The following is a 56,806-nucleotide window of genomic DNA, read 5'->3' on the forward strand; positions in this document are numbered from 1 at the left end:
GACGGCATGCCGCTCGCCTCGATGAAGCGCATCGCGTTCAGCGACGACGAACGCCGCGAGACCCGCGTCACCGACCTGCAGGGCCGCCTCGTCACCACGCTCGCCGGCACCTACGCCATCGACGACGACCATGCCAGCGAAGGCGTGGTGCCGTACCGCGAGGAGCACGGCCGCTTCGGCCTGCTCGACGCGGCGGGCGTGCGCATCGTGGGCCCCTACTTCGACAAGCTGGGCGCGATGAAGCAGGGCCGCGCCTGGGCCCAGCGCGCGGACCGCAGCGGCAAGTGGCTCGGCTACATCGACACCACCGGCCGCTATGCGATCCCGCCGCGTTATCTCGAAGCCAACGACTTCGCCGGCGGCCGCGCCCTGGTGCGCGTGCCGGGCCAGCTGCAGTTCATCGACACCGACGGCAAGCCGATGGCGCGCCTGCTGCCGCTGTGCGGCGTGCTGGCCGTGCTGGACGCCGACGGCCGCGTCACCTGGCCGCGCGAACCGCTGACGTGCCAGCGCGCCCGCGCCCTCACCACCGCCGCCCCGGCCAACCCCCAAGCCGCGAAGAATCCGTGATGTCCAAGTTCTCTTCCCCCCTGCGCCTGACCCTGCTCGCGCTGGCGCTGCAAGGCTTCGGCAGCGGCGCGGCCGCCGAGATGGTCGGCCTGCCGAACTGCGCGGCGCCCGCCGACTACGTGGCCGACGATCCCATGCCGGCCTCGCACGTCAATGCCTGCATCCGCAACCTTTCCGAACGGCGCGCCGCCGTGCTGCTGCCCTCGGCGCTCGAGGAGATCGAGCGCGTGCCGACCGACGCAAGCCTGGGCCGCCACGCCTGGGGCTTTCTCGACGAGAACGGCAGGCTCGCCATCGTGCCGCGCTTCGAGGAGGCGCGCGATTTCCGCAATGGCCGCGCCGCGGTCAAGCGCCGCGGCAAATGGGGCTTCATCGACACGCGCGGCAAGTTCGCCGTACCCGCCCGCTTCGATGCGGTCGAGGACTTCGTGTCGAGCGGCCTCGCGCTGGTGCACGAGAAGGGCGTGCGCAAGCTCATCGACCGCGACGGGCGCCAGGTGGGCGCGGCCTTCGACCACACCGTGCAGGAGGTCATGCTGCGTGATGGCCTGCCGGCGCAGGTCAACGTGATCTATCACCAGGAACTGCGCAGCGACGACGGCGTGCGGCAGTACGGCGACAGCGCCATCCAGCTGCACAAGACGCTGGGCCCCGGCCTGATCGTGGGCAGCAACGAGGAAGGACGGTACGGGGTGCTCGAGGACGAGGGCCTGGACTGGAAGATCCAGCCCACCTATCACGAGATCGAGGTCACCGACGGCGCCCCGCTCGCGCTGGCGGTGGCCGAAGAAGAGGTCGTGCTGATCGACCGCAAGGGCACGGAGATCGGCCGTGGCCGCGGCTTCGAGCGCATCCATCGCATCGACCGCAGCAACTTCTGGTCGGCCCAGCTGCCCGAGTACAAGGGCTGGGTGGTGATCGACGGCGAGGGCCGCGAACGCGTCACGCTCAAGGAAAAAGACGCGCAGCAGACCGCCGTGCAGGGCGCCTTCCTTATCTATCCGGACGGCGACGTGCTCAAGGCGCTCGTTCCGGGCCAGGAGAGCGCGCTCACGCTGGGCGCCAAGGGCTCGCTCGAGGTCGCGGACGAGATCGACGGCTACGTCGTGTTCCGCGACACCGCGTCCGGCCGCTACAGCCTGCTCACGCCCAAGGGGACCTGGATGCATGGCGACCAGGCGCCGGCCTGGATGACCGAGCTCGGCCACGCCGAAGTGCGCGCGGGCCGGCTCTGGCTGCGCGATGGCGGCCAGCGTCTGCTCAACATCGTGGATGCCGATGGCCACCTGCTGATGGACGAGGCCACCATGAAGGCCTCGGCCGACCTGTTGCTGGTGAAGCTGCCCTTCAGCGATCCGCAGGCGCCGGTCGCGATGAGCCGCGCGAGCCACTGCCAGTGCGAGAGCGGCCCCGCCCTGCTGCTGGCCGACGGCACGCTGGTCACCGATCCGTCGTGGCACGAAGTCAACGTGCTGGAACCTGACGACGACTACGGCCCGCCCGCGGCGCCGGTGGCGGCCGACCAGGTGCGCTTCGCCGCCACCACCGACGCCGGCGTGGTGCTGCTCGATGCGCGCGGCAAGCCCATGTCGCTGCCGCCGCAGAAGCACATCGGTCTGTTCGACCATGGCTACGCCTACGCGCTGCAGGACGACCAGGTGCAGCTGATCGACCGCGACGGCAAGATCCATGCGCTGCCGGAGAACTTCGCCCTCGAGCCGATCGGCGCCGGCATGGCGCGCTACGTGCGCGACGCCGCCGCCGATGCGCGCTGGGGCCTGTACGACCTGCGCGCGGGCCAGGAAGTGATGAGCCCGCAGCTCGCCTGGGTGCGGCCCTTCGTCGACGGCAAGGCCGTCGCGGCGCTGGCGCCCGGCCGGGTCGGCGTGATCGACGCCCAGGGCAACTGGCACATTCCGGCCGACTACGCCGGGATCGAGCGCGTCAACGGCGGACTCTGGCTGGTGCAGCAGGCGCAGGACACGCCGGTCGACCCCGACGCCGAGGACGCCGAGCCGCCGCTGGTCAAACTGGTGGACGCCGAGGGCAAGGACGTGCTCGGCTGGCAGCCCGGCCTGGGCGCGTCGGAGCGGCAGGACGACGGCCTCATCGTGCTGCATGCGGGGAGCCAGCGCTGGCTGGTGGGCGCCGACGGCGCCGAACCCATCGCGCTGGGCAATGGCTACTACACCCGCGCCGGCCGCTGGATGCAGATCAGCCGCCAGCCGGAGTTCGGCTATCTCGACGCGCAAGGCGGCTGGCAACTGCGCACCGAAACGCCCGGCACGCCGTTCAGCGGCCAGCCGGCGCGCGCCGTGATGCCGCTGGGCTACGCCAACGAACCCCGCCTGATCGACGGCGCGGGCAAGACGGTGGCCACGCTGCCGCCGGGCGACTGGCAGGCCTCGGCCGACGGCAAGTGGCTGATCAACCAGCGCCTCGACGACGACGGCGAGCCCGAGATCCAGTACGCCGACACGAACGGCAAGGTGCTGCACACGCTCGAGGGCTACGGCACCACGCCGTCCGAAGACGTGGTGGTGCTGAAAGACCGCGACAACCTCGCGCGCGCGGTGGCGCTCAAGCCCGGCACGCCGGTGCCGCCGGTGGCCTACCGCTATCTCGGCGAGCGCCACGACGGCCTGGCGCTGGCCAATGCCGGCGACAGCGTGGGCTATCTCGATGCGCGCGGGATCTTCGCCATCGCGCCGGCCTATGTGGCGGCCTCGCCGTTCAGCGGCCAGCGCGCGGTGGTGTCCACCGATGCGCAGTCGATGCTGATCGACACGCAGGGCCGGGTGCTGGCGCGCGCGGGCCTGCAATGCGGGATCCGCGTGCTGTACGGCGCGACGGGAGAGCGGCTGTGGCCGCTCACCCTGCCCGCGAGCTGCCAACCCTGAACCCGGGCACGGCGCGGGCGCGCGGGCGGCGGCTTGCCCCCGCCCGCGCTCACGGGCTAGCATGCCAGAGCGGCGCGCCGCACCGGGGCGCCGACCGACTCGAAGGCATCAATGGACCCGATTCTTTCCCAGTTGGCCACCGCGCTGCCGGAGGCAAAATCCATCGAGGCGCTCACGCGGCCGCTGCTGCAGATGTTGAGCACCGTCACCGGGATGGAGTCCACCTACCTCACCTCGATCGACCTCGACCGCGACGAGCAAAAGGTGCGCTTCGCGCGCAACGTCGGCGACCTGACGATTCCGGAAGGGCTCACGGTCAAGTGGTCGGACACGCTGTGCAAGCGTGCCATCGACGAAGACCGCCTCTATACCGACGACGTGGCCAGCTGCTGGGGCGATTCCGAGGCCGCGCGCCAGCTCGGCATCCAGACCTACCTCAGCACGCCCATCCTCAACGACGACGGCAAGCTGCTCGGCACGCTGTGCGCGGCCAGCTCGGGCAAGCGCCAGCTCGCGCCCGATGCCAATGCCCTGCTCAAGCTGTTTTCCAACCTGGTGGCAAGCTTCATCGAGCGCGAGCGCCTGCTGGACAACCTGCAGCAGGCCAACGCCAAGCTGATGGCGTACGCCATGACGGACACGCTCACCGGCCTGCCGAACCGGCGCGCCGTGTTCGAGGAGCTGGAGCGCCTGCTCAAGCGCGCCGAGCGCGCCGGCGGCACCGTGCTGGTGGGCGTGATCGACCTCGACGGCTTCAAGATGATCAACGACACCTACGGCCACCAGTGCGGCGACGAATTCCTGCAGGCCGTGGGCCGGCGCCTGGCCGAGAGCCTGCGCGCCTCCGACATGGTCGGCCGCGTCGGCGGCGACGAGTTCCTGCTGGTCGGCCCCGGGCCCACGCCCGATCCCGAGCTCGACGATCTCGGCGCGAGCGACACCCAGCTCGCGGCGCAGACGCTGCAGCTGCGCACGGCCGCCGCCACGGCCGGCACCTATCGCCTGGGCGACCGGGTGATCGAATACCCCGGCGCGAGCGTGGGCGTGGTCTCGGTGGACCCGCTCAACATGGATGCCGAGACCTCGGTGCGGCTGGCGGACACGCGCATGTACGAGATCAAGCGCACCCGCAAACACCTCAACGGCTGAACCGCCGGGCGCGCCACGCACGGCGCACAGTTCGCCAGCGCGCGCGCCCGCAGCACCGCCTTACAACTTGCACCACTTGTGCTGCGACGACCGCGCTATGTTCGATGCGTGGTGCGCATCCGCGGCCCCCTCCCGCACGTATGACGTCATGAGGGTCGGCGTTCCGCCTCGTGCGCACCCCGACCCGCCAGACCCCCGTTCGCGGTGCGCCGCGCCCCCGCGCGCACACCGCCATGCAGGCCCCTGCCCGGAGAGCTGCCATGATGTCCGTCGATCGCCCCGTCCCGCGCGCGCCCCTGCCCTGGCTGGGCGCCTGCCTGGCCGCGCTGCTGTGCAGCGCGGGCGCGCATGCCGTGCCCAATGCGCCCGGCCCCGTCTCCGAACACTTCACCGGCACGGCCTACGCCCAAGAAGACGGGCAGCTGCTGTATCGCGAGGCCCATTGGGTGGTGGTGGAGAACGCGCGCATGACGCGGCTGGTGCTGTATCAGTGCCCCAACGGCGCCCCCTTCGCGCGCAAGTGGGTGCGCGGCGCGGTGGACGACCCCGCGCCCGACTACGAGATGGAAGACCGGCGCAGCGGCATGCGCCAGGGCGTGCGCGGCAATGGCCAGTCGCGCGAGGTCTATTCCCAGCGCAATCCGTCGGAGCCGATGCGCACCGCGGCGCTCACGCCGCGGCCCAACCAGATCATCGATGCCGGCTTCGACGCCTACGTGCGCGAACACTGGCACCAGCTCACGCAGCGCCACGACCCGGTCATCGCCTTCCTGGTGCCCTCGCGGCTGCGCGACTACGAGCTGGAGGTGGATACCGGCGACCGCGAGTTCGAGGGCAGCCGCATGCTGCGCCTGCGGCTGAAGCTGGATGCCTGGTATGGCTTCGCCGCGCCGTCGATCCAGCTGCTGTACGACTGGAACGAGCGGCGCCTGCGCCTGTACGAAGGCCTGAGCGACATCCGCGACAGCGCCGGCGGCAGCCAGCGCGTGCGCATCGAGTTCGCCGCGCGCGACCGCAAGACCGGCACCACGGCCGCCGAGCAGGCCGAGGCCGGACGCGCCGAGCTGGTCAGCCGCTGCGAGGGCTGAGGCCCGCCGCGCTCAGCCGCGCAGACGCGCGACCGAGGCCGCCAGCTGCTCGTAGCGGCGGGTGCGGATCGCCTCGACCTGGTCGCGCGGGTTCATGCCCGCGCCGTCATCCTCACGCGTGGCCTCGCGCACCAGCGCGGTCAGGTCGTGCGTGCGCGAGGTGCTGGTGGGCAGGGTGTATTCCTGCACCATCGCGCCCATCACGAACTTCTGCATGTGGGTCGACTGGTTGCTGCTCTGGGTCAGCTGGGCCTGCGTCAGCGCGCCGTTCTCGTAGGCGATGTCGGTGCGGCTGCTGCTCGTGTCGTCGACCTGGTAGTAGTAATAGTTCTGCGATTCGCGATCCGAGGTCAGCATCAGGCTGATCTCCGGCGAGAGCGAGCGGTGATAACTGGCCGACAGGCGGCTGTCGATCTGCTGCGTGATGCCGCGGTTCAAGGCGTCGCTGCCATACAGGTTGGTGCGCTGCGAGACCGTGTAGGTGAAGGTGTCGAGCTCTTCGGGCTTGCGCGGGTTGAGCGACACCGAGTTCTGCCGCACCGAGGCATTGAAGTCGGCCAGGCCGCTGAGCATGCTGCGGTCGGCCCGGTTGAGCGCGCTGGCGCCGGCCTGGCCCGGCCGCTGCACCGCCACGTCGCCGTAGTCGGCGTGCAGCGAGGAGAAGGCGTCCTTGAACAGCGACATCGTGAACGCGTCGCCCTCGCCGCGCGTGCGCGCCGCATCGAACTGGCGCAGGTAGCTGTCGACGGCGGCCGCGCGCTGCGTGGCGCTGCCCAGGGTGGTGGGCTTGGACAGGTCCAGGTCCACGCTGACCGTGCCCGCCGGGCCCGTGGACGACACCGAGCGGCTCTTGGCATCGGCATGGAACGACACGGTCTGGCTGTGCTGGTTGCCCAGGCTCACCGTCGCCTTCAGGTCCACCGCGCTCAACAGCGTCGTGTCGAAGCTGCCGAGCTTGCCCAGCGCCAGGCGCGGCGGCTCGCTGGCCAGGCCGTCCACGGCGTCCTGGAAGGCGCCTGCCAGGTTCGCGATGGCGGCGCGCTCCTCGTCGGAGACCTCGCCTTCGGTCACGTTCAGGGACACCGCCAGGCCATTGGCGTCGCTGCCCAGCGACACCTCCACGCGGGCGCCGCCGGCGGTCGTGATCGCGAGCGTGATCTGGTTGTCGGCCTGGGTGTGCTGGCGCTGGTGCAGTGCCGCCCCCGACACCGAGCCGGGCCGCGCCTGCAGGATCGACTGCGAGTAGTTCGCGCCATCGTCGCGGAAGCGTTCCAGGACGGCGGCGCCGAGCGCCTCGAAACGTCCGGCCAGCGTGGTCGAGACATAGTTGCCCGCCATCTGGGTGGAAATGGCGTCGTTCGCGTCGTGCTCCCAGTTCGCCGACGACAGCGACGGCAGCGCACTGGGCGATTGGTACACGCCGGACGCGGTAGCGCCCAGCCCCAGGCTGACGGCAGCGCCGCTCACGGCGTAGTCGGTCTGCACGGCGGCCGGCTGCACGCTGTTGGAGACGGGCACCGGCGCGGCGGCGCTGGCGCTGGCGGCCTGCCAGGCCGGGTTGGGCGCACTGGTGGCGGAAATCTGGGTCATGGGTCGTGGCTCAAAAGGAAATACGGGTCCGCCGGCACGCGTATCCGTACCGGCCCACTTCGACATGACTGTTTAACGGCAGCCCGATCTGTTACTTAACCCCGACCGACCTCGACGCATTTTGCCCGCAGTAGGGGCCGATTTACCGTCAACTACCCCATTTATTGCCGTAAATGACGTTTATTTTCAGTTTGATGACACGCCAGGAAATAAGTGAAACAGGCGCTAAATCCCGGCATTCGAGACGCCGTTGTTACTTATGAATCGTTCCTCAACCCAGGCAAGACGCGCATGAACCAGTTTCTGAAAGACATCACCGTACGGCGCATGATTCTGTGCACGTTGCTGCTCATCTGTGTGCTCATCTCCCTCCTCTCCTATATCAGTGTTGCCGGCCTGAGCACGGCCGGACGCGCGCTTGCCGCGAAAGACAAGCTGCTCCAGGAAGTCTCCCTCATGGCGCGCGTGAACGACCAGATCATGCGTGCGCGGCTGCGCCTGAACCGGCAGTTCGCCCACATGGAAGACGGCAATACGCGCCAGGCCAACGAGGAAGGCACCGGCGTGGACGCGGCGCTGACCGAGGCGCGCCGGCATCTCGACCGCTTCTTCGAGATCGACGCGGGCGAAACCCCGACGGCGGTCACCGGGCCGCTGCGCACCGACTTCGACAAGCTGGTCAACGAGGGCATCGCCGCGCAGCGCCAGACCCTGCGCGACAAGGGCGTGGACGCGGCGCGCGCCCAGGCCGCCATCGTGATCGACGCGAGCCGCACCTTCGCCAAGCACATGCAGGACTACGAGGCCTATGCCGAGCAGCGCGCCCACGACCTCTCCAGTGCCGCCGCCCACGATCGCGAGCAGGCCTATGTCGGCACCGGCATCGTGCTGGGCATCAGCCTGCTCCTGATCTTCCTGGGCGACCGCTACGTGGTGATCTACGTCAAGCGACCGCTCGAGTCGGTGCGCGCGCACTTCCGCCTGATCGCGGCGGGCGACCTGACCACGCGCTGCGCCGACTTCGGCAAGAACTGCGTCGGCCAGATCATTCCCTACCTGCAGGAGATGCAGTCCAGCCTGGTGCGCACGGTCCAGGCGGTGCGCGACGGCGTGGTCCAGATCAACACCGGCACCAGCGAGATCGCCGCCGGCAACCAGGACCTCTCCAGCCGCACCGAGGAACAGGCGGCGTCGCTCGAGGAGACCGCGGCCAGCATGGAGGAACTGCTGTCGACCGTGTCCAACAACGCCGAGAACGCCCGCCAGGCGCAGGAACGCGCCTCGCAGGCCGCGGAAGTGGCGCGCGCGGGCGGCGCGGCGGTGGGCCAGGCGGTGCAGACCATGCGCGAGATCGCCAGCGACGCGGGCCGCATCGAGGACATCGTGGGCGTGATCGAGGGCATCGCCTTCCAGACCAACATCCTGGCGCTGAACGCCGCGGTCGAGGCCGCGCGCGCCGGCGAGCAGGGCAAGGGCTTCGCGGTGGTGGCGGGCGAGGTGCGGGCGCTGGCCCAGCGCAGCGCCGCGGCCGCCAAGGAGATCAAGCAGCTGATCGCGGCGTCGGGCGCCACGGTGCAGGCGGGCTCGGCGCAGGTCGAAGCGGCCGGCCGCACCATGAACGACATCCTGGCCACCATCGACAACCTGGCCCTGCTGGTGCACGAGATCTCGGCCGCGTCGGGCGAACAGGTCACCGGAATCGGCCAGGTCAACACCGCCGTCACGCAGATCGACCAGGTCACGCAGCAGAACGCCGCGCTGGTCGAGCAGGCCGCCGCCGCGGCCGCCTCGCTCGAATCGCAGGCGCAACGCCTGCAGGGTTCGGTGAGCCTGTTCCGCCTGCCGACGCAGCTCGGCCACGCGGAAGAACAGCTCCGGCCGGTGCCCACGCCACTGGCGCTGCCCGCCTGATCGCGTCCCTGTCGCGCAAAGAAAATGCCGATCCGCGAGGATCGGCATTTTTCATGGGGCAGGCAGCGCGGCGCCTCACTCCATCGAGATGCCCGCGCGTTCGCCGATGGCACGGAACTCGGCCACCTCGCTCGCGATCTGCCTGCTGAACTGCGGGCCCGGCATGAACACGGGCTCGAGCGCCAGATCGCTGACCGTCTTGCGCACCTCCGGGTCGGCCATCACCTGCTCGACGGCGGCGCCCAGCTTCGCCATCACGTCGGCCGGCGTGCCGGCCGGGGCCACCAGGCCGTACCAGCCCACGAACGACACGTTGGGCAGGCCCGCCTCGTTGAAGGTCGGCACGTCGGGCAGCTGCGCCATGCGCTGATTGCCGGTCACGGCCAGCGCGCGCACCTTGCCGGCGCGCGCCTGCGCCGCCGCCGACGACACCGTGTCCACGCCGAGATCGACCTCGCCGCCGATCATGGCGGTGACGAGCTGGGCGCTGCCCTTGTAGGGCACCGGCGTCATGCGCGCGCCGGCCGCCATCGCGAACATCTCGCCGGTCAGGTGCGGCGCGGAGCCCGGGCCGAAGGTGCCATACATCAGGCCGCCGCTGCCGCTGCGCTCGCGCGCCAGCCTTGCCGCGTCGGCCGCGGTCTTCACCGGCAGGTCGTTCTTGGCCAGCAGCACCACCGGCGCCAGCGCGACGATGGCCACGTGTTCATAGGATTTGATCGGGTCGAACGGCAGGCCCGGCTTGAGCGCGGGCAGCACCGAATAGGTGGTCGAGCCCGACAGCATCAGCGTGTAGCCGTTGGGCTGCGCGCGCGCCGCGGCCTCGGCGCCGATCACGGTCGAGGCGCCGGGACGGTTCTCCACGATGACCGACTGGCCCAGCTTCGGCGCCAGCTTGCTGGCCAGCATGCGCGCCACCGCGTCGGTGGCGCCGCCCGGCGTGAACGGCACGACGATGCGCACCGGCTGCTCGGGCCACGCCGCCTGCGCGGGCGCCGCGCCCAGGCACGCCACCGCGCTGCACGCGGCCCACAGCGCCGCGAGGGCGCGCTGATGTTTACTTCCCGGGAAACGGCGGAGCATGGTCGATCCTGTCTATCAAAGGGCGGGAACAGCGGAAGACGGTTCTGTGGCGCGGGTGCCCTGGCGCTGGGCGGCGCACAGCGCCGGGCCCTGCTCGGCCAGGTCCCAGAGCAAACCGGCCATGATGGCCAGGCCCTCGCGCACCACCGGCGCGAGCAGGTGCTCGTTGGGCGCATGCTGGGCGCACGCCGGGTAGGAATGCGGCACCCAGATCGTGGGCAGGCCCAGCAGGTCGGCGAAGATGTCGTTGGGCAGCGAGCCGCCCAGGTTGGGCAGCAGCGCGGGCGCCTGGCCGGTGGTGGCGCGCACCGAGGCGGCGGCCCACTGCACCCAGGGATTGTCGGGCGACAGGCGCGTGGCGCCCGCCTGGGCGCCGAGCGTGACGCGGATCGCGCCGAAGCCGGCCTGCGCCAGATGCGCGCGCACGTGTTGCTCGAGCCGGCGCCAGTCGGTGCCCACCACGAAACGCAGCTGGCACCAGGCCGTGGCCTGCGGCGGAATCGCATTGACCGGCTTGGCCGGATCGCCCGCACCGAAGGTCAGCACGTCCAGGCTGTTCCAGCCGAACACCTGTTCGCTCGGCGACAGGCCGGGCTCGCCCCATTCGGGATCGATGGCGGGATCGTCCACGTCGCCGCCCACGCTCAGGTCGGCCAGCGCCGCGGCGACGGGCGCCGGGATGGCGGGGGGCCGCAGCCCCGGCACGAGGATGCGGCCACGCGCATCGACCATGCTGGCGATGGCGTGCGACAGCACGATCGCCGGGTTCGACAGCAGCCCGCCCCAGTTGCCCGAATGGTAGCCGCGCTCGCGCAGGCTCAGGTGCAGCTCGAAATTGACCGCGCCGCGCGAGCCCATGAAGAGCGTGGGCCGGGCCGCGGCCAGACGCGGGCCGTCGCTCGCCAGGAACAGGTCGGCGCGCAGCAGCTCGCGCTGCGCCTCGCAGAACGCCGCCAGGCCGGGCGAGCCGGCCTCTTCGCCGGTCTCGATCAGCCAGGTCACGTTGAAGCCCAGCCTGCCGCCACGCGCGGCCAGCACCTGCTCCAGCGCACAGAGATTGATCGAATGCTGCCCCTTGTTGTCGGCGGTGCCGCGGCCATACCAGCGCTCGCCCTCGACCCGCAGGATCCAGGGATCGCGGCCCTCGGCCCAGCGCGCCGCGTTGCCGCGCACCACGTCGCCATGGCCGTACATCAGCACGGTGGGCAGCGCCGGATCCTCGATGCGGCGCGCCACCAGGATCGGCAGGTCGACGCCGGCCGGGTTGGCGAACACCTGCGTGACGAAGCCCATGCGCGCGAACAGCGGCGTCATTTCCTGGTCGAGATAGGCATGCTGGGCGGCGGCCTGGCCGGCCTCCTCGCTCTCGGTGGCATGCGCGACGCGGCGTGCCAGCGTGGCCAGGAAGGCGCCATTGTCGAATTGGGCAACGGTCTGCGCGATCGCGCGATCTCGGGTCACGGCGGGCGGTCTCACTAGGGAAAGACAGAACATTATTACGGCGCTACACATGCCACAATTAGTTAATTCGCAGGTAATCGTTGCCTTTTTCGCAATTCCCAGCGCCGCCCTCCACCCTGCCCGGACCAGCCATGATCTCCCTCGCATTGCGGTATTTCCTCGAAGTGGCGCGCAAGGGCTCGGTCGCCGCGGCGGCGCAGACCCAGCACGTGGCGGCCTCGGCCATCAGCCGCCAGATCGCCAAGCTCGAAGACCAGCTCGGCGTGGCGCTGTTCGAGCGCCAGGCGCGCGGCATGAGCCTGAGCGACGCGGGCCGCCAGCTCGCGGCCTACGCCAACGCCGCGGCGCACGAGGCCGAGCGCGTGGCAGACGAGCTGCGCGAGCGCAGCCGCCTGGGCGACGTGACGCTGCGCATCGCCTGCACCGAAGGCTTTGCGCACCGCTTCATGCCGCAGTGCATGGCCGACTTCAAACATCTGCATCCGCAGACCCGCTTTCACCTGCACGTCGACCGCCCCGAGGCCGTCAACCAGCGCGTGCTCGACGGCCAGGCGCAGATGGCGTTGCGCTACACCCTCGCCACCGACGAACGGCTGCGCACCGAGCTGGTGAGCCGCGCGCCGGTCTACGCCGTGATGTGGCAGCACCACGCCCTCGCCGCGCGGCGCAGCATCAGCGTGCGCGACCTGCGCAAGCTGCCGCTCGCCCTCGGCGACCGCGACACCACCGTGCGCCAGCTGTTCGACGTGGCCTGTGCCAATGCCGGCCTGCACCTGGAGCCGGCCTACGTGTCCAACTATTCGGCGGCGTTCCTGCCGCTGCTGCCCGGCAGCGACATCGTGGCGCTGTCCGGTTACCTGACCCTGGCCGACAAGCTCGACGCCGCCGGCCTGGTCGCGCTGCCCTTCAGCAACACCGAGATGCAGCAGCGCAGCGTGCAGGTGCTCACGCTGGCCGGCAGCGCCCTGCCCCCGCTCGCGCGCGTGTTCCTGCAATTCCTGGAGGAACGCCTGCGCCACGCCACCCCGGAGCCGGCGCGCGCCGCGCGCCCCCGCGCGCTCGTTTCCTGACGAAAGTCCGAAGCGGCAAGTTTTTCCGCTTTCCCGCCCGCTCCCTCGGGCGCGGCCTCGGCACGCGGCACAGGAACGGCAGTTGCTGAAACGGCGCTCCCACGGCCGGCCTTCCGGCCGCGCCCTGTCACCCCGGAAGCGAGGAGCCCGCCATGAGCCGTCACGCCCCCGACGCGAAACAGACCAAGGAATTGCTTTACCAGGCCCTGGAGACCGAGATCGGCGGCCTGCAGATCTATGAGACCGCGGTGAGCTGTGCGCTCAACGAGGACCTGAAGAAGGAATGGAAGGAATACCTGGAGGAGACGCGCACCCACCGGCGCGTGCTGCTCACCGTGTTCGAGCAGCTCGGCCTCGATCCCGAGGTCGAGACCGACGGCCGCAAGGTGGTGCGCCACCTGGGCGAATCGCTGGTGCGCGCCATGCGCATGGCGCAGGCCGCCGGCAACGAAGAAGCCGCGCAGCTGGTGGCCACCGAGTGCGTGGTGCTGGCAGAGACCAAGGATCACGCCAACTGGGCGCTGATCGGCCTGATCGCGGAGAAGACCAGCGGCAAGCAGGCCCAGATCCTCAAGCAGGCGCATGAGGCGGTCGCCACCGACGAAGACCATCACCTGTATCACACGCAGGGCTGGTCGCGCGAGCTGTGGATCGAATCGCTCGGACTGCCCGCGGTGCTGCCGCCGCCCGAAGAAGTGAAGAAGGTCGAGACCGCCATCGGCGCCTCGCGTGCCGAGCAGGCGCGCGACAGCATGCTGCGCCACCACTGACACCGGAGTTTTCCACATGCCCAGCAAGAAACCCGCGGCCCCCGCCGCCAAGTCCGCGAAACCGGCCACGCCGGCCAAGCGCCAGGCGCCGCAGACCCAGCTCGCGCTCGACAGCGCCTACCTGAACAGCGACAGCGGCCCGGCCACCGGCCCCGCCGAGGGCGCCGCCCATCCCGCGCTCAAGCGTGCGGCGGCCACCCAGGCCACCGCCGCCGCGCGCCCCTACAACGCCGACAAGGGCGCGGAGTACGGCGAGGCCGCCCGCTGTCCCTACTCGGGCGCGACCGTGACGCCGCCCGATCCCAGCGTGGGCGCGAGCTCGCTGTCGGAAAGCGAAGTCAACGACAAGACCAACGGGCCGGCGCTGACCGGCATCAACGCGGCCGACGGCCGTCTCGAACGGGTGCGGGCCGACGCCACCGGCCAACGCCTGACGACCAACCAGGGCGTGCCCGTCTCCGACAACCAGAACTCGCTCAAGGCGGGTCTGCGCGGCCCGGCGCTGCTCAAGGACTTCGTGCTGCGCGAGAAGATCACGCACTTCGACCATGAGCGGATTCCCGAGCGCATCGTGCACGCGCGCGGCTCGGCCGCGCACGGCTTCTTCGAATGCTACGAGCCGCTCACCGACCTCACGGCCGCCTCGCTGTTTGCCGAGGCCGGCAAGCGCACGCCGGTGTTCGTGCGCTTCTCCACCGTGGCCGGCGAGCGCGGCTCCAAGGACACGGCGCGCGACGTGCGCGGCTTCGCGGTGAAGTTCTACACCGACGAAGGCAACTGGGACCTGGTGGGCAACAACATGCCGGTGTTCTTCATCCAGGATGCGATGAAGTTTCCCGACCTGGTGCACGCGGTCAAGCCCGAGCCGCATCACGGCATGCCGCAGGCCGCCTCGGCCCACGACACCTTCTGGGACTTCATCTCGCTCAGCCCCGAGTCCACCCACATGATGATGTGGGCCATGTCGGACCGCGCGATTCCGCGCAGCTACCGCATGATGCAGGGCTTCGGCGTGCACACCTTCCGCTTCGTCAACGAGCAAGGCGTGTCGCACCTGGTCAAGTTCCACTGGAATCCGATCCTGGGCACGCACTCGCAGGTGTGGGACGAGGCCGTGAAGGTCTCGGGCGCCGACCCCGACTTCCACCGCCGCGACCTGTGGGAAGCGATCGACTCCGGCAACCCGCCGCAATGGGAGCTGGGCGTGCAGGTGTTCACCGACGAGCAGGCCGACGCCTTCAGCTTCGACGTGCTCGACCCCACCAAGATCGTGCCCGAGGAACTGGTGCCGATCCGCCCCATCGGCCGCTTGGTGCTGGACCGCAACCCCGACAACTTCTTCGCCGAGACCGAACAGGTGGCGTTCTGCGCGGCGCACATCGTGCGCGGTCTGGACTTCACCAACGATCCGCTGCTGGCCGGCCGCATCCACTCCTACGTGGACACGCAGATCTCGCGCCTGGGCGGTCCGAACTTCCACGAGCTGCCGATCAACGCGCCGCTGGCGCCGGTGCACAACAACCAGCGCGACGGCATGCACCGCCAGACCATCAACCGCGGCAAGGTCGCCTACGAGCCCAATTCGCTGGCGGGCGGCTGTCCGTTCCAGGCCGGCAGCGCGGGCTTCGTGTCGTTCCCCGAGCCGGTGCAGGCCGACGAGCTGCGCGGCAAGCCGGAGAAGTTCGGCGAGCACTACGCCCAGGCCACGCTGTTCTACGAGAGCCAGACCGACTGGGAGCAGCGCCACATCGCGGCGGCCTTCACGTTCGAACTGAGCAAGGTCACCGTGCCCGCCATCCGCGAACGCATGGTGGCGTCGCTGCGCAACGTGTCCGACGAACTGGCGCAGACCGTGGCCGACGGCCTGGGCATGGAACTGCCGGAGCCGATGCCGCGCGCGATCGCCGATCCGCCCGCGCCCGAGGTCAGCCTGTCGCCGGCGCTGTCGCTCACCTTCCGCCAGGGTGAACCGGGCATCGCCACGCGCAAGATCGCGCTGCTGGCCGCGCCCGGCGTGGACGGCGCGGTGACGCGCGAGCTGGCGCAGGCCCTGATCGACGCCGGCGCCGTGGTGCGCCTGATCGGCCCGCGCATCGGCACGCTGCCGGACGCCGAGGGCGGCATGCTCGACGCCGACGGCTCGCTCGACAACCAGCCCAGCGTGGTGTTCGATGCCGTGGCCGTGCCCGGCGGCGAACAGGCCGTCGACACGCTGCAGCAGGACGGCCGCGCGCTGGAGTTCGTGCGCGATGCCTACCGCCACGGCAAGACGCTGTTCGCCGTGGGCGCCGGCGCGGCCCTGTTCGAGACCGCCGGCCTGCCCGTGGATCGCGAGGACACCGGCCTGCTGATCGCCACCGGCTGGACCAAGAAGGCGGCCAAGGGCTTCATCGACGCCATCGCCGCGCATCGCCACCCGGCGCGCGAGACCGATCCGCCCGCGGTGTAAAGGCAAGCGCAGCGCGGCGCCCGTGGCGCCGCGCTGCCATCCCTTTCCTACCAGCGCTGCGGCACCTTGCGCAGCTCGCTCACGTCATATCCCATCTGCCGCACCCGCTCCACCAGCTCGGCATAGGTGCCCTCGGGCAGGGTCGGCGTGCGCGCCATGATCCACACATAGTCGCGCTTGCTGCGGCCCACGATGGTCTGCTGATAGTCCGGGTCGAGCCAGGCGATCACGTACTCGGCCTGGATCGGCCAGATGAATTGCATGCCCCACAGCGCATTGCCGGTGCCGGGCTCGACCGTGCCGACCGGATGCATGGTGTCGACCTTCGCGTCGAAGCTGCCATCGCGATACTGAAAGTCGGTCTGGATCTTGCCGTCGGCGCGCAGCGTGTAGGTCTCCACGGCGTTGTAGGCGTGGCGTTCGGGCCAGCTCGGGATGTGCGCGATCACGTACCAGTCGCCCATGAAGCGCGGCAGGTCCACGTGGGCCACCGGCGGCAGCGGCGGCGGTGAGGAACAGGCGGCGAGCAGCCCCGGCAGCACCAGGGCCAGCCAGCCGCGCCAGCGTCGTCGATTCATGGCAACTCCTTCAGTCGGGCCGCGTGTAGCGGTAATGGGCCACCAGCCACTGGCGCCCGCCGTCGTAGCCGAACAGCTCGGCGCAGGCCATCCAGAACATGCGCCAGCGCTGGAACCACAGCGGCGCGAGCGCGGCGCCGTAGGCGCCCTCCAGCACGCGCATCACCTCGGCCCGGTTGGCATCCTGGTTGGCGAGCCAGTGGTTGGCGGTGCGCGCGTAGTGCGTGCCGTCGACCAGCCAGCGCGACTCCAGCCGCAGATCGTTCTGGAACCACAGCAGCGTGTCGGCCGAAGGCATGATGCCGCCCGTGAAGAAGTGACGGCCCAGCCAGTTGTCCTCGCCCTCGGTCTCGAACGGGTACATCAGCGTGCGGTGCGCGAAGATGTGCACGAACAGCTTGCCACGCGGACGCAGCCAGCTGCCGATCGCCGCCAGCAGCGTCTCGTAGTTGCGCATGTGCTCGAACATCTCGACCGACACGCAGCGGTCGTACGAGGCCGCCGGCAGCGTCAGCGTGTTGACGTCGCAGGTGATGACCCGCACGTTGTCCAGGCCGCGCGCGACGCATTCGGCCTCGATGTGGCGCCGCTGCGGCGCCGAGTTCGACACCGCGGTGATGCGCGAATCGGGATACTGCTCGGCCATCCAGAGCGTGAGCGAGCCCCAGCCGCAGCCCAGCTCCAGCACGTCCTGCCCGTTGGCGAGCTCCGCCCGCTCGCCGTAGAGCGCCAGCATGGCGCGCTCGGCCGCGTCCAGCGTGGTGTCCGGGCCGGGGTAGTAGCAGCTCGAATACTTCAGGCGCCCGCCCAGGCAGAGGCGGAAGAACTCGGGCGGCAGCTCGTAGTGCTGCGCGTTGGCCGCATCGGTGTGGATGGCGAGCGGGCTGCGGCGCAGTTCCTCGGTCAGCAGCTGCTGGCGGCGCGCCTGGGCGGCCGGGTCGGCGGCCGCCTCGTCGGCCAGCCGTTGCGCGCACAACCGGCGGATGCCGGCGCGCACCAGCGCGTCCGGCAGCCAGCCGCGTTCGGCCAGGCCCAGCAGGCCGGGCGCGGGCTGGTCCTGCGCCAGTTCGGCGCCTTGCGTCAAGGTCGTGCTCATGGTGGCTCCTGCGTCTAGGGTTTCCGGGGAAACCAGGGAAAGAACATCGGGGTGTCGCGCTGGTAGGCGCGGTAATCCTCGCCGCGCGTGCGCAGCGCCTGCTTTTCGGTGAAGGGAATGCCGCTGATCCAGCGCAGGAACACATACATCAGCACGGGCCCGCTCAGGCTCAGCCAGAACAGCGGCGAGCCCCAGGCCAGCGCCACGTAGGCGAACCAGTGGCACCACTCGAAGAAGTAATTGGGATGGCGCGAGTAGCGCCACAGCCCGGCACGGCAGGTGCGTCCGCGGTTCGCGGGATCGGCGCGCCAGGCCGCCAGCTGGCGGTCGGCGAGACCCTCGCCGCCCACCGCGGCCAGCCAGATCGCGAGCGCCAGCGCCAGTTGCAGCGCGCCGGGCGCGTGCGGATTGGCGGCGACCGCGGTGAACGGCAGCGCGAACAGCACCACCAGGCCGGCCTGGAACAGAAAGAACAGGTAGAACTTGCCCTGGTCGCCCTGCCAGTGCGCCCGCAGCGCGCGATAGCGGCCGTCCTCGGGCTCGGCGCGCACGCGGCGCCAGATGTGCCAGGCGAGCCGCGCGGCCCAGAGGCCGCCGAGCAACGCGAGCCAGGCCCGCGTGGCGGGCGCGCCGGTGCCGCTCGCGCCGATCAGCAGCGCCGCGCCGCCCACGCCGGCGGCCCACACGGCGTCCACGATGCCGGCGTTGTCGTGGCGGCGCTGCCAGCCCCAGGCCAGCGACATGGCGCCGGTCATGAGCACCGCCAGCGCGAGCAATTGCAGGGGGGCATTCATCGTGTCTGCTCCATCGGTTGCAGCCGGCGCGCCACGGTGGCGAGCAGGCCCAGCGCCAGCGCCCACCCGGCGGCCAGCCCGAGCCAAGCGAGCGGCGTCTCGATCGCCACCGCGCGCCAGCCGCGCGCCGCGCCCAGGTAGGCCAGCGGCGCGCCCACGGCGCCGAACGCCGCGGCGAGCCAGGGCCGGCCGCGCAGCCAGACCAGGGAATGGTTGAGCGTGAGCGCGAACGCGCACCACAGCGCCAGGATCCAGAGCGGCGCGCCGCCCGGCGGCACCGCGGGCGCGGCGGCCGCATGCTGCATCAGCCCCGCCAGCGCCAGGCCGCCATCGATCAGCAGACCGCATGCGGCCGCGGCCGCCATGAGCACGAGGTCGGCGCGGCGCTGCCGCGTCCAGGCCAGGTGCGCGGCGGCAAACACCAGCGCCGCCAGCACGCCGGGCCAGGCCAGGCCGCGGCCCGCGCCGATCACGGCGGCGAACCACACCGCCTGATAGCCGGCGAGGTTGGCCCAGAACGCCATCACGCCGCTCCGCCGTCGCGCGCGGTCCAGCGCGCCGTGCCGGGCCGCGCGCCCGGACGCGTGAGCAGCAGGTGCGACACACCGATGGCGCGTTCGGCGAAGCCGCCCTCGCAGTAGGCGAGATAGAACTCCCACAGCCGCGTGAAGCGCGCGTCGAAGCCTTGCGCGCGCACCTCGCCGATGTTGGCCAGGAAGCGCAGGCGCCACGCCGCCAGCGTGCGCGCATACGACAGGCCGAAGTCCTCCAGGTGCACCAGCGCCAGGTCGCTCACGCGCGTCTTGGCGCTCAGCATGCCGTGGATCGAGGGAATGAAGCTGCCCGGGAAGATGTGGCGCTTGATGAAGTCCACCGAGCGCACCGCCTGGGCGTAGCGATGGTCTTCGATGGTGATGGCCTGGATCAGCGCGCTGCCGTGCGGCGCCAGCAGCGATTCGATCTTGGCGAAGTAGGTCTCCTGGTACTGCGCGCCGATGGCCTCGATCATCTCGATGGACACGAGCTTGTCGTACTGGCCCTCGAGGTCGCGGTAGTCGCGCAGCAGCACCTCGACACGGCCCTGCAGGCCGGCCTCGGCGACGCGCGCGCAGGCCAGCGCATGCTGCTCGCGCGAGATGGTGGCGGTGGTGACGTGGCAGCCATACTCGCGGGCCGCGTGCAGCGCGAAGCCGCCCCAGCCAGAGCCGATCTCGACCACGCGCTGCCCGGGGCCGAGCGCGAGCTTGCGGCAGATGGCGTCGAGCTTGCGGCGCGAGGCGGCCTCCAGCGTGTCATGCGGCCCGTCCCACAGCGCCGACGAATACATCAGGTCGTCGGAGAGGAACAGCGCGAAGAAGGGATTGCCGAGGTCATAGTGCGCGGCGATGTTGCGCCGGCTGCCGGCGCGCGTGTTCTGGCGCTGCGCGTGCCACAGGCGCAGCGCCCAGGCGCCGGCGCGCGCGGTGCCGGTCTCCATCGCGTCGAGCAGGTCGCGGTTGCGCACCAGCAGGCGCACCAGGCCGACCAGGTCGTCGGCCTGCCACAGGCCATCGCCATAGGCCTCGCCCGCGCCCACGCTGCCCTGCATGGCCAGCACGCGGTAGAACGCCAGGTCGTGCACGCGCAGCCGCAGCGGCGGCGCGCTCTCCTGCCCCACGCCCAGCACCACCCGGCCGAGCGGGTCGTCGATCACCAGCGCGCCGCCCTGCAGCGCACCCAGCTGGCGCAGCACACGGTCGCGCAGCACGCGGTCGAGCCAGGACGCGGGACGGGCCTGGCGCAGCGCGTCGTCGAGCGCCTCGCGCTCGGGAGTCGGCGTGGGATTCATGAGGTCTCCTTCGGGCCGCGGTCGGCGCGGCCGGGGTGATCGTGGACGGGGGTGCGCTTGAGCCACAGCCGCAGCGCCTGCCAGTGGATGGCGCCGATGACCTGCAGGGTCATCAGCGGATAACGCAGCAGCACGCGCGCCAGCGCGGCGCCGTCGAGCGGCCGCCGCCACAGGGCCAGGTCCGCGTCGAACTCGGGGGCCAGCCCGCGCAGCACCTTCATGTGCACGCGCAGCTCCTCGCCGGGCTCGGTGAAGCGCCAGTCATAGCGCCGGTCCATGGCCATGAACGGCGACACGTGGAAGTCCTTGTCGAATTCCCAGCACCACAGCCGCCCGTGGCGCTGCGCCCGCGTCAGCGGCAACACATAGGCATGGCGTTCGCGCCACGGCGTGTTGGTGATGTCGGCCACGATGGACGACAGCGTGCCGTCGGCGGCGTGGCAGTAGTAGAAGGTGACCGGATTGAACACATAGCCGCCGTAGCGCAGGTGCGTGAGCATGCGCACCGGCCCGGCCGGCATGCTGCCGGTGGCCTCGCGCACGCGTTCGCGCACCGCCTGCGCCAGCGGCACGTCCGGATCGCCGAGATAGTCGGCGCGGCGCCACTGCGCGAGGTTGCGGCGGTTCACCGACCACAGCCAGCGCCGGTCGAACGCCTGGTCCAGCTCGTCGAGGTCGAGATAGAGCTGGGCCATGCGATAGCGGAAGGCGTGCGGCGTCGGCGCGTGCCGGCTGTGCGTGACGCGACCTTCGTAGACGGCGCTGTGCACGACGCGGCTCATGCCGCGACCTCGTCGGGTTGCATGAACGCCGAACGCAGCCGCGCGCCGGGCGTCCACGAGGGCTCCGCGCTCAGGCCGCGCGCCACGTCCACCGCGCTGCGCACGCCGTCCTCGTGAAAGCCCCAGCCCCAGTAGGCGCCGGCATACCAGGTGCGGCGCCGGCCCGAGATCTCGTGACGGCGCGCCTGCGCCGCCACCGACGCGGCGGTGTAGACGGGATGGTGATACTGCATCCTGCGCAGCACCCGCGCGGGGTCGATGGCCTCGCTGCGATTGAGCGTCACGATGAAGGGCTCGGGCGCATCGATGCCCTGCAGCTGGTTCATGCAGTAGCTCACGGTGCAGGGCTGGTCGGGGCCGGCCGGCACGTAGGCGTTCCAGGCCGCCCAGGCCTTGCGGTTGACTGGCAGCAGCGTGGCGTCGGTGTGCAGCACCACGTCGTTGGGCTGATAGGGGATGGCGCCCAGGATCTCGCGTTCGGCAGGGCTGGCATCGCCCAGCATGGCGAGCGCCTGGTCGCTGTGGCAGGCGAACACCACCTGGTCGAAACGTTCCGTGCCATCGGCCAGGCGCAGCTGCACCCCATCGCCGTCGCGCAGCACCTGCCGCACCGGGCATGCGAGGCGCTCGCTCACGTGCCAGCGCCGCCGCATCGCGCGCACGTAGGTCGACGAGCCGCCCCGCACCACGCGCCATTGCGGCCGCTGGGTGGCCTGCAGCATCTGGTGATTGGCCATGAACTGCACCAGATAGCGCGCCGGGAAGGCCAGGATGCCGGCCGGCGGCGAGGACCACAGCGCCGAGGCCATCGGCACCAGGTGATCGTCGCGGAACGCCGCGCCGTAGCCGTTCTGCGCCAGGTACTCGCCCAGCGTCGGGCCCGGCCCGGTGTCGTGCAGCAGCGCGGGCGCCTCGCGATAGAAGCGCAGCAGATCGCGCACCATGCCGGCGAAGCGCAGCGACAGCAGGTTGCGGCGCTGGCAGAACAGGCCGTCCAGGCTGGTGGCGTTGTACTCCAGGCCGCTGGCCGCGTTCTGCACCGAGAAGCTCATGGTGGTGGGCTGGCTCGCCACGCCGAGCTCATCGAGCAGCCGCGTGAACAGCGGATAGTGCTCCGGGTTGTGCACGATGAAGCCGCTGTCGACCGCGTAGTAGCGCGCGTGGCGCTCGATCTGGTGCGTATGCGTGTGCCCGCCGAGGTAGTCGTTGGCCTCGAACAGGGTCACGGCATGGCGCCGCGACAGCAGGTAGGCGCTGGTCAGGCCGGCCACGCCGGCACCGATGACGGCAATCCGCATGTTCAGTCCTTGGCCTTGGCCAGCACCCACGCGGGCACCGGCTTGAGATCCCAGATCAGGCCGCAGGCGGCGAGCAGCCGCAGCCCGTACCAGGTGATGTCGATTTCGTGCGCACGGAAACCCTGGCGCGCCGAACCGGGGTAGAAATGGTGGTTGTTGTGCCAGCCCTCGCCGAACGTCAGCAGCGCCAGCCAGGCGTTGTTGCGGCTGTCGTCGCGGGTGTCGTAGCGCCGCTTGCCGTAGCGGTGCGCCAGCGAATTGATCGTCACGGTCGCGTGGAACAGCACGACCGTGGAGATGAAGAAGCCCCAGACCAGCATCTGCGGTCCGTCGGTGCTCAATTGCGGCGCGACCCGCGCCAGCAGGGCGCCCAGGCCGTACAGCAGCGCGCCCAGCGCCGCGGGCACCGCCACGTCGTAGCGGTCGAGCCAGCGCAGCTCGGCATAGCCGCGCAGGTCGGGCACGCGCTTGAGGTCGGTGGCGAAGGCGCGCGAGGTCAGGAACCAGCCCATGTGGCTGCGCCAGAAGCCCACGCGCGACGGCGCGTGCAGATCGCGCTCGGTGTCGGCGTGGCGATGATGATGGCGATGATGCGCGGCCCACCACAGCGGCCCGCGCTGCGCGCACGACGCGCCCAGCACCGCGAAGACGAACTGCGCGGCGCGCGAGGTGCGGAAGGTGCGATGCGAGAAGTAGCGGTGATAGAAGCCGGTGAGCGCGAACATGCGCAGCGCATACATCAGGAGCGCCACCGCCACCGCCACCGGCGACACCCCGACCCACAGCACCGCGAAGCAGCCCAGGTGCAGCAGCACGAAGGGCACGGCGCGCGCCCAGTCGATGCGATCGGCGTCGGACAGGCCGGCGGCCGGTACATCGCCCGGCGCCATGCCGGCCGCCGGTCCTTCGGCGCCGGCCTGGCTGTCGAACCAGCGCGCGACCGCGGCCCAGGCGCCCGGCGGGCGGGCGCGCTGCGAGTCGGTCGGAAGGGTGTGACGCGAAGACATGATGACAGTCCTGGATCGTTGGCCTCAGCCCTATCTACGAGGCCCGGGGCCAGACGGATTCATTGGGGAAAACCCGTATCCGAACAGGGGAGGACGGCGCCGCCGGCCGCCTCGCCGGACGGCGCGGGCGCGGCCTGCACGTAGGCCGCGAGGTCGTCCAGCACCGGCGCCCGCCAGCGCAGCGGCCGCGCCAGGGCGCCCACCAGCATGCCGTGGCCGAGCCGCGGGTAGTCGATCACGCGCACCGGCACGCCGGCGCGCCCGAGCGCCGCGGCCAGGCCGTCGGTGTTGCGGCGGGGATCGACGGTGGTGTCCGCGCGCCCGGCCAGCAGCAGCGTGGGCGGCGCATCGGCCGACACGTGCGCGAGCGGCTGCGTGTCGGCCGGGGTGTCGGGATAGGGAAACACCTGCTGCAGCGCGCGCGAGGTGAGCGGCAGGAAGTCGTAGGGGCCGGCCATGCCGACCCAGCCGGCCAGCTCGCTCGGAGCGCGCCCGCAGGCCCGCAGCCAGCGCGCGTCCAGCGCCACCATGGCGGCGTTGTAGGCCCCGGCGCTGTGCCCCGCCACGAACACGCGGCGCGGGTCGCCGCCGTAGTCGCCCGCATGCGCGAGCGCCCAGGCCACGGCCTGCGCGCTGTCCGCGACGAAGGCGGGATAGACGGCCTCGGGGTAGCGCCGGTAGTCGGCCACCATCGTGACGATGCCGCGCCCGGCCAGGGCCGCGCCAACGAAGGCATAGTCGCCGCGGCTGCCGTTGCGCCAGCTGCCGCCGTAGAAGAACACCACCACCGGCGCGCCGGCGGCCCCGGGCGGGGCGTACACGTCGAGCCGTTGCGCGGGCAACGATCCGTACGGCACGCCCTCGGCCACGCGGCGCGCGTCGCCGTCGGCGCCGTTGAGCAAGGTGAAGGGGGAGCAGCCCGCCAGCAGCAGCGGCAGGCCCAGCAGGCAGAGCGACGCGATCAGGGCCTCACGCATGCGTGGCCCCGCGTTCCGGTACAGCAGTCATGGCAGATCCCGTATCAGGCGTGGATATCCTGACTTACGGACGGGACCGGCTCCTGGATGCGCGGACGCTACGGGCTGCCCGCCGCGCGCGGCGGCGGGCAGCGGTCGACCTCAGATCGACAGCACGTCGCCGCTCATGATGACGGGCCCGGTGGGCTTGCCGGTGGGCGAGCCGCCCGGCGGCTCCAGGCTCACCGCGAGCTGGCCCACGCCGGCCAGGCCCTTGTCGCGCGTGAACGCGGTCAGGCCCTGCGGCTGCACCAGACCCAGCGACACGGGCGCCTGGCCGGGCGGGATGGCCCAGAGTTCGAGCGCCTTGCCGTCGCTGTAGGGCAGCAGGTTCTGGAGCGTGTGCACATGCACCGCGCCGGTCTCGTCGGCACGCACCACCAGCATGGCTTCGGACTTGGCGGTCTGCAGCACGGCCATCAGCTGCTGCTGCGCGGCGCGGTCCACCTGCCCCGGATACAGCACCACGCCCGCGATCAGCAGCGCCGCGAGTCCACCGCTCAGCAGGCGCCACAGATACAGGCCGCTCCAGCCCCAGTTCGACGGCGCCGCGGCCGCGATGCGCGCCTGGATCGCGCGCCACACGCGCCGCGGCGGCGTCTGCGGCGGCAGCGACCACACCAGCGGATAGAGGTCGCCTTCCCAGTGCCGCACCAGCCGGCGCAGATTGGCGTCGGCCGCCATCAGGCCTTCGAAGCGGCGCCGCGCGCCCCCGCGCATCGCACCCGACACGTATTCGGCGGCGAGACGCTCGCGCAACTGCGGATCAGCGTAGTTCATGACAAACACCTCTTGAGGCGCTCCATGCCGCGGCGCACCCAGCTCTTGATCGTGCCCAGCGGCGTGCCGAGCCGGCGCGCGATATCGCCATGACTCAAATCATCGAAAAACGACAGTGCGATCGCCATGCGCTGCCGCGACTCCAGTTGCTTCATGCAATCGGCCAGCCGCTGTCCGTCCTCGCCCGTCTGCAGGCGTTCCAACGGACCCGGCGCGTCGTCGGCCCAGGCGGCCTCGAGTGCGCCATCCGGATCGGGGCGTTCGAGGTCGGGCCGGCGCAGCAGGTCGATGCAGCGATTGCGCACGATGCGGGTCATCCAGGTCATGGGCTGGCTCTGCTGCGCGGAATACTGCCCCGCGTTGCGCCATACGCTCACGAAACTGTCCTGGATCACCTCTTCGGCCCAGTCGCTACGTCTCAACATACGAGTGGCGAGCGCGAATAGATGCGGGGCGCAGAGGCGATAAATTTCCGCCAGGGCGGACTGTTGTCCGCGTGCGCAGTCCTGGAGCAGGATCTCCAGGTGTTTGGGATCGGACATGGCTGCGTTCCGGCTGGTGGCGCGAAGGAGAATCGATGCGAGTCTGGCCCCAATATACCAGCCCGCCACGCCCGCGCCCACCGTCGCGCGATCACATCATGCGCACCGCGCGGCCGATGAACTGGATCGGGCCGGTCGGGCGGCCGGTCGGCGATCCGGTGGCGGGTTCGAGGGTGAGCTCGAACAGCTGGTTGGGCACCAGCGGCGGCAGGTCGGCCAGCGGAATCCGCACCGCCTCGCCCGGCTTGACCAGCCCGAGCGACACCGGCCCGGACCAGTCGTCGGCCTTGGTCCAGAACTGCAGGGCGCGGTCGGCCGGCACCTGCATGGCCGCGAGCGGCACCAGCTGCACCGCGTCGGCGCCACTGGCCTGCACCACCCAGCCGGGCGCCTGCGACTGCGGCCCGACCAGCACCACCACATACTGCGGCGCCGCCGGCGGCGGCTGCAGCACCAGCACGCTGGCGAGCACCAGCGCGGCGGCCAGCGCCGCGCTCGAGAGGCCGCGCCAGAACACGAGGCTGTGCCACCAGCCGCCGCGCGCGGCGCGGGACGGGGCGGCGCGCTTGCCATCGAGCGTGGCGCTGATGCGGCGCCACAGCGAGGCGGGCGGGGTCTGCGGCTCGACCAGGTCGTTGAGCGGCGCGAGGCGCGCCTCCCAATAGGCGACCGCATCGCGCAAGGCGGCATCGTGGGGCAGGCGCGCCTGCACGTGCTGGCGCTCCTGCGCGGGCAGCGTGCCCAGCACATATTCGCCCGCGAGGGCGTGGAGGTCGTCGTCGGTATCGGTGGGCGTCATGACAGGCATTCCCGCAACGCCTTCAGGCTGCGCGTGATCCAGGCCTTGACGGTGCCGAGCGGCGCACCGAGGCGGCGGGCGATCTCCGGATGCGAGAGGCCCTCGACGTACGCATGCAGCACGCACTGCCGGCGCTCCGCCGGCAAGGCCTCGAGACAGGGGCCGATGCGGCCGTCGTGGTCGGCCCAGCCGTCGTGGCGGCGCGTCTGCCAGTCGGCCAGCGCGGCGTCCGCGTCGAAGCGTTCGGTGGTGGTTTCGTCTGCAACGATTTCGCGTCCATGGTCGCGCACCAGGTTGAGCGCCAGGTGCCGCGTCACGCTGTAGATCCAGCCGCGCGCGGAGCCGCGTTGCGGATCGAAGCTGGCGGCACCCTGCCAGATCTTCACGAAGGCGTCGTGCACCACGTCTTCGGCACGCGCCGCGTCGCCGACGATGCGGCGCGCGACGCCGAAGAGCCGCGCGCTCTCTTCGTGATAGAGGGCGGCGAGCGCGTCGCGGCGCCGGTCGGCGCAGCCGCGCAGGGCGGCTTCGTAATCGAAGGCGGAAACGGAGGTCGGCATGGGGCGAGCGGGATCGGGGCAATCATGCCCGACGCCCTGCTGCGCGGCGCCGGCGGTGTCCCGGCATCTTACCGGGGAACCCGCCGGCGCGCAGCCTCGCGCGTGCGCGACGCTCAGTTGGCCTTCCAGAAGATGTAGTCGGCCTGATAGGGCACCGTGGTGCGCTGGCCCACCATATTGCTCGCGCACGACGGCGCGGGCGCGACGCCGCCCTTCAGTGCCACGCGCTGGATGTAGGTCACGCCGGTGAGCGCGCCCGATCCCATCACCGGATTGGCCTTCACCAGTTGGTACGGCAGATTGCCGGCGCCGGCGGGCGCCACCGCGACCTGCGTGGCGGTCAGGCGCGAGCCGTCGTTGGCCTCCCAGGTGGCGGGCGGGCCGTAGTACTTGCCCACGATCTTGCCCTGGCGATCCTTGAGGTCCGCCTTCGGGCCGGCGAACACCCACTCGGCCTGGCCCGGCGCGCCGTTCTTCGCCTTGCATTCATACGTGATGTCGCCCGTGCCCACGGTTTCCCAGGCCACGCGATTGCCGGCCGGCACCTGCACCTCGGCGGGCAGGCCGGCCTGCGAGTACGCGCTGCCCTTGTGCGACATGGAACCGCAGCCGGCCAGCACGGCGGTGGCGCACAGGCCGCCGAGAACGAAGGTATGGCGAATGAATCGGGTCTTCATGAGTGATCTCCTCAGTGGGCGGAATGACCGGCGAAAACGGCGCCGTCATGAGCACTACCCGCCACCGGCCCGAATGGATGCAGTGCGAGGAGATTTTTTTTCGCCGGGCGGTGCGAGGCGTCGCGCCCACCCGCGCAACTCAGGACGGGGAGGCGTCGTCCGCCCCGCCCTCGGCCAGCGCCCGCCCCAGTTCGGCCGCGCGCGCCAGCGTCTCGGCGCCGGGCTCGCCCTCCGAATCCAGCAGCAGCGTCGAGTGCGCCGCGCGCACGCCGCAGTAATCGAAGATGCCGTGCTCGAGCTGGACCCGCATCGCGTCGTCATAGCGATGGCGGGCATAGGTGGCGGCGTCCGCGCCGCCCAGCCCGACCAGTTGCACGCGCAACCGGCCGAGCTTCTTGGCAAGCGGCGCGCCGGGGCGGAAATCGAAGGCCCAGCCGTTGGAGAACACCCGATCGATCCAGCCCTTGAGCAGCGCGGGCATCGACCACCAGTACACCGGGAACACCAGCACCAGCCGCCCGGCGCGGTCCACCCGCGCCTGCTCGGCCAATACATCGGCGGGCGGCGCGGCCTGCTGCCGGTGCACGGCCAGGTCGGCCGGGCCGAAGCGCGGATCGAAGCCCTCGGCCGCCAGGTCGGCGATCTCGACGCGGCCGCCCGCCGCGCGCAGCGGGCCGGCGATGGCCTCGGCCACGGCATGGGTGAGCGAGCCGGATTCGGGGTGGGCGGTGACGATGAGCGTGTTCATGCGGGCGGCTCCTGCGCCGCGCGGGGCGGCGCTGCAAGGAAAGAGGGAGACAGGCTGGCCGGCGCACGCGCAGCGCGCTACACTGGCCAATACCTACTTTTTGTATATACGATTGGTAGCCTACGTTTGGTATATAGCGATGTCAAGCTCCTCGTCCGCCCCCGCCGCCACCCGCCGCCGCCTCACCCGCGCCGACCGCCGCCGCCAGTTGCTGGACACGGCCTGGTCGCTGGTGCGCGCCGAAGGCACCGACCTGCTGTCGCTCGGCCGCCTGGCCGAGGCGGCCGGGGTCGCCAAGCCGGTGGTCTACGATCATTTCGGCACGCGCGCCGGCCTGCTGGCCGCGCTCTATGAGGAATACGACGCGCGTCAGAACGCGGCGATGGACGCGGCGCTGGCCGGCAGCCCGGCCACGCTGGCGGCGCGCGCGGCGGTGATCGCCGCGGCCTACGTCGATTGCGTGATGCAGCAGGGCCGGGAGATCCCGGGCGTCACGGCCGCGCTGGCCGGCTCGCCCGAGCTCGACGCGATCAAGCGCGACTACGTGGAAGGCTTCATGGAGAAGTGCAGGCAGGCGCTGGCGCCGTTCGCGCCCGGCGCCACGCTCGATCCGGCCGGCCTGTGGGTGATCCTGGGCGCGGCCGAATCGCTGTCGCAGGCGGCGGCCGCCGGCCAGTTGTCCGCCGCGCAGGCGCGCGACGCGCTGGCCGCCACGCTGGCGCTGGTGTGCGCGCGCGGCGGCAGCTATGCCGCCAGCGGCGCCTGAGCCTCAGCGGCGCGACAGGTCCGGCAAGGGCATCTGCGCAAGCGACACGAAGCGCGAGCGGTGGGTGATGCGGTAGCCGGCCCAGATCAGCAGGAACAGCGGAATGCCGACATAGGTGGCGACCACGCCGCCCCAGTCGATGCGGTCCTGCAGGAAGGCCTGGTAGTTCTGCCCCAGCGTGATCACCAGGCACAGCACGAAGGCGAAGATCGGCCCGAACGGAAAGAACGGCGACACGTACGGCAGGTCGTCGAGGCGCCCGCCCTGCGCGACGTAGCCGCGGCGGAAGCGGTAGTGGCTGATCGCGATCCCGAGCCAGGCGATGAAGCCGGTCATGCCCGAGGTGTTGAGCAGCCAGATGTAGACGGCGTTCGGGCTGAACAGGAACGTGAAGAAGCACAGCGCCGCGACCGCCGTCGTGGCGACCAGCGCCCACAGCGGCACGCCGCTGCGCGAGACGCGGCTGAACACCGCGGGCGCCTTGCCGTCGCAGGCCAGCGCATACAGCATGCGCGTGGCCGCATACATGCCGGAGTTGCCGGCCGACAGCACCGAGGTCAGCACCACCGCGTTCATGATGGAGGCGCCCGCCAGCAGGCCGGCGCGGTCGAAGATCAGCGCGAACGGGCTGACGCTGATGTCGGAGACCTCGTTGCGCAGCAGCTGCGGATCGGTATAGGGGATGAGCAGGCCGATCACCAGGATGGCGAACACGTAGAACAGCAGGATGCGCCAGAACACCTGGCGCACCGCGCGCGGCAGATTGCGCGCCGGGTCCTTCGACTCGCCCGCCGCGATGCCGATCAGCTCGGTGCCCTGGAACGAAAAGCCCACCACCATGGCCACGCCGATCAGCGCGGCGAAGCCGCCCGCGAAGGGCGCGTCGCCCACCGTCCAGTTGTGCAGCCCGCCGGTCTCGCCGCCGCGGATGATGCCCAGCAGCATCAGCACGCCCATCGCGATGAAGGCCAGCACCGCGATCACCTTGATGAGCGCGAACCAGAATTCGGCCTCGCCGAAGCCGCGCGCCGACAGCGCATTCAGGCCGAAGGTCAGCAGCAGGAACAGCGCGCTCCAGTACACGCCCGGGATGTCCGGAAACCAGTAGGCCATCACCAGCTGCGCGGCCACCAGGTCGACCGCCACCGTGACGGCCCAGTTGTACCAATAGTTCCAGCCCAGCGCGAAGCCGAAGCCCTCTTCCACATAGCGCGCGCCATAGGTTGAGAACGAACCCGACACCGGCATCGCCGCGGCCAGTTCGCCCAGGCTGGTCATGAGGAAATAGACCATCAGCCCGATCAGGCCGTAGGCCAGCAGCGCCCCGCCCGGCCCGGCCTGGGCGATGGTGGCGCCCGAGGCCACGAACAGGCCGGTGCCGATCGAACCGCCGACGGCGATCATGGAGAGGTGGCGCGCCGACAGGGTGCGGCGCAGGCCGCCGGATGCGGGCAGCGCCGGCGTGGCGGCGCGGGGCGCCTCGCGTTCGGGTGTGTCCACGGTGTCTGTCCTTACTTTATAGGGGGCCGCGGGCCCGGCGGCCCGGGGGGCCCGGATGCAATGAGGCGCGAGCATAACGCAGGCCGCGCCGCCGGCCCGCCCGCGCAACCGTAACAAAGGGATAAGCACCTGATTTTCCGGAATTTTCCGTGCGCGGGGCTTTGTGCGCAAAAATTGCGCAAACCCCGCCCCGGCGGGCCGGCCGCCCCCCTCTCCCCGTGTAAACTGCTGCCTTTTTGATCCTGCAGGCATGGCGCAACTGTCCCGGCGCGCCGGTTTCAGCGGCCCGACGCTCGTGCGTCTGCTGGCCCGGCTGACCGACGCCGACATTCCCGAATCGCGGCTGCCGCTGTCCGACCGCCTGAGCCAATGGCTGGGCTGGACCGACGCCATCGCGTTGGCCGCGACCCTCGATGGCAACACCCCGGTGGTGCCGGCCAACACACGCACGTTCGACGACGAGCAAGGGCGCGAATGCGCACGCGTGCGCAGCGCGCTGGCCGACGCGATCGTGCGCGACACGGCCGCCAATCCGCCGCCGCTGCGCAACGCCCGCAACAAGGCGCCGGCCGAGCCCACCGAGCCCGACTACGGCACCTATCGCCAGCGTTGCCTGTCCCTGCAGCACACCATGGAAACCAACATCGGCAACCTGCGCAGCCGGCTGCGCGGGATGTTGGCGGGCAAGACGCAACGCGCCACGCGACTGGCCGTGCTCGACGCCATCATGGACCGCGCGCTGATCCCGCGCGAACGCAGCCTGCTGGGCACGGTGCCCTTCATGCTGCAAGGCCGCTTCGAGCGGCTGCGCGCCGCCGCGCGCACCGAGCGGGCCGAGGCCGCCGCGCAGGGCCTGCCCGTGCCGGCGCTCGATGCCTGGCTCCCGGCCTTCCTGTCGGACATGCGCAACGTCCTGCTCGCCGAGCTCGACCTGCGCATGCAACCGGTCGAAGGACTGATCGCCACCCTGCGCGCAAGCGCGGACGTGCAAACACTGAATAAGAAAACATGATTCGATCCCTCATCAGCGTTGTGGTTTTCCTGGCGGGCCTCGCGGCCGTGGTCTGGATCGGGGCCGGCTATGCCGGCTCCAATCCGCTGGCGCTGGCCGTGACACTGACGATAGGCGCCTTCTACGTGATCGGCGCCATCGAACTGCTGCGCTACCACCGCGCCACGCAGACCCTGGTGCGTTCCGTGAACGGCCTCGAGCAGGCGCCCGCCGACCTGGCCGCCTGGATCGCGAGCCTGCCCGCCGCGCTGCGCGTGGCCGTGCGCCAGCGCATCGAAGGCGAGCGCGTGGCCCTGCCCGCCCCCGCCCTCACGCCCTATATCGTGGGCCTGCTGGTGCTGCTGGGCATGCTCGGCACCTTTCTCGGCATGGTCGCCACGCTGCGCGGCACCGGCGTCGCGCTCGAGAGCGCGACCGACCTGCAGGCCATCCGCGCCTCGCTCGCCGCCCCGGTCAAGGGCCTGGGCTTCGCGTTCGGCACCTCGGTGGCGGGCGTGGCCACCTCCGCCATGCTGGGCCTGCTCGGCGCGCTGATCCGGCGCGAGCGCATCGCCGCCTCGCAGCAGCTCGACGCGCGCATCATCACCACGTTGCGCCCCTACTCCGCCGCCCGCCAGCGCGAGGAATCGCACCAACTGATGCTGCGCCAGGCCGAGGTCATGCCCGCGCTGGTCGACCGGCTGCAGGCCATGATGGAAAACATGGAGCGCCACCAGCAGGCCCTGGGCGAACAGCTCAAGGCCAGCCAGTCGGCCTTCCACGACAAGGCCGAGGCCGTGTACACGCGCCTGGCCGGCAACGTGCAGCAAGCCATGCAGGACGGCGCCGCCGCGAGCGCGCGCGCCGCCGGCGAGGCGATCCGCCCCGCGATCGAGTCGACGCTCTCCAACCTGGCGCGCGACACCACCGCCTGGCACGACACCGTCACGGCCGCCACCCAGCAGCACCTCGACGGCATGAGCGCGCGCTTCGACCGCAGCGCCACCGACATGGCCGCCGTGTGGCAGCAGGCCCTCGACCAGCAGCAGCGCGCCAACCAGGTGCTCACCGACGACCTGCGCGCCTCGCTCGAAGGCTATGCCCAGACCTTCGACACGCGCGCGGCCACGCTGCTCGACGGCGTATCCGACCGCCTCGAGACCACCACGCGCGGCATCACCGACACGCTGCAGGAAGCCACCGGCGCCGTGGCCCGCACCTGGACCGAGGCGCTCGAGCGCCAGGAACGCGTGGGCGCGCAACTGGCCGGCGACAACCAGCAGGCCCTGGCGCGCGCGGCCGCGACCTTCCAGGAACACGCCGGCGCCCTGCTCGGCGCGGTCAACCAGTCGAACGCCGAACTGCAGAACACGCTGGCCTCGCGCGACGAGGAGCGCCTGTCGGCCTGGGCCGAATCGCTGCACGAGATGTCGGGCGCGCTGCGCCAGCAATGGCAGGAAAGCGGCGCGCAGAGCGCCGTGCAGCAGGCCGAGATCGTGACCACGCTGGTGCAGACCGCGCGCGAATCGGCGCTGCAGATGCAGGAACACGCCAGCGGCACCCTCGCACAGATCACCGCGCTGGCCGAGCGCCTGGCCGCCACCACCGCGCAGTTCGAGCAACACGCCGGCACGCTGGCCGACCGCCTCGACCGTTCGCATGGCGAGCTGCACGCGCGCCTCGCCGCCACCGATGCCGAGCGCCTGCAGACCTTCACGGGTTCGCTGCAGGGCGTGGCCGACGCGCTGCGCACGCAATGGCAGGAGACCGGCGTGGCCGCGGCCGAGCGCCAGCAGGACATCTGCGACGCCCTGGCCCGCAGCGCCGAACAGCTCGCCGTGCAGGCGCGCGAACAGGCCAGCCAGACCCATGCGGAGCTGGCGCGCATCTCGCAGAGCCTGGCCAGCGCCGCCACCACCTTCGAAAGCCATTCCGACGGCCTGCTCTCCACGCTGTCCGCCTCGCACACCTCGCTGCAGGATGCGCTGGCCTCGCGCGACGAAGCGCGCCTGGCCGCCTGGGCCGCCTCGATGCAGGGCCTGGCCGACACGCTGCGCAACCAGTGGCAGCAGACCGGCAACGACCACAATGCCCGCCACGACGAGATCGTGGCCGCGCTGGCCCTGGCCGCCGAACAGATCGGCACCCAGTCGCGCGAACACGCCAGCCAGACCCACGCCGAGCTCGACCGCATCGCGCAGAGCCTGGCGCGCGCCGCCGCCACCTTCGAAAGCCATTCCGGCGGGCTGCTGTCCACGTTGTCCGACTCGCACGCCTCGCTGCAGCAGGCCCTGGCCGAGCGCGACGAAGCGCGCCTGGCCGCCTGGGCCGCCTCGATGCAGGGCCTGGCCGAGACGCTGCGCGACCAGTGGCAACAGACCGGCGCCGAACACAACGGCCGCCACGAAGAGATCGTGACCGCGCTGGCCCTGGCCGCCGAGGAAATCGGCACCCGGGCGCGCGAGCATGCCGGCCAGACCCACGCCGAGCTCGACCGCATCGCCCAGAGCCTGGCCGCCGCCGCGAACACCTTCGAGCGCCACTCCGGCGGCCTGTTGTCCACGCTCACCGACTCGCACGCCTCGCTGCAGCAGGCGCTGGCCGAGCGCGACGAGGCCCGCCTGGCCGCCTGGGCGGCATCGATGCAGTCGCTGGCCGAGGAACTGCGCACGCAATGGCAGCAGGCCGGCGCCGACCAGGAAGCGCGCAACGCGGCCATCGTCGCCACGCTCGAACGCACCGCCGGCGAGATCACCGCGCAGGCCGAATCGCAGGCCAGCGCCACCATCGCCGAGATCGGCCAGTTGGTGCAGGTAGCCGCGCAGGCGCCGCAGGCGGCCGCCGACGTGGTGGCCGAGCTGCGCCAGAAGCTGTCGGACAGCATGGTGCGCGACAACGCGATGCTCGAAGAGCGCGCCCGCCTGCTCGAGACGCTGGACACGCTGCTCGAGGCCGTCAACCACGCCTCGGCCGAACAGCGCGTGGCCGTGGACGCGCTGATCTCGAGCTCGGCCGATCTGCTCGACCGCGTCGGCAACCGCTTCAACGAGCAGGTCGAGAACGAAACCGGCAAGCTCACCGGCGTGGCCGAACAGATCACCTCCAGCTCGGCCGAAGTGGCCAGCCTGGGCGAGGCGATGGGCGCGGCGGTGCAGCTCTACGGCGAAGCCAACGAAACGCTGGTCGAACAGCTGCAGCGCATCGAGGCCGCGCTCGACAAGTCCCTGTCGCGCAGCGACGACCAGCTGGCCTACTACGTCGCGCAGGCGCGCGAGGTGGTGGACCTCAGCATGCTGTCGCAGAAGCAGATCCTCGAAGAGCTGCAACTGCTCAATGAGCGCCGCGAGGCCGAGCGCCGCGACATCGAAAGCACCGAGGCAGAATGAGAGACGACCTCGATGCCGGCGTGGAGCCGACCGCGCCCGTCTGGACCGTTTTCGGCGACCTGATGTCGGTGCTGTTGGGCGCCTTCATCCTGATCCTGGTCGGCGTGATCGGCATGCAGCTCGAACTCTCGGTCAAGCTCGAAGACGAGGTCAAGCAGCGCGAGCAGGCCGAGCAGCAGCGCCAGTCGCTCGAGGAAGCCCTGGCCGGACCGCTCGCGGCCGGCCGCGTGACGCTCATCGACGGGCGCATCGGCATCAGCGGCAACGTGCTGTTCGCACTGAACTCCGACCAGCTCCAGCCCGAGGGCCGCGAGGTGCTGCGCAGCCTGGCGCAGCCGCTGGCCGCCTACCTGAGCCAGCGCGACGACACGCTGATGGTGAGCGGCTTCACCGACGACCAGCAGGTGAGCCAGAACAACCGGCGCTTCGCCGACAACTGGGACCTGTCCGCGCAGCGCGCGCTCACGGTCACGCGCGCGCTGATCGAGGAAGGCATTCCCGCCGGCAAGGTGTTCGCCGCCGCCTTCGGCGCCGAACAGCCGGTGGCCTCGAACGCCGACGAATCCGGCCGCGCGCAGAACCGCCGCGTGGAGATCGCGCCGGTGCCGCGCCGCGGCCCGACGCCCAGCGCCGCCACGCCGCCCGCCGCAGGATCGCCTGCCGCAGGATCGCCTGCCGCAGGATCGTCCGCCGCGGGATCGCCTGCCGCGGCCCCCGCCGCCTCGGGAAAGCCGCGTGACTGAGCCGCGCGAACAGGACGCCGCCGCGACGTCCGCGCCGGATGCCACGCCCAGGCGCGGCGACGCGCTGCGCCGGCTGGTCGCCGACAGCCTGGCGCGCCGCGCCGAGCGTTTCGACGGCCCCGCGCGCGAACGCCTGCTGGCACGCAGCGCCGCCCTGGCCGAGCCCGAAGGCTGGGCCGCGCCGCGCCGCTTCCGCCGCCCCACCGACGCCGAAGCCCAGGTGGAACTGCCGCTCGAGGCCGCGGCCGCCACCGAGGCACAACCCGACGCCCCCGCGCAGGAAAACCTTGCCGACGCCAGCGCTGTGGTCAGCGTGGACGCCGCAGCGACGGCGGAGACCGGCGGGGCCACGGAAGGGGCCGCAGATGATTGCGCGCGCAACCCGGACGACGACGCCCCCGCTGCCCGCGATCCGCACGCGCTGGACACGGACGCCACCGCAGGCGCCGACCCGCTCACGCAGACGCTGGCCGCGCTGCTCGCCGGCTTCGACGATGCGGTGCGCCAGGGCGACGCCGCCGCCCACCATCCCGGCCGCCACTACCCGGAGCTGCCGCTCCTCGACGAGCTGCGCGACCTCTGGTCGCACCTGAGCGCCGACCAGCAGGTGCGCCACTCCGAGGCGCTGGTGCCGGATAACGCCGGCCCGCTCAACTCCAGCCACCTCGTGCACCGCTCGCTGGCACTGATGCGCGAGCTCTCGCCCGAATACCTGCGCCGCTTCCTGCTCTACGCGGAAGGGCTGTCCTGGATGGAGCAGCTCGACGCCGCGCTGAGCGCCGCGCGCGAGGCGCCGGCCAAAAAGGCCGGCACGCGCGCCAAGGGCACCCGCCGCGCCCGCGCCGGCTGAGGCCGCAGGCTCGCTCGCGCCCGCGCCGCACGACCATGGAATGGCTCCAACACTACCTCATCACCTACGGCGCGATCGTGCTGTTCGTGTGCCTGTACTTCGAGTCCTTCGGCGCCCCGCTGCCCGGCGAATCGACGGTCATTGCCGCCTCCATCCTGGCCTCGCAGGGCCTGATGCACCTGCCCACGGTGCTGTTCGCCGTCTTCAGCGGCGCGGTGCTCGGCGACCTCACCGGCTACCTCATCGGCCGCACCGGCGGCCGCCGCGTGCTGTTGCGCCATGGCCACTGGGTCAAGCTCACGCACGCGCGCCTGGAGGCGCTGGAAGAACGCTTCCGCCGCCAGGGCGTCTACCTGGTCATGATCTCGCGCTTCGTCGTGCTGCTGCGCCAGCTCAATGGCCTGATCGCGGGCTCGGTCAACATGCCGCTGCATCTCTTCATGTTCGCCAACGTGGTCGGCGCCGCGGTTTGGACGCTGGCCTGGGGCTACGGCTCGGCGATGGCCGCCCACTGGTTCGAGCCGCTGTGGGCCCACATCAAGGCCTGGTGGTGAGGCCCGCGGGCCATCCCCTGCCCGCCCGATGCAAAACGGCCCGCACACGTGCGGGCCGTTCTGCATGCGCGAGCCGCGGGGTCAGGCGGCGCTCAGGCGCGGCGCCTGCGCCCATTGGGCGGCGGGCGCGGCCCGTACCGGCGCCGAATCCCCGCGCAGCTTGAAGCGCGCCACCGTGCGCGCCAGGCTGGCGGCCTGCTCGTTGAGCATCGACGCGGCGGCGGCCGACTGCTCGACCAGCGCCGCGTTTTCCTGCGTGGCGCGGTCCATGTCGGACACGCTGTCGTCGATCTGGCCGATGCCCGCGCTCTGCTCGGTCATCGCGCCGTGGATCTCGCTCACCAGGCGCTGCACGCGCGCGATGCCCTCTACGATCTCGTCCATGGTGGAGCCGGCGGCCTGCACGCGCTGCGTGCCGCTCTTCACGTTCTCCACCGAGGCCTGGATCAGCGCGCGGATCTCCTGCGCCGAGGCGGCGCTGCGCTGCGCCAGCGTGCGCACCTCGCCGGCCACGACCGCGAAGCCGCGGCCCTGTTCGCCCGCGCGCGCGGCTTCCACGGCCGCGTTCAGTGCCAGGATGTTGGTCTGGAACGCGATGCCGTCGATCACGCTGATGATCTCGGTGATGCGCTCCGACGAGGCGGCGATGGCGCCCATGGTGGTCACCGCGTCGGTCACCACCTGGCCGCCGCGCGCGGCCGCCGCGCTGGCGTCGGTCGCGAGCCTGGTGGCCTGCTCGGCGGTCTCTTCGGTCTGGCGCACGCTCGAGGTCATCTGCGTCAGGGCCGACGAGGTTTCCTCCAGCGAAGCGGCCGAGGTCTCGGTGCGGCGCGACAGGTCCTGGTTGCCGCTCTCGATCTCGTGCGTGGCGGCGGCCATGGATTGCACGCCGGCGCGCACCTCGAGCATCACCTGGCTGATCTTGTCCACGAAGGCGTTGAACGAGGCCGAGATCTGCGCCACTTCGTCACCGCCCACCACGTCCAGGCGCTGGGTCATGTCGCCATCGCCCGAACCGATCGTGTCCATCGCGTCGCGCACCGCCGACAGCCGCTTGAAGGCACGCGCGGTGAACAGCGCCGCCACCACCAGGGCCGCGAACGTGAGCACCACGATCGCCACCAGCATGGCGTTGAACACCTGGCCGAGCGCCACAGTCGCCTCGGCCTTGTCCAGCGCCACCACCAGGTACCAGTCGGTGCCCGGAATGCGCTCGGCCTTGAGCAGCTTGGGCTGGCCCGACAGCACCACTTCGGCCGGCGTGGCCTGCGGGGCCGCGAGCGGCGCGATGCTGGCCGCGCTCAGGTCGGGCGCGAGATCGGTGGACGGCTTGAGCGAAAAGGCGTCGTCCGGGTGCGAGATCACCTGGCCGTCGGTCGCCACCACGAACGCCAGGCTGGACGGCGTGGGCCGGATCGCCTTGATCACCGCCTTCACGCCGTCGAGCGCGACGGCGCCGCTCACGGCGCCCACGGCCTGGCCGTTGCGCACGATGGGCGTGGTGAAGGCGACGTAGGGCTTGCCGGAAGACGAGTCGCCGTAGGGCTTGGTGATGGTGAGCTTGCCCGCCGCGACGGCGCTCTTGTACCAGGGGCGCGCGGTGGGATCGTAGTCGGGCGGCGTGGGCGCGGTCGAGAAGAAGGTCTTGTCCGACCAGCCGACACTGGTGATGGGGAAATCGTTGGTGGCGCCCAGGAGCTTGACCAGCCCGGTGGGGTCGCCCTTCTCGACGGCCTGCGCGGTGGCGACGACGGCCGTGGCCTTGTCGCTCGACCAGCGCTCGATGGCGCGGGCGTTGCCGTTGGCGACCGCGTCCAGCGTGTCGGCGATGCTCGCCATCATGTTGTCGCGCACGATCATATAGGTGGCCACGCCGGAGAGCATCAGCGCCCCCACGACCGTCAGGCCACTGATCAACAGAATGCGGTTTCGCAGCGAAGTGGTTTTCATGCTCTCTCAGCCAGGTTGACGCGCCTGCCGGCGCGCACGCGCGGCCGGATGCGTATGGCCGCGCGCTCCCGGCTTACGACATCGCGCCGCGGCAACTTAAGCGCCGCCGCGACGATATAAATGGCAATGCATTGCGGATCAATGCGGCACGCGCGTCAGGGCGATCGCGGCGCGCGCTGCCAGCGGGTCGGCACGCAGCCGTGGCGCTCGCGAAAGCTCTTGCTGAAGTGGCTCAGGTTGCCGAAGCCCACGCGCAACGCGGCGTCGGTGACGCTCACCCCGGCCTCGAGCAGCAGCGCGGCCGCGTCCAGCCGGCTGGCCCGCAGATAGTCGTAGACGGTCTGCCCGGTCTCCTGCCGGAAGGCGGCCTGCAGGCGCTTCTCGGGCACGCCGACCCGCCGCGCCAGCGCGGCGATGGTCCAGGGATGCGCGAGGTCGGCATGCAGCAGCTGCCGCGCGCGCTCGGCCTGTCGCAGCACGCCCAGGTCGGCCACGGCCGCGCGGTCGGGCATGGCGAGCAGGTCGGTGACCTGCGCCAGCATGTCGTACACGCGTGCCCGGCGCCACAGCGAGGCGGCCTGCGCGGTCTGCACCTTCGGCGCGAGCAGGGCGGCCGCGTGACCCAGCAGGGCCTGCGGCGCCGCGCAGGTGGCCAGCAGGCCGCCGCGGTCGGGCACGCTGAAGTCGCGCATCGCCGCTGCCTGCCGCCATTGGCGCCAGGGCAGGCGCAGCTCGACGCCGAGCGCCTGGGGCGTGTAGCGGATGTCGATCATGTGCAGGGGCTGGTGCGCCGGGATCCGCATCGCGCTGCCCACCGGGCTGGTGTGCTCGAACAGCACCAGCTCGCCGCCGCGCGCCCGGGCCGGCGGCCCGCCCTCGAAGCCCAGCTCGCAACCGCCTTCGAGCCACACCTGCATGCCGAACAGCGCCGTGCCGGGCGACGGCAGCAGCAGTTCCTGGTCGGGCCGGCCCTTGAGCACGACCAGGCTCACGCCCTGGTCGACCCGTTCGACCAGGGCGATCGTGTCTTCCCAGGCCGGCGTGACCGGCACGGTGGGCAGCGTGTCGCGCCACCATTCGTGGGCCAGGCGCGGTGCATCGTAGAGCGAGGGGCTGACAGGCATGGACGGCGATGAAAAAAGCCGCGATTCCGTCAGGCGCGGCCGGGATTGCGGCAGCGTCGCGGCGAAAGTTCTGGGATGATGCGCCGCAACTAACAATCATTATCGTTTATTTCGACCGCTTGCCCAGGGGAAAACCAGTGTTGCCGCAGACCGTCTCCACCCGCGCGCCTCATGCCGCCGCGCGCCGCCTCGTGCCCACCGCCGCCCATCGCATCCTGCTGTGGCTGCTCGCCACCGGCACGCTGAGTGCGCCGGCGCTGGCCCAGACCACGGCCGATCCGGCCACCCTGGCGCCCGTGACCGTGCAGGGCTCCGTCCAGGCCTCGGACACCCTGGGCGATGAATACGTGGCCACGCGCAGCCGCGCGGCGACCAAGAGCAATACCGCGCTGATCGACACGCCGCAGACCATCAACGTGGTGACCCGCAGCGAGATGGACCGCCAGGGTTCGAACTCGGTGGCGCAGGCGCTGCGCTTCACGCCGGGCGTGAATGCCCAGTACGGCGACACCGACGTGCGGCTGGACTGGCTCACCGTGCGCGGCTTCACGCCGCAACGCTATCTGGACGGGCTGATCCTGCCGTTCGGCGTGCGCGGCTATGCGCAGCCCCGCATCGAGGCCTACGGCCTGGAGCGCATCGAGGTGCTCAAGGGCCCCTCCTCCGGCCTCTACGGCCAGGGCGCGCCCGGCGGCATCCTGACGATGACGAGCAAGCGCCCGACCGAGGAACGCATCAACGAGATCAACCTGCAGACCGGCAGCCACGGCCGCGCCCAGGCCGGCTTCGACTTCTCCGGCGCGGTCGACCAGGAAGGCCGCCTGCTCTATCGCCTGACCGGCATGGGGCTGGACACCGACACGCAGTACGACTACGTGGACGACAAGCGCGTGTTCATCGCGCCGAGCTTCACCTGGAAACTGTCGGCCGACACGCAGTTCAATCTGTCGGCGCAGTACCAGGAGATCGAATCGCACGGCGGCGGCGGCGCGCCGGTGCTGCCCTACATCGGCACGGGCGAGGCCAGCAGCCAGGGTCGCATTCCCCGCGACCGCTACGTGGGCGACCCGGATTTCGACCGCTTCACCAATCGCCAGACCCTGTTCGGCTACACCCTCGACCATCGCGTGAACGACGTCTGGCAACTGCGCCAGACCGCCCGCGTGAGCGAGGTCAACGCGCGCACCCGGCGCGTGCAGATCGGCCTGATGGCCACCGAGACGCAGGCCGTGCGCTACGCCTGGGCCTTCCCGGAAACCGCGCGCGCGTTCCAGATCGACAACCAGGCCAACGCCGAATTCGCGGTGGGCGCCACGCGTCACCACCTGACGCTGGGCCTGGACTACCTGCGCGAACGCTCGCGCTTCACCGAAAGCCAGCTCGACATCCTGCGCAACGGCAGCGGCGGCTTCGCGCTGTTCGACCTGTACGACCCGGACTACGGCAACCTGGACATCCGCACGCCGGCCGACGCGCTGGTCATCAACCAGCGCCGCGAGCAGCTCGGCCTGTACGCGCAGGACCGCATCGAGTTCGGCCGACTGAGCGTCACCCTCGCCGGCCGTCAGGACTGGACCTCGACCCGCACCGACACGCGCCGCGTCGGCGGCACCGACACCGATCTCGACACGCACGCCAGCCGCTTCACCGGCCGCGTCGCCGCCGCGTATCGCTACGACAACGGACTGGCCCCGTACATCAGCTATGCCACCTCGTTCCAGCCGGTGGCCGGCACCACCCGCGACGGCAACCCGCTGCGCCCCACCACGGGCACGCAGTACGAGGCCGGGCTGAAGTTCCAGCCGCCGGGCAGCGACAGCCTGTACACGGCATCGCTGTTCCAGATCGTGCAGAACAACGTGAGCGCGCCCGACCCGCTCAACACCAGCTATAGCGTGCAGACCGGCCAGGTCCGCATCCAGGGGCTGGAGCTGGAGGCCAAGGCGCGGCTCGCGCGCGGGCTCGACCTGACCGCCTCCTACGCCTACTCCGACAGCGAGATCACCAAGACCAACCGCGGCGACACCACCGGCCAGGTCGGCAACCAGATGATCTTCGTGCCGCGCCACCAGGCCGCGCTGTGGCTCGACTACACGCTGCAGCAGGGCCCGCTCGCCGGTCTGGGCATGGGCGCCGGCGTGCGCTACCGCGGCACGCTGTATGGCGACCTGAACAACACCCACCTGCTCAAGCCGGTGACGCTGGTGGACGCCACGGTGCGCTACGACCTGGGCCGCATGGCGCAGTCGCTGCGCGGCGCCGACGTCTCGGTGTCGGTGTCGAACCTGTTCGACCGCGAATACGTGGTGAACTGCCCCGGCCCGACCGCCTGCTACTGGGGCAGCGAACGCACGGTGCTCGCCAATCTGCGCTACCGCTGGTAGGCCGGAGACGGGGACGTTGCGCGGCGGCGCTGTGCCACCGCTGCAACGTCCCTATTTTTATAATCAGAAACAATAACGCACTTGAGAATCATTGTTATTAGAATTCCTATCCACTTGAATAGGGAGAGGAATTCATGTCCGTCAGCAAGACCGGCCGCCTGCGCGCGCAACCCCGCGCGCAGCTGCGCCAACTGAGCAGTCTGGTTCTCATGGCGCTGGCGGCGAGCGCCGCGCAGGCACAGCAGGGCAATGCCAACGTGCCCACGCTCAACTCGGTCGAGGTGCAAGGCGACGCGCAACCCGCCACCACCACCGAAGGCACCGGCAGCTACACGCCGCGCGCCACTGGCGCCAGCACCGGCCTGCCCCTGACGCTGCGCGAAACGCCGCAGTCGGTCACCGTCGTCACGCGCCAGCGCATCGACGACCAGAACATGATGTCGCTGGTGGACGTGCTGGGCAACACGCCGGGCATCTCGGTACAGAATTTCGACGCCGAACGCTACAGCTTCAACGCGCGCGGCTTCCCCATCAGCAACTACATGTATGACGGCATCCCCACGGCCTTCGAGATCGGCTATGCCGGCGGCGAATCGTCCATGGATCCGATCATCTACGACCGCATCGAGGTGGTGCGCGGCGCCACCGGCCTGCTGACCGGCGCGGGCGATCCTTCGGCCTCGGTCAACCTGGTGCGCAAGCACGCCACCGCGCGCGAGTTCAAGGCCGACCTGAGCGTGGGCGCCGGCACGCACGACACCTATCGCGCCACGGCCGACCTGCAGACGCCCTTCAACGAAAGCGGCACGGTGCGCGGCCGGCTGGTGACGGCCTACCAGAAGAACCACTCGTACCTCGAGCACTACGAGAACGAGAAGACCGTGGTCTACGGCGTGATCGATGCCGACATCACGTCCAAGACCACGCTCAGCGTGGGCTTCAACTACCAGAAGAACGATCCCAAGGGCAGCAGCTGGGGCGGCTTTCCGCTCTGGTACTCGGATGGCAGCCGCACCGACTGGAAGCGTTCGCTCAACACGGGCGCCGACTGGACCTCGTGGGGCAGCACCACGCAGGGCGCGTTCCTGCAGCTCGAACAGCGCTTCGACAGCGGCTGGAACATCCAGGCCGTCGCCAGCCACAGCAAGAACGAGATGGACGGCAAGCTGCTCTACCTGACCGGCTTCCCGGACCGCACCACCGGCCTGGGCATGGGCTCCTCGCCTGCCTGGTATCTGGGCGATCGCAAGCAGAACAGCTTCGACGTGAAGGCCTCCGGCCCGTTCAACCTGTTTGGCCGCCGCCATGAAGTGGTGGTGGGCGCGAGCGCCAGCCGCCAGTACGCCGACTTCGACTACCGCGCGCCGCTCGGCACCAGCGCGGTGGGCAACTTCCTGGAATGGAACGGCTCCTATCCCGAACCCGAATGGAGCAGCGAGCGCACGCCCGCCTCGCGCTACACCACCAAGCAGACCGGCGTGTACGCCGCGCTGCGCATGGAGCTGGCCGATCCGCTCAAGCTGATCGTGGGCGGCCGCTACAGCAGCTGGAAGACCGATTCGGTGGGCTGGGGCGGCGACTCGCGCTACGCGTTCGACAAGAACGCGTTCACGCCGTATGCCGGCCTGCTGCTCGACCTGAACGAGAACTACACGGCCTACGCCAGCTACACCGAGATCTTCAACCCGCAGTCGTACCAGGACCGCAACGGCGGCTGGCTCGACCCGCTCGAAGGCAAGTCGTACGAGCTGGGCCTGAAGGGCGAATGGCTGGAAGGCAAGCTGAACGCCAGCGCCGCCGTGTTCCAGGTCAACCAGGACAACGTGGCGCAGGAAGACACGGGCTTCTTCGTGCCGGGCACGCCGAACGCCGCCTATCGCGCCGCGCAGGGCACCCGCACGCGCGGCTTCGACCTCGAGATGTCGGGCGAGCTCTCGCCGGGCTGGAACGTGGCCGCCGGCTGGACCCACTGGACCGGCCGCGACGGCGACGGCAACGCAATCCAGACCAACCAGCCGCGCAGCCTGGTGCGCCTGTTCACCACCTATCGCCTGCCCGGCGCGTGGAACGCCCTCACCGTGGGCGGCGGCGTGAACTGGCAGAGCGGCAACTACACCGACGCCACCAACCCCTCGGGCCAGACCGAACGCGTGAGCCAGGGCAGCTATGCCATCACCAACGTGATGGCCCGCTACGAGTTCAACCGCAACCTGTCGGCCCAGCTCAACGTCAACAACCTGTTCGACCGCAAGTACTACAGCCAGATCGGCTTCTACAACCAGGGCGCCTGGGCCGAGGGCCGCAGCGCGATGCTGACGATGCGCTATAGGTATTGACCCCCACGCCGCGCTGCGGCGCGGCTATTCTTGCGGAGGCCACGCAGCGCATCTCGAAGCTTGTAGATGTGCGCGTGGGACGCATCCCAAAACAAAGGTGTCAGACTACATTTTTGCGGCAGAAAACAAAGGTGTCAGACTGCATTTTTCGAGTGGTGCGCCATTGCCGAAAATGTAGTCTGACTCCTTTTTTCCTTAGGTGGAAAATGTAGTCTGACACCTTTGTTTGCGGCGCTTGGTTGTAAAAAATGTAGTCTGACACCTTTGTTTTTGCGGTTCGATTCATGGCAAAGGCCCGGCAGGTTTTCTGCCGGGCCTTTGCTTTTGCGGGATGCTGCGGGGCGCTTATTGCTTCTTGCTGGCTTCGTAGCGGGCCTTGTTTTCGGCGTTGGGCGGGTAGAGGCCGGGGAGCGCGGCGCCGCTGTCGACTTCGTTCATGATCCAGCCTTCGAGGCGCTCCTGTTCCACCGCGGCGACGACGACGTCGGCGAGCAGGGCGGCGGGGATGACGACGGCGCCGTCCTGATCGGCGACGATGACGTCATCGGGGAAGACGGCCACGCCGCCGCAGCCGACGGGCTGCTGCCAGTCGACGAAGGTGAGCGCGGCGACCGACGGCGGGGCCGCGGCGCCGGCGGCCCAGACGGGCAGCCCGGTCGAGAGCACGCCGGCGAGGTCGCGCACCGCGCCGTCGCTCACCAGCGCGGCCACGCCGCGTTTGGCCATGCGGGCGCACAGGATGTCGCCCCAGAAGCCCGCGTCCTTCACGCCGTTGGCGTCGACCACCGCGATGCAGCCGGACGGCATCTGCTCGATGGCGGCGCGGGTGGATTTGGGCGAGCTCCACGATTCGGGCGTGGCCAGGTCTTCGCGGGCGGGAATGAAGCGCACCGTGAACGCGCGGCCGACCAGGCGCGGCAGGCCCGGCGCGATCGGGAAGGCGCCGCGGATCCAGACGTTGCGCAGCCCCTTCTTCAGCAGGATGGTCGTCAAGGTGGCGGTGGTCACACCGGCCAGGGCCTCGAAGGCGGCGGTGTCATGGGTGTTGCTCATCATCAGGCTCCGGACAGGTCAGGAAGAAAAACGCGCGCGGCGGACCGCACGCTCACGTGAGTCGGGCGCAGGCGGCGCGAATGCGCTCGCAGGCCTGCTCCAGCCGCTCGGTGGCGGTGGCGAACGAAATGCGGAAGTAGCCCTCGTAGCCGAACGCGCTGCCCGGCACCACCGCCACCCGCGCGGCCTCCAGCAGATAGCGGCCCACGTCGGCATCGTTGGCGATGCGCGCGCCGTCGGGCGTGGTCTTGCCGACCAGGCCCGCGCACGACGGAAACAGATAGAACGCGCCCTCGGGCTTGCGGCAGCTCAGGCCCGGCGTGCGGTTGAACGCGTCCAGGCACAGGTCGCGGCGCGCGCGGAAGGTCTCGTTGCGCGGCGCCAGGAAATCGAGCGAACCCTCGAGCGCCGCCACCGCGGCGGCCTGCGCGATCGAGCACGGGTTGCTGGTGCTCTGCGACTGCAGCGTGGCCATCGCGGCGATCAGCGCGCGCGGTCCGCCCGCGTAGCCGATGCGCCAGCCCGTCATCGAGTAGGCCTTGGACACACCGTTGATCGTGAGCACGCGGTCGCGCAGCGCCGGCACCTCGGCGGCGATGGTCGAGAACGTCCAGCCGTCGTAGCGCAGATGCTCGTACATGTCGTCGGTCATCACGTGCACGTGCGGATGCGCCAGCAGCTCCGCGCCGATCTCGCGCAGCTCGGCGGCCGAGTAACCGGCGCCGGTGGGATTGCTCGGCGAGTTCAGGATCAGCCACTTGGTGCGCGGCGTGATGGCCGCGCGCAGCTGCGCCGCGGTGATCTTGAAATCCTGCGTGTCGGGGCAGCGCACCTCCACCGGCGTGCCGCGCGCCAGCCGCACCATGTCCGGGTACGACACCCAGTACGGCGCGGGAATGATGACCTCGTCGCCCTCGTCGAGCGTGGCCAGCAGCGCGTTGAAGATCACCTGCTTGCCGCCGGTACCGACGCTGATCTCGTTGGGCGCGTAGACCAGCCCGTTCTCGCGCTCGAACTTGCGCACGATGGCGGCCTTGAGTTCGGGCGTGCCGTCCACGTCGGTGTAGCGGGTCTGGCCCTGATCGATGGCCGCCTTCGCGGCGGCCGCGATGTGCTCGGGCGTGGGGAAGTCCGGCTCGCCCTGCGACAGCCCGATCACGTCGATGCCGCTGCGGCGCATGTCGGCCGCCTGCTTGGTGATCGCCAGCGTGGGCGACGGTTTGACCGCCTGCAACAGTTGTCCCAGCAACGCCATGACCCGTCTCCTCGATGCATGAACGCCCATCGTAAGAACGCGGCCATAAAAATAAAATCAATATATATTTATATAAACCAAAACTTTTATTTATCAATGATCCGCGAACTCAAGACGCTGGTGGCGGTGGCGCGCGAAGGCACGTTCGCGGCCGCGGGCGACCGCATCGGCCTGACGCAGGCCGCGGTCAGCGCGCAGATGCAGCGGCTCGAGGCGGAGCTGGGCTTTGCGCTGTTCGACCGGCGCGGCCGCGCGGCCCACCTGAATCACAAGGGACGGCAGGTGCTGCGCCAGGCGCAGGATCTGCTGCGCCTGTATGGGCAGCTCGGCTCGGGCCAGACCGACGCGCCGGCCGCGACCCTCATCACGCTCGGCGCGATCGCCTCGGTGCACCGGCTGCTGCTGCCCGATGCGCTCGCACGCTTTCACCAGCAGCATCCGCACTGCCGCAGCCACGTGATCCCGGGCATCTCGCTGGAGCTCATCAATCTGGTGGACGCGGGCGACGTGGACCTGGCGGCCATCATCCGCCCGCCCTTCACGCTGCACAGCGACCTGCGCTGGACCACGCTGGCGCAGGAGCCCTTCAAGCTGCTGGTGCCTCGCGCCGTGAAGGGCCGGGACTGGGCCGAGCTGCTGACGCGCGAGCCCTTCATCCGCTACGACCGCGCCAGCTTCGGCGGACGCCAGGTCGATCGCTTCCTGCGCGACCGCCACATCGCGCCGCACGAGGTCTGCGAACTCGACGAGCTCGAGACCATCGTGGCGCTGGTGGCGCGCGGCGTGGGCGTGGCGCTGGTGCCGCAGACCGCCGCGCTCGGCCGCTGGCCGGCCGGCGTGCGCGCGCTCGACCTCGGCAAGCACGTGTTCCATCGCGACATCGGCCTGGTGCACCGCGCCGCGCCGGTGCATCACGACGAGGTGCGGGCGCTGGCGCAGCTGCTGGTGGCGCTGGCGCGCCCGGCCTGAGCGCGCGGCCTCAGGAGGCGGCGCGCAGCGTGATGCGGGTGATCTCCGACGGCACGCCCAGCCGGATCGGGAAGCCGGGCCACAGGCCCGCGCCATTGCTCACGTAGAGCGTCATGCCGTCGACCGCGTAGCGGCCCGACACGAAACCCGAGTTGGCGGCGGCCACCATCAGGTCGAGCCCGCGCGCGTGCCCGCCATGGGTGTGGCCCGACAGCTGGATGTCGGCGCCCGCCGCGCGGTTGGCCTGCGCGTTGCCGGGCCGGTGATCGAGCAGCAGCACTGGCGCGCCGTCGGGCCGGCCGGCCAGCGCACGGCCGATGTCCGGGCCGATCTCGCCGCGCGTCGGCCCCACCTGGTCGGCCACGCCGGCCACCACCAGCGCGCCGTCGCCCCGGCGCACCACCGCATGTTCGTTGACCAGCATGCGGATGCCGAGGTCGCGGAACACGTTCATCCACTGGCCATAGGCCGCGTAGTACTCGTGATTGCCCGGCACGCCGTACACGCCATCCGTGGCGCGCAGGTCGGCCAGCGGCGGGAAGTCATTGGCGCGCGCCTCCGGCGTGCCGTCGACCAGGTCGCCCGAGATCACGATCAGCGCGGGGTCCAGGCTGTTGGCGCGGTCGACCACGGCACGCATCCACGGGCCCTGCAGCAGCCGGCTCGTGTGCAGATCGGTGAGATGCACGATGCGGTAGCCCTCGAACGCCGCCGGCAGGCCCGCCACGCGCACCTCCAGCTCGCGCACCTCGGGCACCTTCACCGCCTGCCACACCCCGATCACGCCGAGCGCCAGCGACAGCGCGGCCAAGCCGTGCGCCACGCCCGTGCGGGCGAGGATGCGGCGGCCCGCGCTGCGCGAGAACAGCCACGTGAGCGCGCCGACGAGGTCGCGCAGCAGCATCATGCAGGCAAACAGGATCAGCCCGCCGAACACCGCGCCGAGCACCATGATGAGCTCGCCCGGGATCTCGGGCGAAGCCATCGAACCGAAGCGCCGGCTCACGAGCCAGTGATGCAGGATGAACATCATGAGCAGCCCGGACAACACCACACGCACCGGCACGCTCGTGCGCAGGCGACACACATAACGCCAGACCAGATACAGGCCAATCAGGCCGGAGACGACATGAAACACGCTTCGTAATTCCCGAGAATGAATCCACAACCGGCGCGGCGACCCGCCAGACCGCGCCCCATCAACGAGACGGACGCAGGGTGCGCGCGGCGCCCTGCGTCCGTCTCCGTGGCGGCCCGTCAGGGCGCCGCCGTCATTGCGGCCGGTGCGATGCGCCCGGCCGCCTGGTGCTCATTGTGCCCGCGTTGCGCGCCAGCTGCCGCCGCCGTCGATGGTGCCGCTCATCGCATTGCCCTCGACCTTGCCGACATAGCGCGCCTGCGCCACCGTGAACTCGATGTTCGCGCCGTCCAGGCGCGCATTGCTGATCGGCGTGGCCTTGCCGCCTTCGGTGAGCGTGCCCTCGAGCATCTGGAATTGCTGCGACAGCGCCAGATCCTTGCCGTCCACCTTCCACGCGCCCTCGACCCGCGCGGGCACGATCCACTTGTAGGCGGTGCAGTAGGCCTTGCAGCCCTGCTGCGTCACGTCCACCGTCTCGTCCGGGCGCCAGGTGTCCATGGTGAAGGAGTTCGACACCACGCGCGTGCCCGGCGGCATCTGCAGCAGGATGGGCCGCAGCTTGACGTTCAGGTCCGGCAGCAGGAACAGCGTGACCACGGTGGCCTTGGAGAAGTCGGTCTTGAAGATGTCGCCCTGCTCGAAGGTGGCGGTCTTCTCCACGCGCGCAGCACGCGCCGCGTTCTTCGACAGCTCGACCATGTCGGGATTGAACTCCACGCCGTGCGCGCGGGTGCCGCGCTGGGCCGCCGTGATGACGGTGCGCCCGTCGCCCGAGCCCAGGTCCACCAGATAGTCCTGCGGCGTGATCTGCGCCATCTCCAGCATGCGGTCGACCAGCTCCTGCGGCGTGGGCACCCACACCACGTCCTTGCCGGACTGGCCCACCGTGGGCTGATACGGGGTGGACTGCGCCTGCGCCTGTGCCGCCGCGCCGAGGGCCAGCAGGCAGGCCACGGCCAACGATTGTCGGATCTTCATCGAAACACTCCAGGTTGAGGGGCGGCGCGGGCGCCGCGGTATCAGTCGGCGGCATCCGCCACGGGCAACGGCGCCTTTTCCTTGAACAGCAACATGGGCGTGCCGGCCGCCAGCACCGCGAGCCCGATCAGGCCGGCCACGCCGGTGTACTTGATGCTCGACCACAGCATGTAGCCGCAGGTGGCGCAGAACACGATGGGCGTGAGCGGATACAGCGGCACCCTGTAGGGCAGCGCGCGCCCGGGATGGCGCCAGCGCAGCACGAACACGGCGAAGCCCACCATCAGCAGGAAGAACCAGAACACCGGCGCGGTGTAGTCCACCATCGCCTTGAAGCCGTCGCGCGTGATCGTGCCCAGGCCGACCAGCGCCAGCGCGATCACGCCCTGCACGATCACGCCGTTGGCCGGGGTGCGCCCGCGCCCGTCCCACACGCCGACCCAGCGCATGAAACGCACGTCGCGCGCCATGGCGTAGAACACGCGGCCGCCGGTGAAGATGGTGGCGTTCAGCGTGGACAGCGCCGCCACCACGATCGCCATCGTCACGATGAGGCCGCCGGAGGGGCCGGTCACCGCGCGCATCATCTCGGTGGCCACGGCATCGGTGCCGCGCAGGCCCTCGAGCCCGAGGATGGACAGGAGCGCGATGTTCACCAGCACGTACAGCGTCACCAGGATGGCGGTGCCCATCACCAGCACCCGGGCGATGTTGCGCGGCGCGTCCTCGAGCTCGCCGGTGAGGTAGGCCGCTTCGTTCCAGCCGCCGTAGGTGAGCAGCACGAAGATCATGGCGGTACCCAGCGCGGCGGTCTCGGGCGCGATCGGCGTCGTCGCCGCACGCTCGCCGCCGTCGCCGAGCAGGCCGAACAGAATGATGGCCACCACCGCGCCCACCTCGATGAAGGTGATGGTGATCTGCAGCGTCTTGCTCTGCGTGGTGCCGATCACGTTCACGCCGGTGAGCAGCACGACCGACAGCGCCGCGTACAGGGCCGGCCCATAGGGCCCGAGCGGCGCCAGCTCCGACAGATAGTCGCCCAGCATGAACGCGACCGCGGCGATGGCGCCGGTCTGGATCACCGTGCAGCGGGCCCAGCCGAACATCATCGCCACCGAACGGCCATAGGCGCGCGACAGGAAGTGGTATTCGCCGCCCGCGTTCGGATGCGCGGCCGACAGCTCGGCATAACAGAGCGCCCCGACCAGCGTGACCAGGCCGCCCGCGACCCACACCAGGATGAAGGCCCATTCCGAACCCACGTTGGCGGCCACGATCGAGGGGGTGCGGAAGATGCCCACGCCGACCACCAGGCCGACCGTGATCACGACGGCATCGAACACCGAAAGCTGGGCCTGGGGTTGCGCTTGTACGCTCATAGCCGCCTTGTCGTTGTGAAGCATCGAGGGGATCGGGCCGGGCCCGACGCGGGGCGTCGCGGGTACGCGCCGGATGCCGGTTACGCCTGCCGGAAAGGATAATTCATGAATTTGTCAGGTTCATGGCCGACAGCTTGCCACAACTGGCGCGCGGCGCCCACGCGGCATGCGGATCAAGCTGTAACCCCCCTGTCCCTCGCACCGGATCCGTGCATGACGACGCGCGCCCCGCCGCCGGCGCCGCCGTGCCGCCACGGCGGCGGACTGTGTGCAGCCCACGGCGGCTGCCGCACTGAACCGCCGCCCCGGAACCCGGTCAGAACTCCACACGCGACGCCGACCGCGGCGCCCGCCGCCGCGCCACGCGCGCCCACGCCCAAGGAGATCCGCATGTCCAGCCCGATCCGCAATCCGAAATCCGCATCCCGCCCCGCGCAGGCCACGTCTTCTGCGTCTGCGTCCGCGGCCGAGCGCACCGCGCCGCGGCCCGCCGGCGTCACGCATGCGCCCTACTATCCGCGCAAGCGCCGGCGCGCCATCGCGTCGGGCGACCTGAGCGCGATGGCGCATCTGCTGAGCTGACGGGCAGCACCGATCCCGAATGCAAACGGGCGCCGCGAGGCGCCCGTTTGCATTGGGCGAGTGCCACGCACCGCCCTGCCCTGCCTGCGCGCTCAGTTCGTGCGCGCGAGCGTGAAGCCGAAGGTGTTCACGCCGTCGGGCCCGCTGTGCACGAACACCGTGCCGCCGTGCATCGACGCGATGGCGCGCACGATGGACAGGCCGAGCCCATGGTGCACGCCGCTGCGCGTGCGGGCCGCGTCGCCGCGATAGAAGCGCTCGAACAGACGGGCCTGCTGCGCCGCCGGAATCGGCTCGCCGAGATTCGACACCGACACGCGCGCCATGCCGCCTTCGTCGTCGATGCGCACCACCACCTCCGAACCCTCGCGGGCGTAGCGCGCCCCGTTCGACAGCAGGTTCGCGAGCGCGCGATGGAACAGGCGCCGGTCGGCATGGACCTGCGCATCGCCCTGCACCGCCACGCTGACGCCGCGTTGCGCGAAGGTGGCCTCCAGGTACTCGGCCGTCTTCTGCGCCTCGACGTGCAGGGAGAAGTCGCTCAGCTCGGCCGCGCGATTGCCGTTCTCGGCGCTCGACAGGAACAGCATGTCGTTGACGATGCTGCTCATGCGTTCGAGCTCCTCGAGGTTGGACTCCAGCAGGTCCTGCAGCTCCTCGACCCGGCGGGGATGCGCCAGCGACACCTGCGTCTGCCCGATCAGATTGGTGAGCGGCGTACGCAGTTCGTGCGCCACGTCGGCGTTGAAGCCCTCGAGCTGCAGCCAGGCCGATTCGCGCCGCGCCAGCGAGTTGTTGAACGACAGCGCCAGCTCGCGGATCTCGGGCGGCAGGTCTTCCACGTCGAGGCGCACGCGCGGCGCGTTGGGCGGCAGCGCGTTGGCCTCGCGGCTCAGGCGCCGCACCGGCAGCAGGCCGAGCTTGGCGATCCAGTAGCCCAGCAGGGCCACCAGCAGGATGCCCAGGCCCGAGGCCACGCTCATCACGCGGGTGAAGCTTTCCTTGGCGTTCAGGTAGGAGGTGGCGTCGAGCGCCACCACGAAGTCGACCTCGGGGCGTTCGCCCGACGCCGGCATGGTGCGCGCCAGCACGCACCAGATGCGCGCCGGCTCGCCATCCTTGACGAAGGTCACGTGGCCCGGCATCACCTGGCGGCCGTCCTTGGCCAACAGCGCGCGGCCGTAGGAGAAGCGCGGATCCTCCGATTGAATCCAGTAGCGCACGCGGCCGCCCTCGGGCGTCATGCCGTCGAGCTTGCGATGCACGATCTGCCAGTCTTCCTCGCTCTGGCGGCTCTCGATCATGGGATCGAGCAGCGAATGATGGAAGGCCAGCTCGCCCCGGATCTGCCCGCTCACCGAATCGGCCAGCACGCAATACAGGAAGAAGGCGACGCCGGAGAACACGACCGCGGCCGTGATGGCGAACATCACGGCCAGGCGCCAGGCGATGGGAATGCGGCGCATCATGCTGCGGTTTCGCTGCCGCCCGCGGCGCGGCGCGCCTCCAGCACGTAGCCCATGCCGCGCACGGTGTGCAGCAGCTTGTGCTCGTAGGGCGCGTCGACCTTGGCGCGCAGCCGCTTGACCGCGACCTCGACCACGTTCACGTCGCTGTCGAAATTCATGTCCCACACCTGTTCCGCGATCATCAGCTTGGACAGCACCTCGCCCTGGTGCCGCGCCAGCAGCGAGAGCAGCGCGAATTCCTTGGCGGTGAGTTCGAGCCGGGCACCGGCGCGCGTGGCCTTGCGCGCCAGCAGGTCGATCACCAGGTCGTCGACCTGCAGCGTGGTGGCCTCCATGGCATCGTTGCGGCGGCGGGTCTGCGCCTGCAGGCGCGCCACCAGCTCGGTGAACGAGAAGGGCTTGGGCAGATAGTCGTCGGCGCCCTTGCGCAGGCCGGTGACGCGGTCATCGACCGCGCCGCGCGCCGACAGCATGATGACCGGCGTGGCCTTGGTGCGGCGCAGTTGTTCGAGCACCGCATAGCCGTCCATGCCGGGCAGCATCAGGTCGAGCACGATCGCGTCGTAGTCGAATTCGAGCGCCAGGTGCAGGCCGTCGGTGCCGGTGTTGGCGACGTCGACGGTGTAGCCCAGCTCGGTCAGGCCGCGAAGAATGTAGGAGGACGTTTTTTCTTCGTCCTCGATGACGAGTACGCGCACGATGGATGTCTAGGCGGAACCAGGATTGACGCGCCCAGGCGGGCGCGCCGCTACGAAAGCAGGCGAGGGGCGCTCAATGTATCGCCGCCCGCTTGTCCGGCGGCTGTCCGCTTGCTGACATTCGTGTCAGCCGGGCGGCCGCGCGGCGGTTTCATGACATTTGCGTCAGCCGGCTGACCGGATGCCGTCAGGGATACGTCACCGGCCTGACAGCGCCTGCCCCCTACAGTGAGCCGACACACGCGCCCTGCCTCTGCCGTCGTCTGCAACGGCGCCGCGTGACCACCGCGGCCGCGTTGCGGGCCGTGCCGCAGCGACAACCCGAACATTGTAGAGCAATGGCCCACACCGACTCCGCCTTCAACCTGAACGACATCGCCATCTTCGTCGAGGTCGCCAAACGGCTCAACATCTCCCGCACCGCCGAGCTCATCGGCGTACCCGCCACCACCGTATCGCGCCGGCTGCGCGTGCTGGAATCGCGGCTGGGCGTGGAGCTGCTGTCGCGCAATACCCGCAGCATCGCCCTCACCGAGGCCGGCAAGCTCTATTACGACCGCTGCCGCATGCTGGTCGAGCAGGCCATCGATGCGCAGGACGTGCTGCTCGACGAGGGCATCCGCCCGCGCGGCACGCTCAAGGTGATGCTGCCCGATCCGCTCGACGGCATCGGCTTCGTCGCCATGGCCAGCGCATTCGCGCGCTCGTGGCCGGAGCTGCGGCTGCGCTGCGACTACGCGCACGACCGCGGCTGGGAAGGCGCGCGCGAATTCGACGTGGCGCTGCGCTGGGGCACCCAGGCCGACTCCGACCTGATCGCGCGCCGCATCGGCTTCTTCCCGTTCCGCCTCTACGCATCGCCCGCCTATCTGTCGCAACACGGCCGGCCCGCCCGTCCCGAAGAACTGGAAACGCACCAGTGCCTGATCGCCACCCAGTGCAGAGAGCTTGCCGCATGGGTGCTGGAGCGCGACGGCCGCCGCATGACGCTCGACCCGCAGGGCCGCCTGCATGCGCACGATCTCGAGATGACGCGCCGCTTCGCGGCCGCGGGCATGGGCATCGCGGCGCTGCCGGCCGACGACCCGCGCAACGACGCGCTCGTGCCGGTGCTCGACGATTGGACGCTGGCGCCGATCGCGCTCTATGCCATGTTCGGCAGCCGCACGCCGCCGGCGCGTGCACGCGCTTTCGTCGATGCCTTGATCGCGCACACGCGCAACGACGTCGCACCCGCCTTGCCGCGCCTTGCTGACACGAATGTCGGAATGCCGTCACGGGCCGGACAGCAGCGCGAGTCCAGAATGCAGGCATGGACGGCTTGAGTGTGTGTCCGCACCTCACCGGCCCTGTCTCAAACCGACTCCGAGGAGGTTCACATGAAAGCCCTTTCGATCCAACGCATTACCGCCGCCGTGCTGCTGAGCAGCGCATTCGCCATCGTTGCGCACGCACAGAACAGCCCTGCCGCGCCCCAGGCCGCGCAGGCGCAGGCCTATGGGAGCAACGCCAAGAAGGCGATCACGCGCGCCGAGGTGGAGCGCGACCTGCAGGCCTGGAAGGCATCGGGCCTGGGCCAGGAATGGAACGGCGAAGACACGCCCGAGATGGACAGCCCGGCCTACGAGGCGATGTATGAACACTACCTGCAACTGACCGGCCGCAACGCCGTCGCCCAACCGGGCGCCGGCGTGCCACGCAGCTGACACACGGCGCGCGTATAACGTCTGTGTTCCCAATGCGGCCGCGCAAGCGCGCCGTAGCCTGCGGCCTCGCGACCCTCCTGTCGCGAGGCCTTTTTTTTTGATGCGCGCGCAACCATCGCGCTCGGCGCGCGCCATTGATGACGATCTCTCGGCACGAATGCCTCTTCATCGCATGCCGCCGATTCCGGATACTGCGGCCATGCCTCGCGCCACGCGGCGCGGGGCATCGCAACGCAATCGGCGGACCGCGCCATCGTGGCGCGATCCCTAACGGAGAAGCATCAATGAAGAAGCATCTTTGCGGCGCCATGCTCGGCGCCGCGGCCCTCTCTGCCGCCGCGCCATCGCAGGCGCAGAGCACGAGTTCAGTCACGCTGTACGGCATCGTGGACGTGGGCGTGGGCTACGAGCGCGTCGACGGTCCCAACGGCTTCTCGCGCAGCAGC

The 56,806-nt window shown here is 70.6% G+C and carries 49 protein-coding genes (2 of these 49 only partly in view); 21 read left to right on the plus strand and 28 right to left on the minus strand.

Annotation, left to right across the window (positions count from 1 at the left end; all coding sequences use genetic code 11):
- From CEG14_RS21770 to CEG14_RS21785, 4 genes are all read left to right on the plus strand, one after another.
- Positions 1-570, plus strand: the final stretch of a protein-coding gene (locus tag CEG14_RS21770; RefSeq protein WP_094828490.1) for a WG repeat-containing protein. The gene continues 2,676 nt to the left of window position 1, outside the view; 570 of the gene's 3,246 nt are visible here — the last part of the coding sequence; its start codon lies beyond the left edge, outside the window; it ends in the stop codon at positions 568-570.
- Positions 570-3,470: a WG repeat-containing protein gene (locus CEG14_RS21775; RefSeq protein ID WP_094828491.1), complete on the plus strand. Its 2,901-nt coding sequence runs from the start codon at positions 570-572 to the stop codon at positions 3,468-3,470. Before CEG14_RS21770 ends, CEG14_RS21775 begins: the two co-directional genes overlap by 1 nt.
- A gap of 111 nt (positions 3,471-3,581) precedes the next feature.
- Entirely contained in the window at positions 3,582-4,619 is a 1,038-nt protein-coding gene (locus tag CEG14_RS21780) for a sensor domain-containing diguanylate cyclase (RefSeq protein ID WP_094828492.1), read from the plus strand.
- Positions 4,620-4,879: 260 nt separating this feature from the next.
- Entirely contained in the window at positions 4,880-5,707 is an 828-nt protein-coding gene (locus tag CEG14_RS21785; protein ID WP_094828493.1) for a hypothetical protein, read from the plus strand.
- A 12-nt stretch (positions 5,708-5,719) separates the two neighbouring features.
- Here CEG14_RS21785 and CEG14_RS21790 read toward each other — a convergent pair whose 3' ends face one another.
- Complete coding sequence (locus tag CEG14_RS21790; RefSeq protein WP_094828494.1) at positions 5,720-7,297, minus strand: hypothetical protein; 1,578 nt, start codon at positions 7,295-7,297, stop codon at positions 5,720-5,722.
- Between the two features lie 291 nt (positions 7,298-7,588).
- Between CEG14_RS21790 and CEG14_RS21795 the strand changes: the two genes are divergently transcribed.
- The gene (locus CEG14_RS21795; RefSeq protein ID WP_094828495.1) at positions 7,589-9,208 is read left to right on the plus strand and encodes a methyl-accepting chemotaxis protein; all 1,620 of its coding nucleotides are present in this window, start codon (positions 7,589-7,591) and stop codon (positions 9,206-9,208) included.
- A gap of 75 nt (positions 9,209-9,283) precedes the next feature.
- On the opposite strand, the gene CEG14_RS21800 is transcribed toward CEG14_RS21795, so the two are convergent.
- Positions 9,284-10,291, minus strand: a complete 1,008-nt coding sequence (locus tag CEG14_RS21800; protein WP_094828496.1) for a Bug family tripartite tricarboxylate transporter substrate binding protein — start codon at positions 10,289-10,291, stop codon at positions 9,284-9,286.
- Between the two features lie 15 nt (positions 10,292-10,306).
- Positions 10,307-11,752, minus strand: a complete 1,446-nt coding sequence (locus tag CEG14_RS21805; protein ID WP_094828497.1) for a M20 family metallopeptidase — start codon at positions 11,750-11,752, stop codon at positions 10,307-10,309.
- Positions 11,753-11,883: 131 nt separating this feature from the next.
- Here CEG14_RS21805 and CEG14_RS21810 point away from each other — a divergent pair, with 131 nt between their 5' ends.
- The 3 genes from CEG14_RS21810 to CEG14_RS21820 all read left to right on the plus strand — a co-directional run bounded on the left by CEG14_RS21810 (position 11,884) and on the right by CEG14_RS21820 (position 16,041).
- On the plus strand, positions 11,884-12,822 hold the full coding sequence (locus tag CEG14_RS21810) for a LysR family transcriptional regulator (protein WP_094828498.1): 939 nt from the start codon (positions 11,884-11,886) through the stop codon (positions 12,820-12,822).
- A gap of 152 nt (positions 12,823-12,974) precedes the next feature.
- Positions 12,975-13,592 (plus strand): hypothetical protein, encoded by a 618-nt coding sequence (locus CEG14_RS21815; protein WP_094828499.1) that lies wholly within the window; start codon positions 12,975-12,977, stop codon positions 13,590-13,592.
- Positions 13,593-13,608: 16 nt separating this feature from the next.
- Positions 13,609-16,041 carry a catalase gene (locus CEG14_RS21820; protein WP_094828500.1) on the plus strand — a complete coding sequence of 811 codons (2,433 nt, stop codon included), beginning with the start codon at positions 13,609-13,611 and terminating at the stop codon, positions 16,039-16,041.
- A 47-nt stretch (positions 16,042-16,088) separates the two neighbouring features.
- Here the strand turns inward: CEG14_RS21820 and CEG14_RS21825 are convergent, their stop codons facing one another.
- From CEG14_RS21825 to CEG14_RS21895, 15 genes are all read right to left on the minus strand, one after another.
- Positions 16,089-16,619, minus strand: a complete 531-nt coding sequence (locus tag CEG14_RS21825) for a lipocalin family protein (RefSeq protein WP_094828501.1) — start codon at positions 16,617-16,619, stop codon at positions 16,089-16,091.
- 10 nt (positions 16,620-16,629) lie between these two features.
- Entirely contained in the window at positions 16,630-17,715 is a 1,086-nt protein-coding gene (locus CEG14_RS21830) for an SAM-dependent methyltransferase (RefSeq protein WP_094828502.1), read from the minus strand.
- Positions 17,716-17,729: 14 nt separating this feature from the next.
- On the minus strand, positions 17,730-18,509 hold the full coding sequence (locus tag CEG14_RS21835) for a DUF1295 domain-containing protein (protein ID WP_094828503.1): 780 nt from the start codon (positions 18,507-18,509) through the stop codon (positions 17,730-17,732).
- The gene (locus CEG14_RS21840) at positions 18,506-19,033 is read right to left on the minus strand and encodes a DUF2878 domain-containing protein (RefSeq protein ID WP_094828504.1); all 528 of its coding nucleotides are present in this window, start codon (positions 19,031-19,033) and stop codon (positions 18,506-18,508) included. Before CEG14_RS21840 ends, CEG14_RS21835 begins: the two co-directional genes overlap by 4 nt.
- On the minus strand, positions 19,033-20,337 hold the full coding sequence (locus CEG14_RS21845) for an SAM-dependent methyltransferase (protein WP_094828505.1): 1,305 nt from the start codon (positions 20,335-20,337) through the stop codon (positions 19,033-19,035). Before CEG14_RS21845 ends, CEG14_RS21840 begins: the two co-directional genes overlap by 1 nt.
- Entirely contained in the window at positions 20,334-21,119 is a 786-nt protein-coding gene (locus CEG14_RS21850; RefSeq protein WP_094828506.1) for a DUF1365 domain-containing protein, read from the minus strand. The genes CEG14_RS21845 and CEG14_RS21850 overlap by 4 nt, the downstream gene beginning before the upstream one ends.
- Positions 21,116-22,417: an NAD(P)/FAD-dependent oxidoreductase gene (locus CEG14_RS21855; RefSeq protein WP_094828507.1), complete on the minus strand. Its 1,302-nt coding sequence runs from the start codon at positions 22,415-22,417 to the stop codon at positions 21,116-21,118. Before CEG14_RS21855 ends, CEG14_RS21850 begins: the two co-directional genes overlap by 4 nt.
- A gap of 2 nt (positions 22,418-22,419) precedes the next feature.
- A complete protein-coding gene (locus CEG14_RS21860) occupies positions 22,420-23,424 on the minus strand; it encodes an acyl-CoA desaturase (protein WP_256985896.1) in 1,005 nt (334 codons plus the stop codon).
- A gap of 59 nt (positions 23,425-23,483) precedes the next feature.
- A complete protein-coding gene (locus CEG14_RS21865) occupies positions 23,484-24,401 on the minus strand; it encodes an alpha/beta hydrolase (RefSeq protein WP_094828508.1) in 918 nt (305 codons plus the stop codon).
- 141 nt (positions 24,402-24,542) lie between these two features.
- Positions 24,543-25,220, minus strand: a complete 678-nt coding sequence (locus tag CEG14_RS21870; protein ID WP_094828509.1) for an anti-sigma factor — start codon at positions 25,218-25,220, stop codon at positions 24,543-24,545.
- Entirely contained in the window at positions 25,217-25,762 is a 546-nt protein-coding gene (locus CEG14_RS21875; protein WP_094828510.1) for an RNA polymerase sigma factor, read from the minus strand. Before CEG14_RS21875 ends, CEG14_RS21870 begins: the two co-directional genes overlap by 4 nt.
- 91 nt (positions 25,763-25,853) lie before the next feature.
- Positions 25,854-26,561: an anti-sigma factor gene (locus CEG14_RS21880; RefSeq protein ID WP_094828511.1), complete on the minus strand. Its 708-nt coding sequence runs from the start codon at positions 26,559-26,561 to the stop codon at positions 25,854-25,856.
- Positions 26,558-27,121, minus strand: coding sequence for a sigma-70 family RNA polymerase sigma factor (locus CEG14_RS21885; protein WP_094828512.1), 564 nt, complete (start codon positions 27,119-27,121; stop codon positions 26,558-26,560). Before CEG14_RS21885 ends, CEG14_RS21880 begins: the two co-directional genes overlap by 4 nt.
- A 113-nt stretch (positions 27,122-27,234) precedes the next feature.
- Positions 27,235-27,798 (minus strand): DUF3455 domain-containing protein, encoded by a 564-nt coding sequence (locus CEG14_RS21890; RefSeq protein WP_094828513.1) that lies wholly within the window; start codon positions 27,796-27,798, stop codon positions 27,235-27,237.
- 139 nt (positions 27,799-27,937) lie between these two features.
- Positions 27,938-28,546, minus strand: a complete 609-nt coding sequence (locus tag CEG14_RS21895; RefSeq protein ID WP_094828514.1) for an NAD(P)H-dependent oxidoreductase — start codon at positions 28,544-28,546, stop codon at positions 27,938-27,940.
- 139 nt (positions 28,547-28,685) lie between these two features.
- On the opposite strand from CEG14_RS21895, the gene CEG14_RS21900 reads away from it, so the two are divergent.
- On the plus strand, positions 28,686-29,312 hold the full coding sequence (locus CEG14_RS21900) for a TetR/AcrR family transcriptional regulator (RefSeq protein ID WP_094828515.1): 627 nt from the start codon (positions 28,686-28,688) through the stop codon (positions 29,310-29,312).
- 3 nt (positions 29,313-29,315) lie between these two features.
- On the opposite strand, the gene CEG14_RS21905 is transcribed toward CEG14_RS21900, so the two are convergent.
- Positions 29,316-30,887, minus strand: coding sequence for an amino acid permease (locus CEG14_RS21905; RefSeq protein WP_256985899.1), 1,572 nt, complete (start codon positions 30,885-30,887; stop codon positions 29,316-29,318).
- 175 nt (positions 30,888-31,062) lie between these two features.
- On the opposite strand from CEG14_RS21905, the gene CEG14_RS21910 reads away from it, so the two are divergent.
- Genes CEG14_RS21910 through CEG14_RS21930 form a run of 5 tightly spaced genes read left to right on the plus strand, consistent with a single transcriptional unit; the run spans position 31,063 to position 37,336 of the window.
- Positions 31,063-31,824, plus strand: a complete 762-nt coding sequence (locus CEG14_RS21910; RefSeq protein WP_094828516.1) for a DUF3348 domain-containing protein — start codon at positions 31,063-31,065, stop codon at positions 31,822-31,824.
- The gene (locus tag CEG14_RS21915; RefSeq protein WP_094828517.1) at positions 31,821-35,189 is read left to right on the plus strand and encodes a DUF802 domain-containing protein; all 3,369 of its coding nucleotides are present in this window, start codon (positions 31,821-31,823) and stop codon (positions 35,187-35,189) included. The genes CEG14_RS21910 and CEG14_RS21915 overlap by 4 nt, the downstream gene beginning before the upstream one ends.
- The gene (locus tag CEG14_RS21920) at positions 35,186-35,932 is read left to right on the plus strand and encodes an OmpA family protein (RefSeq protein ID WP_094828518.1); all 747 of its coding nucleotides are present in this window, start codon (positions 35,186-35,188) and stop codon (positions 35,930-35,932) included. The genes CEG14_RS21915 and CEG14_RS21920 overlap by 4 nt, the downstream gene beginning before the upstream one ends.
- Positions 35,925-36,782, plus strand: a complete 858-nt coding sequence (locus CEG14_RS21925; RefSeq protein ID WP_179280653.1) for a DUF2894 domain-containing protein — start codon at positions 35,925-35,927, stop codon at positions 36,780-36,782. The genes CEG14_RS21920 and CEG14_RS21925 overlap by 8 nt, the downstream gene beginning before the upstream one ends.
- A 35-nt stretch (positions 36,783-36,817) precedes the next feature.
- Entirely contained in the window at positions 36,818-37,336 is a 519-nt protein-coding gene (locus tag CEG14_RS21930; protein WP_094828519.1) for a DedA family protein, read from the plus strand.
- Positions 37,337-37,417: 81 nt separating this feature from the next.
- On the opposite strand, the gene CEG14_RS21935 is transcribed toward CEG14_RS21930, so the two are convergent.
- Both CEG14_RS21935 and CEG14_RS21940 read right to left on the minus strand, forming a co-directional pair.
- Positions 37,418-39,286 carry a methyl-accepting chemotaxis protein gene (locus CEG14_RS21935; RefSeq protein ID WP_094828520.1) on the minus strand — a complete coding sequence of 623 codons (1,869 nt, stop codon included), beginning with the start codon at positions 39,284-39,286 and terminating at the stop codon, positions 37,418-37,420.
- A gap of 155 nt (positions 39,287-39,441) precedes the next feature.
- Positions 39,442-40,410, minus strand: a complete 969-nt coding sequence (locus CEG14_RS21940) for a helix-turn-helix transcriptional regulator (protein WP_094828521.1) — start codon at positions 40,408-40,410, stop codon at positions 39,442-39,444.
- Positions 40,411-40,547: 137 nt separating this feature from the next.
- On the opposite strand from CEG14_RS21940, the gene CEG14_RS21945 reads away from it, so the two are divergent.
- Together CEG14_RS21945 and fhuE are read left to right on the plus strand one after the other, a co-directional pair.
- On the plus strand, positions 40,548-42,794 hold the full coding sequence (locus CEG14_RS21945; protein WP_256985901.1) for a TonB-dependent siderophore receptor: 2,247 nt from the start codon (positions 40,548-40,550) through the stop codon (positions 42,792-42,794).
- 134 nt (positions 42,795-42,928) lie between these two features.
- Positions 42,929-45,130, plus strand: coding sequence for a ferric-rhodotorulic acid/ferric-coprogen receptor FhuE (fhuE, locus tag CEG14_RS21950; RefSeq protein WP_094828523.1), 2,202 nt, complete (start codon positions 42,929-42,931; stop codon positions 45,128-45,130).
- Positions 45,131-45,475: 345 nt separating this feature from the next.
- On the opposite strand, the gene CEG14_RS21955 is transcribed toward fhuE, so the two are convergent.
- Positions 45,476-46,183 (minus strand): ribonuclease activity regulator RraA, encoded by a 708-nt coding sequence (locus CEG14_RS21955; protein ID WP_094828524.1) that lies wholly within the window; start codon positions 46,181-46,183, stop codon positions 45,476-45,478.
- Between the two features lie 52 nt (positions 46,184-46,235).
- Entirely contained in the window at positions 46,236-47,438 is a 1,203-nt protein-coding gene (locus CEG14_RS21960) for a pyridoxal phosphate-dependent aminotransferase (protein WP_094828525.1), read from the minus strand.
- Positions 47,439-47,534: 96 nt separating this feature from the next.
- Here CEG14_RS21960 and CEG14_RS21965 point away from each other — a divergent pair, with 96 nt between their 5' ends.
- Positions 47,535-48,407, plus strand: coding sequence for a LysR family transcriptional regulator (locus CEG14_RS21965; protein WP_094828526.1), 873 nt, complete (start codon positions 47,535-47,537; stop codon positions 48,405-48,407).
- 10 nt (positions 48,408-48,417) lie between these two features.
- Here CEG14_RS21965 and CEG14_RS21970 read toward each other — a convergent pair whose 3' ends face one another.
- From CEG14_RS21970 to CEG14_RS21980, 3 genes are all read right to left on the minus strand, one after another.
- Positions 48,418-49,545, minus strand: coding sequence for a metallophosphoesterase (locus CEG14_RS21970; RefSeq protein WP_094828527.1), 1,128 nt, complete (start codon positions 49,543-49,545; stop codon positions 48,418-48,420).
- A gap of 171 nt (positions 49,546-49,716) precedes the next feature.
- Positions 49,717-50,526, minus strand: coding sequence for a class I SAM-dependent methyltransferase (locus tag CEG14_RS21975; RefSeq protein ID WP_094828528.1), 810 nt, complete (start codon positions 50,524-50,526; stop codon positions 49,717-49,719).
- A 41-nt stretch (positions 50,527-50,567) separates the two neighbouring features.
- Positions 50,568-51,905 carry an APC family permease gene (locus tag CEG14_RS21980; protein ID WP_094828529.1) on the minus strand — a complete coding sequence of 446 codons (1,338 nt, stop codon included), beginning with the start codon at positions 51,903-51,905 and terminating at the stop codon, positions 50,568-50,570.
- A 390-nt stretch (positions 51,906-52,295) separates the two neighbouring features.
- On the opposite strand from CEG14_RS21980, the gene CEG14_RS21985 reads away from it, so the two are divergent.
- On the plus strand, positions 52,296-52,487 hold the full coding sequence (locus CEG14_RS21985) for a hypothetical protein (protein WP_094828530.1): 192 nt from the start codon (positions 52,296-52,298) through the stop codon (positions 52,485-52,487).
- Positions 52,488-52,579: 92 nt separating this feature from the next.
- Here the strand turns inward: CEG14_RS21985 and CEG14_RS21990 are convergent, their stop codons facing one another.
- A complete protein-coding gene (locus CEG14_RS21990; RefSeq protein ID WP_255032123.1) occupies positions 52,580-53,956 on the minus strand; it encodes a heavy metal sensor histidine kinase in 1,377 nt (458 codons plus the stop codon).
- Positions 53,953-54,654, minus strand: a complete 702-nt coding sequence (locus tag CEG14_RS21995; RefSeq protein WP_094828531.1) for a heavy metal response regulator transcription factor — start codon at positions 54,652-54,654, stop codon at positions 53,953-53,955. Before CEG14_RS21995 ends, CEG14_RS21990 begins: the two co-directional genes overlap by 4 nt.
- 338 nt (positions 54,655-54,992) lie before the next feature.
- On the opposite strand from CEG14_RS21995, the gene CEG14_RS22000 reads away from it, so the two are divergent.
- From CEG14_RS22000 to CEG14_RS22010, 3 genes are all read left to right on the plus strand, one after another.
- Positions 54,993-55,979, plus strand: a complete 987-nt coding sequence (locus tag CEG14_RS22000) for a LysR family transcriptional regulator (RefSeq protein ID WP_094828532.1) — start codon at positions 54,993-54,995, stop codon at positions 55,977-55,979.
- Positions 55,980-56,033: 54 nt separating this feature from the next.
- Entirely contained in the window at positions 56,034-56,360 is a 327-nt protein-coding gene (locus CEG14_RS22005; protein ID WP_094828533.1) for a DUF4148 domain-containing protein, read from the plus strand.
- Positions 56,361-56,644: 284 nt separating this feature from the next.
- Positions 56,645-56,806 carry the 5' end (the start) of a porin gene (locus tag CEG14_RS22010; RefSeq protein ID WP_373454224.1) on the plus strand. It continues 984 nt past the right edge of the window, so the window shows 162 of its 1,146 coding nt (coding positions 1-162); it begins with the start codon at positions 56,645-56,647; its stop codon lies off the right edge, out of view.

The sequence above is a fragment of the Bordetella genomosp. 1 genome (assembly GCF_002261335.1).
In the GTDB taxonomy this organism is placed as follows: domain Bacteria; phylum Pseudomonadota; class Gammaproteobacteria; order Burkholderiales; family Burkholderiaceae_B; genus Bordetella.

Excerpts from the sequence above, each read along its gene's own strand:
- CEG14_RS21775 (WP_094828491.1), top strand. The coding sequence starts at position 570 with ATGTCCAAGTTCTCTTCCCCCCTGCGCCTGACCCTGCTCGCGCTGGCG.
- CEG14_RS21780 (WP_094828492.1), top strand. The coding sequence starts at position 3,582 with ATGGACCCGATTCTTTCCCAGTTGGCCACCGCGCTGCCGGAGGCAAAA.
- CEG14_RS21785 (WP_094828493.1), top strand. The coding sequence starts at position 4,880 with ATGATGTCCGTCGATCGCCCCGTCCCGCGCGCGCCCCTGCCCTGGCTG.
- CEG14_RS21790 (WP_094828494.1), bottom strand. The coding sequence starts at position 7,297 with ATGACCCAGATTTCCGCCACCAGTGCGCCCAACCCGGCCTGGCAGGCC.
- CEG14_RS21795 (WP_094828495.1), top strand. The coding sequence starts at position 7,589 with ATGAACCAGTTTCTGAAAGACATCACCGTACGGCGCATGATTCTGTGC.
- CEG14_RS21800 (WP_094828496.1), bottom strand. The coding sequence starts at position 10,291 with ATGCTCCGCCGTTTCCCGGGAAGTAAACATCAGCGCGCCCTCGCGGCG.
- CEG14_RS21810 (WP_094828498.1), top strand. The coding sequence starts at position 11,884 with ATGATCTCCCTCGCATTGCGGTATTTCCTCGAAGTGGCGCGCAAGGGC.
- CEG14_RS21815 (WP_094828499.1), top strand. The coding sequence starts at position 12,975 with ATGAGCCGTCACGCCCCCGACGCGAAACAGACCAAGGAATTGCTTTAC.
- CEG14_RS21820 (WP_094828500.1), top strand. The coding sequence starts at position 13,609 with ATGCCCAGCAAGAAACCCGCGGCCCCCGCCGCCAAGTCCGCGAAACCG.
- CEG14_RS21825 (WP_094828501.1), bottom strand. The coding sequence starts at position 16,619 with ATGAATCGACGACGCTGGCGCGGCTGGCTGGCCCTGGTGCTGCCGGGG.
- CEG14_RS21830 (WP_094828502.1), bottom strand. The coding sequence starts at position 17,715 with ATGAGCACGACCTTGACGCAAGGCGCCGAACTGGCGCAGGACCAGCCC.
- CEG14_RS21835 (WP_094828503.1), bottom strand. The coding sequence starts at position 18,509 with ATGAATGCCCCCCTGCAATTGCTCGCGCTGGCGGTGCTCATGACCGGC.
- CEG14_RS21840 (WP_094828504.1), bottom strand. The coding sequence starts at position 19,033 with ATGGCGTTCTGGGCCAACCTCGCCGGCTATCAGGCGGTGTGGTTCGCC.
- CEG14_RS21845 (WP_094828505.1), bottom strand. The coding sequence starts at position 20,337 with ATGAATCCCACGCCGACTCCCGAGCGCGAGGCGCTCGACGACGCGCTG.
- CEG14_RS21850 (WP_094828506.1), bottom strand. The coding sequence starts at position 21,119 with ATGAGCCGCGTCGTGCACAGCGCCGTCTACGAAGGTCGCGTCACGCAC.
- CEG14_RS21855 (WP_094828507.1), bottom strand. The coding sequence starts at position 22,417 with ATGCGGATTGCCGTCATCGGTGCCGGCGTGGCCGGCCTGACCAGCGCC.
- CEG14_RS21860 (WP_256985896.1), bottom strand. The coding sequence starts at position 23,424 with ATGTCTTCGCGTCACACCCTTCCGACCGACTCGCAGCGCGCCCGCCCG.
- CEG14_RS21865 (WP_094828508.1), bottom strand. The coding sequence starts at position 24,401 with ATGCGTGAGGCCCTGATCGCGTCGCTCTGCCTGCTGGGCCTGCCGCTG.
- CEG14_RS21870 (WP_094828509.1), bottom strand. The coding sequence starts at position 25,220 with ATGAACTACGCTGATCCGCAGTTGCGCGAGCGTCTCGCCGCCGAATAC.
- CEG14_RS21875 (WP_094828510.1), bottom strand. The coding sequence starts at position 25,762 with ATGTCCGATCCCAAACACCTGGAGATCCTGCTCCAGGACTGCGCACGC.
- CEG14_RS21880 (WP_094828511.1), bottom strand. The coding sequence starts at position 26,561 with ATGACGCCCACCGATACCGACGACGACCTCCACGCCCTCGCGGGCGAA.
- CEG14_RS21885 (WP_094828512.1), bottom strand. The coding sequence starts at position 27,121 with ATGCCGACCTCCGTTTCCGCCTTCGATTACGAAGCCGCCCTGCGCGGC.
- CEG14_RS21890 (WP_094828513.1), bottom strand. The coding sequence starts at position 27,798 with ATGAAGACCCGATTCATTCGCCATACCTTCGTTCTCGGCGGCCTGTGC.
- CEG14_RS21895 (WP_094828514.1), bottom strand. The coding sequence starts at position 28,546 with ATGAACACGCTCATCGTCACCGCCCACCCCGAATCCGGCTCGCTCACC.
- CEG14_RS21900 (WP_094828515.1), top strand. The coding sequence starts at position 28,686 with ATGTCAAGCTCCTCGTCCGCCCCCGCCGCCACCCGCCGCCGCCTCACC.
- CEG14_RS21905 (WP_256985899.1), bottom strand. The coding sequence starts at position 30,887 with ATGCTCGCGCCTCATTGCATCCGGGCCCCCCGGGCCGCCGGGCCCGCG.
- CEG14_RS21910 (WP_094828516.1), top strand. The coding sequence starts at position 31,063 with ATGGCGCAACTGTCCCGGCGCGCCGGTTTCAGCGGCCCGACGCTCGTG.
- CEG14_RS21915 (WP_094828517.1), top strand. The coding sequence starts at position 31,821 with ATGATTCGATCCCTCATCAGCGTTGTGGTTTTCCTGGCGGGCCTCGCG.
- CEG14_RS21920 (WP_094828518.1), top strand. The coding sequence starts at position 35,186 with ATGAGAGACGACCTCGATGCCGGCGTGGAGCCGACCGCGCCCGTCTGG.
- CEG14_RS21930 (WP_094828519.1), top strand. The coding sequence starts at position 36,818 with ATGGAATGGCTCCAACACTACCTCATCACCTACGGCGCGATCGTGCTG.
- CEG14_RS21935 (WP_094828520.1), bottom strand. The coding sequence starts at position 39,286 with ATGAAAACCACTTCGCTGCGAAACCGCATTCTGTTGATCAGTGGCCTG.
- CEG14_RS21940 (WP_094828521.1), bottom strand. The coding sequence starts at position 40,410 with ATGCCTGTCAGCCCCTCGCTCTACGATGCACCGCGCCTGGCCCACGAA.
- fhuE (WP_094828523.1), top strand. The coding sequence starts at position 42,929 with ATGTCCGTCAGCAAGACCGGCCGCCTGCGCGCGCAACCCCGCGCGCAG.
- CEG14_RS21955 (WP_094828524.1), bottom strand. The coding sequence starts at position 46,183 with ATGAGCAACACCCATGACACCGCCGCCTTCGAGGCCCTGGCCGGTGTG.
- CEG14_RS21960 (WP_094828525.1), bottom strand. The coding sequence starts at position 47,438 with ATGGCGTTGCTGGGACAACTGTTGCAGGCGGTCAAACCGTCGCCCACG.
- CEG14_RS21965 (WP_094828526.1), top strand. The coding sequence starts at position 47,535 with ATGATCCGCGAACTCAAGACGCTGGTGGCGGTGGCGCGCGAAGGCACG.
- CEG14_RS21975 (WP_094828528.1), bottom strand. The coding sequence starts at position 50,526 with ATGAAGATCCGACAATCGTTGGCCGTGGCCTGCCTGCTGGCCCTCGGC.
- CEG14_RS21980 (WP_094828529.1), bottom strand. The coding sequence starts at position 51,905 with ATGAGCGTACAAGCGCAACCCCAGGCCCAGCTTTCGGTGTTCGATGCC.
- CEG14_RS21985 (WP_094828530.1), top strand. The coding sequence starts at position 52,296 with ATGTCCAGCCCGATCCGCAATCCGAAATCCGCATCCCGCCCCGCGCAG.
- CEG14_RS21990 (WP_255032123.1), bottom strand. The coding sequence starts at position 53,956 with ATGATGCGCCGCATTCCCATCGCCTGGCGCCTGGCCGTGATGTTCGCC.
- CEG14_RS22000 (WP_094828532.1), top strand. The coding sequence starts at position 54,993 with ATGGCCCACACCGACTCCGCCTTCAACCTGAACGACATCGCCATCTTC.
- CEG14_RS22005 (WP_094828533.1), top strand. The coding sequence starts at position 56,034 with ATGAAAGCCCTTTCGATCCAACGCATTACCGCCGCCGTGCTGCTGAGC.